Genomic DNA, 56,521 nt, shown 5'->3' with positions numbered 1-56,521 from the left:
CTGGCCGCCCAGCTGGCCGCGCGGCGGCTAAAGGTGCCGACCGTCCAGAGCTTTCTGGGTCTGGCCGCCACGTCTGGGCGCGGCGGCGCCGCCGGACCGGGGCCGAACAGCGAACGGATTCGATTCGAACGGCTACTGGCGCACAGCGCGACGTGGGTGACGGGGGAGAGCGCCGACGACGTCGATGCCCTGAGCCGGATGCGTCGCAGCCGGGCCCGGGTTTCCGCTCTGACGAGCGGGGTCGACGTGGAGCGATACAACTCCCGCGGCCCGGCACTGGCCCGGACCGACCTGCATCGCGTCCTCTGCCTCGCGCCAAACCCCATGCCGTGCAACGGCTTCGACATCGCCGTCGAGGCGCTGCCCAGGATCCCGGCCACCGAGTTGGTGATTGCTGAGACCGAGCCCACCAACCCCGACCACGACGGGGCGCGGGCCAGGCTGCAACAGCAGGCCGCCAAGTTGGGGGTGGCCGAGCGAGTCCGGTTCGCGCACACCGTCGCCGGTGACGAACTCCCGATGCTGCTGCGGTCCGCGGACGTGGTCGCGTGCACGCCGTGCCAGCCACCGCGCGCGACATCGGTGCTGCAAGCGATGGCCAGTGGCGTGGTGGTGGTGGCCTTCGGAGTCGGGGTGCTCAAGGACGCCGTGGTCGACGATGTCACCGGGCTGGTGCTCCCGTCGGAAACTCCCGGCAGCTTGTCAGCTGCCTTGAGGAGCCTTCTGGCACAGAGCTTCCAGTGCGAGAGCATGGGCGCGGCGGGCCGCAGCCGCGCGTTGTCCCGTTACGCCTGGGACAGGATTGCCCTTGACTCGCAGAACATCTACCAACAGGTGGGGGCCCCGTGTTCGGCACCGCAACGCTTGCAGTCATCCGGTGTCCGGTGATGCAATGATGACACCGTAGCCCTTTGGGGACGCCAACTATGACGACCATGACGAGCGCCACCGACAACGCCGGCACCGGCGTGCTCGCCGGTGCAGTCGGACCACCGTCCGGAGCGGGCCAAGCCGTAGTCGGCGCTGAACTCGCGGGCGATGCGGGCGGGTCGGCGGCAGCGCTTCGGCACGACCAGTTCCGAACCATCGATGCGCAGACCGCGCGCCAATTCTTTGCCAGGGCCTACCATCCCGGCTGGCGCATCACCGGGCTCACGGGACGCTCGGCCGTTTCCCATCGGCGCTGCGAAGCGGGTTCGTTGACGGTCGACGACGTGACGATTCAGGGTCGCGTCGCGGTGGAGATTCCGGCCTCCGACGCGGTCGCCGTTATCCAGCCTCGCGCGGGGTCGATGAACGTTGCGGGCGGTCCCCCCGCCACAGCGGACTTCCCGATACTGGTCGCCCATGACATGTCGTGCGTGTTGCAGTGCAATGGTGCGCGGTTCGACGTGGTGAGCGTCGCTGCGGACCTGCTGCACAAGGTCGCCGCGGGTGGCCGCGCGCCCTTACCGCAACGGCTCCACTTCCTGGACTGGCGCCCGCGCTCGCGCGCGGCCGTGCGGGCGTGGCATCGGACGCTGGACCACGTCGCGTCGACGCTCGCCGGCCCGGACACCGCCCACCAGCCACTCATCGTGGCGGGGCTTGGTCCGCTGTTGGCCGGTGCGCTGCTCGAGTGCTACCCGTCCAACCTCACCGAGCAGGACCTGGCCAACGAGCCCGCAATCCCCGAAACGCTGAAGGACGCAGTGTCTTTCATCCATCGTCACGCCGCTGAGGACGTCAGCATCAACGACGTCGCCGCCGCCGTGCATTTGACCCCCAGGGCTGTGCAGTACCTGTTCCGCCGCCAACTCGCCAGCACCCCAACGGAATACATTCGCCGCGTGCGCCTCAATGGCGCCCATCAAGAGCTGTTGGCCGCGGCGCACTCCGACACCACCGTCACGGAAATCGCCCAGCGCTGGGGGTTCGCGCACACCGGCCGGTTCGCGGTGCTGTACCGGCAGACGTACGGCCATAGCCCGCACACCACGCTCCGGCACCTGACCGCAGGGCCGTGACGCCGATAGGCCGCTAAACCCCAGGTCAGGCCCACTGCGTTCACCCGACTTTGCCTTCGCGTCATGTCACTGTGACCAACACGCCGAAAGGTGTTTTCCGCACCCAGAGTCGAAGCGAAACCGCCTGGTTGAGTGCCGATTCCGGATCGCCTGGTGGGCGCGCGGCGTCGCTTGTGCGTACGGGCGGCCGCTACACCCGGTAGGCTGTAGCCAGGTTGAGTCCCCAGCTGCCGTTACCAACGGGCGCCATTCGGACACCGTCGTCGCTCGCCCTGCTACTCCAATCCCCTTGAAGGGCGCACTCAACATGACTGCTTCAACCGAACTTCGTACACCCGACCGACATACACCCGGGCTGCTCGGAGAACCTCGCAGCCGCTACCAAATCGACTGCGCCGGAGCGCAAATCCAGGTTCACGCCCGTAGTGTGGCCACCATCTTGCGCCTCGAAGGCGAGGTCGACGCATCCAACACCGCCCTCATCGCCGAGGCCATTCGCCGCTTTACGCGGCTCAGGGCCCCGTTGGTCCTCGACCTCGCCGGTCTGGACTTCCTTGCCGCCTCGGGCCTGCGAGAGCTGCTGGTGCTCAGCGAGGAGCATCGGCGGGCCGGGCTGCGGTGCAGCATCGTCAGCGGCGTGGCGCTGCGCCGGCTGACCCGGGTCCTGCCGGAACTGGGCCTGCCCATCGCCGACTCGGTCCCTGCGGCCCTCGCGCATATCGAAGGCGTCGCAACGGCTCGCCGTCGGTTGGTGTCGGGCCCGTCCCGGCAGCAGGAACCGCAGCGGGACGCGTCGACTGGGCTCCGCGGGCTGGCTTCCTAACGGCCCAGCCGGCGCATCAACTGCTCGGCGGCATACCGGCCACTGGCCATGGCGCCGTGCACCGTGGCCGGATTGTTGACGCCGACCGCCTCGCCCGCCAGGTAAAGCCGGTCGCTGATCGGTTCCTGCAGCCGGCGCCGGTCATCCAGGCCGGAGCCGGGGGCGTGAAAAGAGTAGGCGCCGCGCGCATACGGGTCGGCGCTCCAGTCCGATGTCTTGACCTCGACCGGGGAGATGTCATCGCCGAACAGCCGATGAGCGATCGGCAGCGCGGTTGCCATCAGATCCCTGGGCGAGGAGGCCTCCACGGCGCGGCCGCGGCCACCGGCGTTGAATGCCAATATGATTGGGCCCGCGGTCGCCGGGAGGCTGAACCACTGGGCCCACGGGCCGCCGTCGGCGGCGAGGTATTGATAGAAGGCGTTGTCCACCGTCCAGCCGCGCCGGTTGAACCGGAAGAAACTCTTCGACAGCACGCCGAAGCCCAGGGCGTCGGCCGCGCGGCGGTACGGGTCGGGCAGGGGCGGATCGAAAGCGATAGCACCGGCTTTCAGCACGCCGAGCGGAACGGTGACGATTGCGGCGGGTCCCTGGTAAGTCCGATCTTTGGTCCGGACCACGACGGAGTCGTCGCGTTGCGCGATCGCCGTCACCGGCGCGTTCAACTCGACCCGCAACCCGTCGGCGAGCAGCTTCGGCAGGGCGTCGTAGCCGTTCGTGATGACAACCTGATCGCCGCCGCTGTAGTCGCCCTCGTCAAAGGTGATGGCGGACAGCTGATCCGCGTCGGCAGCGAACTCGTCCTCGATCTCGGTGGTGAGATAGAAGGCCAACTGGGCGCGGTCCGCGGTGGACAGCGCTTCGCCGCCTGCCGCGGCATTGACGGCGGCCGCCAGGCTGCCGGCGTCGACTTGGTAACGCGCCCGCTCCACGAACACGCGCCATAGTGTCGGGTCGTAGTCGAGCGGTGGAAGTTTGGGATCGATCACGAGCTTGGCCCAGCTGTAATAGTCGGTCGTGACCAACTGAGCCCCCGCGCGGCGCGCCAGTTGCACCAGCGGGTTGTCCGCGGTGCCGTGGATCCACGACGCGCCCATCTCGAGCGGTACGCCCCAGTCGCGGTCGGTGTGCACCCGGCCGCCGATGCGGTCGCGGGCTTCGATCACGCGAACCGGCCACCCCGCATCGGCGAGGCCGCGGGCGGCCGACAGGCCGGCCATCCCGGCGCCGATGACGAGCACCGACCGGGTATCCGGCCGGGGCGGCCGCGCGGATGGCGGATGGTGCGGCGCGCAGGCGGCCATCAGCCCACCGCCGACCACGCCCGCGGTAGCCGCGATGAATTCCCGACGGGACATCGGGTACACGGGTGTTAGCGTCTCACATCGCAACGGTTTGCCGGATTTACCGAATCCGAACGGACCTTAGGGATAAACTTGCGCCAGTCCTTAACTGCGGCGACGAGGCCGCGTTGGAGGGGGAGGCGACGATGAGTGCTCGACGATCGGGTCGCGCAGCCGATCCCTACCCCCACGTGCTGCCCCCGAGCCAGACGGTGGCCGTCCACGCGACCGATGGCACACGGTTGCACGCCGAGGTGTTCGGGCCGCCCGACGGCTATCCGATTGTCCTGACGCACGGCATCACCTGCACCATCCGCGCCTGGGCCTACCAGATCGCGGACCTGGCCAACGACTACCGGGTGATCGCCTACGACCACCGCGGCCATGGGCGCAGCGGTATGCCCCGGCGTAATGGGTACAGCCTGAAACACCTTGCATCCGACCTGAATTCGGTGCTGGATGCGACGCTGGCGCCGCACGAGCGCGCCGTGCTGGCCGGCCACTCCATGGGCGGCATCACCATCGCCGCATGGTCGGCGCGCTACCGCCACATGGTCCGCCGTCGCGCCGACGCCGTCGCGCTGATCAACACCACAACAGGGGATCTGGTCCGCAAGGTGCAGCTGCTGTCGGTGCCGCGCGGGCTGTCACCGGCCCGAGTGGTCGCCGGCCGCGCGCTGATCAACGCGTTCGGCGGGTTCCCGATCCCTACCGCTGCCCGCATCCCGAGCCGCTACCTGGTCGGGATGCTGGCGGTGGGCAGGGAAGCCGACCCCAGCGTCGCCAGGATCGTCCACCAGTTCTTCGAACAGACATCGCCGGCGGGGCGCGCCGGTTGCGCCAGGATGCTGGTCGCCGCGTTGGGGTCGCGATACCTGGAGCTGGACGGTTTGACGGTGCCGACGCTGGTCATCGGCAGCGAACGCGACCGGCTGACCCCGATCAGCCAGGCCCGCAGGATCGCGGGGACCGCGCCCAACGTCGTCGGCCTGGTCGAGCTGCCCGGCGGTCACTGCTCGATGCTGGAGCACCCGCGCGAGGTGAACCGCCACCTGCGGTTACTCGCCGAGTCGGTGAGCCAGGACGTGCGGATCAGTTCATAGCAAGGCGGTGATCTCGGCGGCCGCCCGCTGGCCGGACCTGACGGCGCCATCGAGGAACCCGGTCCATTCGTCCGCGGTCTCGGTCCCGGCCCAGTGAATGGGGCCGACCGGCTCGCGCAGCCACGGTCCGAACCGTGTCCACGAGCCCGGGGGGACCGCGGCGGTGGGACCGCCGGGCGCGAATTGTTCTGCGCCCCAACGGTGGTCGACATAGTCGAGCGGCTTCAGGGCGTCGTCACCGAACAGCGTCGCAAAGCAGCGCAGCGTGTCATGGCGACGCTGCTCGGGGGAAAGGGAGTCGAAGGTGCGCGCGTCGACGAAGCCCATCAGTACGCCCGGCCCGTCGGCGTGCGGACTGACGTCGAAGGTGATGAAAACCGGCCCCGTGTCGGACAACGCCTGGCCGGAGAAGCCATTGGTCCGCCAAAACGGTGTGGAATAAGCCGCGTAGGCCTTGCTGAGCTGGCCCTGGGGCCAGTGCCGGGCGAGTTGTTGGTACTCGGCGGGCAGTGGAGGGGCGAATTCGATCGATGCGCGATGGGCGGGCGGGACCGCGACGACGACGAATCCGGCTTCCGCCTGGCCGACGTCGGTGGTGACCGTTACGCCTGCGCCGTGCCGGTCGATGCGGCGGACCGGCGCGTTGAGCACGACCCGGGCGCCCAACTCGGCGGCCGCGGCCTCGGCGATCTGCTGGGTGCCGCCCGGAAAACGGTCTTGTTGGGCACCGTTTTCGACGTCGAGCAGCCGGTCCAGCCCGCCGGCGGCGTGCGTGTAGCGCGCCGCGTGCAGCATCGACACGTCGTCGGGTTCGCATCCCCAGGTCACCCGGGACACGATCGCCAGCAGGTCGTGCGACGACGCGGTGGCGTGTACCGAGCGCAGCCAGCCGCCGAGCGACACGCCGTCGAGCTCGTGCGCCCGGCGCGCGTCCCACGGGGCCGACAGCGGGATGCTGCGGGCGATCCGGTCGAATTGCCAACGCAACCGGCCGATGTCGAGCAGCCCGGTCAACGAAAGCTTGGGGATGGTGCCGCGATAGGAATGCGTCCAGCCGCGCCAGTGGATCACGTTCTTGCCGTCGTGGTGGGTCGGGATGGTGGGGACGTCGAGTTCGGCCGCCAGGGCCAGGACCGCGTCCTGGGTCGGGCCGACGAACGTGCCCCCCAGGTCGGCGGGCAAGCCCGCCACGCTGCCGGTGAACGACCGGCCGCCGACGCGATCGCGGCCCTCGAAGACGACCACGTCATGGCCCTGTCGGGCCAGCTCGCGCGCCGCGGCAATTCCAGCAAAGCCTGCGCCGACCACGACAACGTCGACAATCCACGGCGGATTTGGCACGCGCACCAGTCAACCCCAATTTCCGCGATTTCGTCGGGCAATTGCCCGACACCCGCGAACGTCGATTTGTTGTGCGAGATGGCCCGAGAATCCCGGAACTCCTCGACGTTCGCGGGCTGACTAGGGGGCGACGGCGAGCCAGTCGGAGAACCCGGAGGGGTCGTGGCGGCCCAGCGCGCCGTGTTCGTAAAGGCCCCAGCCCTCCATCGGCTCGCGATCGCCGTCGCGGCATACCGCCCGGCCGACGTGGTCGATCACGCCGAAACCGGACCGCGCGACGATCGCCGGGTCGGTCATGTCATACGTCAGGCGCTCGACGAACTTCTCGCCCTTCCACATGCCGTGCAGCCAGTCCGAGTCGCCACCGTAGCCGCCGCCGACGTGGATGGGCACCGGCAGCTTGGACTCGACGTCGAAGTGGACCCCGGTGCCGTCGGGGGCGGTGGCGTCGATGGTGGCTCCGGTGGGAATGCGGGTGCCGGAGCGGTAGTGGATCTTGACCCGCGGCCAGCCCAGCTGCTCCACGCGGCCGTCGCGCCAGATCCGGGTGCAGTCGTTGAGCGAGCGGAAGCCGTTGGGCTCCTCCTGGATGATCAGCACGATGGCGAAGTCGTCGAACGCCATCGGCACGTACAGCCACCACATGCCCTCGAACGGCGGGTCGGCCGGCCGGCCCGCCGGCTCGGGCTCGCCGATCGGCCGGATGCCCCACGACCGGTCGCGGCTGCCGAGCCAGGTCGCGGGGTCGACGGGAATCTCCTCACCGTCGACGGCGATGCGGCCGCTCCAGCTGCCGAGCTGGGCGAACCGCTGGGCGTCCAGCGTCACCCGGTTGCCGGAACGCATCAGGTGCGGCTGTTCCTGGACGACGTCGAAGAGGCCCTCCCAGGTGAGATCGGCTGCGATGCCTTCGGTTTCGTCGAGGACCAGCCGCAGCTTGCGCAGCGGCTCGATGACCTCGATCCGGTAGCCGTTGACCCTCTGATTGAGGCGATCCTGGTCGATGGCGTCGGACAGGTGCACCGCCGTCTGCGTGTCCCCGCGCCGGACGAGGAAGAACGCGTCCTTGACACCGAGGTTGGGGTAGTAGCCGATGCCGCTGATCACAAAGATGTTTCCGGTGCGGTCGTGGGCGTTGAAGTAGGAGCGATCGTAGAAGTTGCGGTCCGAGGAACCCGGCCACGCGATCGGCTGGGGAACCTGGTGTACCGGGAACTCGTCCAGCGGTCCGAGCATTACTGATCCTCTCCGATTAAACGTCTCATCAACCCGGCGTGGTAGAACAGCGACTCGACATCGTCGGGTTTCTCGGTTTCGCCGAAATGCACCCGGCGCGCCCAGGTGCGCATGAACACGCAGGCCCACATGACGCCCGAATACACGTAAAACCAGCGCAGGTCACCCACTTCCACGCCGGTCAGTCGCTGATAGGTGGCGCGGACGTCGTCCTCACGCATCACCTCCGGCAGGCCGGGCAGGCCCGCCAGGCCGGTTAGTTCTTGGAACACCATGTGCGCGTAGATCATCCACGCCACATCGAGCTCCCGGGGCCCCAGCGTCACCATCTCCCAGTCCAGCACCGCGACCGGCTCGAAGTCGCGGTACAGCACGTTGCCCACCCGGGCGTCGCCCCAGAGCAGCACGGGCTCGCGCGCGGCCGATTCGGCCGGCCAGTTGTCTTCCAGCCAGGTGAAGGTTCGTTCCAGCAGCGGCGAGCGGCCGATGTCGGGGACCGAGAAGTCGTACCAGGACCGCACCCAGTTGAAGTGCCGGTGCAGCGCGGTGTAACCGTCTCGGCCGTCGGAGAGAAAGCCGAAGGTGTTCTCCGCGTTGGGGATTGAATGCAACTTGGCCAGCACCCCAACGGTCGCGTCCTGCAGCTCGCGCTGACGTTCGGCGGGGGCGTCGGCGAACCAGTTGTTGCCGAACGTGTAAGGCATGACGTCGGGCGGGACCACGCCCTCGACGTAATCCATCACGAAGAAGGGGGTGCCCAGCACTTCGCCGGTCGGCTCGAGCCAGCGCACCGGCGGAACCGGTACGTCGGTGAGTTCGCCGACCTTTCGGATGACCTCGAATTGGTGGTCAAGCCGGTAGGTTGGGAAAACCTGCACGTCTTCGGCGGCGGGCGCAACCCTGGTCACGAGTTTCTGCTCGACGGGCTTCCCGCCCTCTTGCCAACGAGTAGAGAGGATGATGGTTTCCGACGACATGCCCGTCGAGTCGACGCCGCTCTCGACCGTCACCTCCGGCATCGCTCCGGCGGGCAGGACGGTCGACAGCCATTTGGACATCACGGCAGGCAGCGTCGTGACGTCTCGGCTGGAGCGCTGCAGCCGGTCGACCTTGTCCAGCACGGGTTCGTTGGCCACGGGTGCCTCCCATTCTTTGAGACTTGATTCTCTTTGAGACTTCGGCGCGGCAATTACGATACGGTAGGTAGCGATATGAAAGCAGACCCGTCCGCCCTTGACAAGGCCCCCGGTGCCGGCCGCCCGCGGGACCCGCGCATCGACTCGGCCATCCTATCGGCCACCGCGGAACTGCTTGTCCAAATGGGCTATTCAAATCTGAGCCTGGCGGCGGTCGCCGAGCGCGCGGGAACGACGAAGTCGGCGTTGTACCGCAGGTGGTCGAGCAAGGCCGAATTGGTGCACGAGGCGGCCTTTCCGGTGGCGCCCACCGCGCTGGAGTCGCCGGCCGGGAACATCGCCGCCGACATCCGCATGATGATCGAGGCCACGCGCGACGTCTTCACCACCCCGGTCGTTCGCGCCGCCCTGCCGGGCCTGGTGGCCGACATGACGGCCGACCCTGCCTTGAACGCCCGGGTGATGTCGCGGTTCGCGGACCTGTTCGCGACGGTGCGGGTGCGGCTGAGTGACGCAGTCGACCGGGGCGAAGCGCATCCGGACGTGGACCCGGACCGGTTGATCGAGTTGATCGGGGGAGCCACGATGCTGCGCATGCTGCTGCGTCCGGAGGACGAACTCGACGATGCATGGGTGGAGCAGACCACCGCCATCGTCGTGCACGGGGTGAAGCGATGACGGGGCGGCTAGCGGGGCGGGCCGCCATCGTCACCGGTGGCAGCCGCGGACTGGGCCGGGCGATCGCGCTGGCCCTCGCGGCGGAGGGCGCCGCCGTCGCGGTGGCGGGCCGCACCGAACAGGTATGGGACGAGCGGTTGCCCGGCACCATCGGAGAGACGGTCGCCGACATCGAGGCGGCCGGCGGACGGGCGGTGGCGATCCGGGCCGACCTGACCGATCGTGAGGACATCGCCCGGCTGGTGGGTGAGGCGCGAGAAGCCCTGGGGCCCATCACGATCCTGGTGAACAATGCGGCCTTTACCGCGCCCGGAAGGCCCCCGGCGCCCGGCTCCGAACCACGCGTCAAGTCCGCCCAGCCGGCGGGCGGCGCCGCCAAACCCGGCTGGCCGGGATTCGTCAGCATTCCGCTCGCCGCGTATCGCCGGCATTTCGAGATCGCGGTCTTCGCCGCGTACGAGCTGATGCAGCTGGTGAGCCCGGACATGATCGAAGCGGGCGGTGGGTCGATCATCAACGTCACCTCGGTCGCATCGAGGATCCCCGGCGACGGGCCGTACCCCGACCGCAGCGGCGGCGTGCTGCCCGGCTATGGCGGATCCAAGGCGGCGCTGGAGCATCTGACCCAGTGCGCGGCATACGATCTCGCCGATCACCACATCGCGGTCAATGCCCTGTCGCCGTCGAAACCGATCCTCACGCCGGGGCTGGCCTACTATGCCCGCGAGTTCGACGAAACCGCCGCGGCCGACGAATTCGCCCGAGCGGCAGTCGAATTGACGCTGGTCGATCCCGCCAAGGTCACGGGACGCACGATCGGCCATCTGCAGGTGCTCGACGGCAGCTTCCGGCCCTTCGAGCCGGACTAGGCCCGCGTCTTCGCCGTGACCGCGTTGATGATCACGGCTTGCAGCCGCTGCCATTTGGGGGACTGGAATCCGGCCTGCAGCAGCAGCTTCTCGGCGCGGTGGCGGGTGCGGGCCTTGCCGCGACGGCCGAGGGCCAGGGTCGGCACCAGCCACAGCGAAAACTGGTCGACGAGCACCAGGCTTCCGCCGGGCCGCAGCACCCGGGCGCACTCCAACAGGCCCGCCAGTTGGTTGGACCAGTGATCGAATGACGTGGTGCTGACCACCAGGTCGAAGGCGCGGTCGGCATAGTTGAGCTCCTCAGCCACTCCGCGAGTGAAGCTCAGTCGCGGGTCGCGCGCGAGGGCCCTTGCGGCCGCGACCATTTGCGGGGCGGGATCGATCCCGGCCAGGTGCTTGGCGTTCGGGTAGCGGCGAGCCAGCCGTTGCAACAGGTAACCCGTGCCGCACCCCACGTCGAGCACGTACTCGGGAGCGGTTACCGTCGCCACGGCCAGCTGCGCGGTGCGGTCGGCGATCTCGTGATGCAGCCGCCCGCGCCACCCGCGGTCGTAGCCGGCGGCACGATCGTCGAACGCTGCGACATCGCGGTATGGCGGCACGAATCGTAGTGTCCCACCGGGCTGGGCCGCTTGGCGAGACGCGCGCGGCGCGTCAGCCCTCGTCCGCATCGGGCGGATCCGGATCGCCGGTCGGCGACCGCCGAGGCCGGATCCGGGCCGCGAGCCGGAAGCGGCGGGTGAGGCGGGTGGGCGATCTCCGCGAAAAACCGGTACATCAGCCGCCGGTTGTTGCGTTCCTGAGTTCCGGCCGCTCGGCGACCTCGACCCGCAAGTCGATGCCGACCCCATCCGATGAGGCCGTCCGCAGCACTTCGTGGGCGGCGTCGATCACGTCGAGAGCGGCGCCTATCCGCCCTCGTGCCTGTTCGGCGCTCATCCGGAACCCCACAACCCAACGCGATCGGACATGTGTTTGGAAACCAGGACCCGAGCGCGGTTTTGTGGATGGATCTCCGACTGTGGATAACCCCTGCCTGACGTGCCAGGATGAGGCAAGGCCAGTGCCGCAACAACGGTCGAGTGGTGTGCCAATGCCCGGTATGGACAAGCCCACGGGGCGGGTCGTCGCCCTGATCGTGCTGCTGCTCGTCGTCTCCGCCGCGCTGCGGGGTTACCTGCCCGCCGCCCACCACGAGGAGCGCGGCGATGCCGCCGGTAGCCGTGCGGCGCTGATATTCGTGGTGGCCGCCCTCGGCGTGACGCTCGCGCTGGTGGCGATCGCGGTGATCGCGCGGTTGCGTGACCCGCGCGCGGCGGCGCCGCAGGCGGGCCAGCTGTCCGAGATGCTCGGCACCGGCAGGGGCCGGCCGAGCTGGCGCGTGGTGCTGATCGCGCTGGCGGTCATCGTGGCCTGGCTGCTGATCGTGCTGCTGGCGTCCCGCCTGTTCGCGCCGCACGGTATCGGTCAGGCGCAGCCGCCACAGACGACCGACGCTGCGCCGGCCGAACATGGCAACGCCCCGGCGCCGCAGCGGCCGCATTCTGCGAACGGGGACATGTTCGGCATCCTGCTCGCCGCCACCGTCCCGATGATGCTGATCATCATCACGGGAAGCGTCGTCCTGTCGCGCCGGCGGTGGCGCGCGGTGACGCCGGGCGCCGTCATCGACGATCACACCGAATCCCCGGCGCCGCCGACACGTTCGGAATCTCTGGTGCGGGCGGCCGAGCGGGGGCTGGCCGAGATGACCGACCTCAGCCGGGAACCCCGCGAGGCGATCATCGCCTGTTATGCGGCGATGGAACGCGAACTCGCCAATGTGCCCGGTGCCGCCCCGCAGGACTTCGACACCCCGACCGAGGTGTTGGCCCGGGCGGTCGAACACCATGCGCTGCAGGCCGATAACGCCGTGCAATTGGTGAATCTGTTCGCCGAGGCGCGATTCAGCCCGCACGTGATGAACGAGGGCCACCGGGACGTGGCGGTGCGCGTGCTCGAGATGGTTCTCGACGAGCTGAGCTCCCGGAGTCCCGTATGAAAAAGACACTGTCCCTGGGCATCTGCCTCATCGTCGGAATCGAGCTGCTGGCGCTGATGCAGCACGACCGCCAATTGGTGCTAGTTGCGGCGGGTGGCGCCCTGGCTCTGGTGCTGCTCACCGTCCGTCGCGTCCTGGGACGCGGAATGCGGCCCGAACCGGAAGCGGATCCCGACGATCTCGGGGATTCGCTGCGCCGTTGGCTTTCCAACACCGAGACGACGATCCGGTGGTCGGAGTCGACCCGGGTGGACTGGGACCGGCACCTGCGCCCGATGCTCGCGCGCAGATACGAGATGACCACCGGCGAGCGACGATCCAAAGATCCCGTCGCGTATCAGACGGGCGGTCAAATGCTGTTCGGGGACGAACTGTGGGAATGGGTTAATCCGAACAACGTCGCGCGGACCGGCGACCGGCGACCCGGTCCCGGCCGTGCAACGCTGGAAGAGATTCTGCGAAAGTTGGAACAGGTATGACGCTGCCGGCGGCAAGAACCACAGCGCACTGCGAGGCGGTGCTCGACGAGATCGAGCGGGTGGTGGTGGGCAAGCGTTCCGCGCTCACCCTCATCCTCATCGCGGTGCTCGCCCGCGGTCACGTTCTGATCGAAGACCTGCCTGGCCTGGGGAAGACGCTGATCGCCAGGTCGTTCGCCGCGGCGCTGGGGCTGCAATTCACCCGCGTGCAATTCACCCCGGACCTGCTGCCCGCGGACCTGCTCGGCTCGACGATCTACGACATGCAGTCAGGCCGTTTCGCGTTCCGGGCGGGGCCGATCTTCACCAACCTGTTGCTCGCCGACGAGATCAACCGTACGCCGCCCAAGACCCAGGCGGCGCTGCTCGAGGCGATGGCCGAAGGCCAGGTCAGCATTGACGGTGAAACACACCAGCTGCCAAAGCCTTTCGTCGTGCTCGCGACCGACAATCCAATCGAGTACGAGGGCACCTATCCGCTGCCGGAAGCGCAGCTGGACCGGTTCGCGATCCGCCTGGAACTGCGCTACCTGTCCGAGCGTGACGAGGCCGCGATGTTGCGCCGGCGCCTCGAACGCGGGTCGGTGGAACCGACCGTCAATCAGGTGGTGGATGCGCACGACCTGCTCGCGATGCGCGAATCGGTCGAGCAGGTGACCGTGCACGAGGACGTGTTGCACTACGTGGTGTCGCTGGCGAATGCCACGCGCCACCATCCGCAGGTGGCGGTCGGCGCCAGCCCGCGCGCCGAGCTCGACCTGGTTCAACTCGCCCGCGCCCGCGCCCTCTTGCTCGGCCGAGACTATGTGATCCCCGAGGACGTCAAGGCGCTCGCCGTCCCGGCGGTCGCGCACCGGATCACCCTGCGCCCGGAGATGTGGGTGCGCAAGATCCAGGGTGCCGACGTGGTCGGGGAGTTGTTGCGCCGCTTACCGGTGCCCCGCACGGGCCACGGCGACACGTGACCCAGTCTCCGGTTGAGTTCCGCTGGCGCGCATCGCACTTGACGCGGGCGATGGCCAGCTGCGCGGGGCTGGCGCTCGCGGTCGCGGTGATCGGCGCGCGGTGGCAGCTGATCGCGTTCGCGGCGCCGCTGCTGGGCGTGCTGTGCTCGATCAGCTGGCAACGACCCGTGCCGACGATCCGCGTGCACGGCGATCCCGATGCGCAGCGGTGCTTTGAAGACGACCGCGCCCAGCTGCGCATCTGGGCGACGGAAGAGGGCGAGGCAACGGGGTTTTCGGCGGTCGAGGTCACGGTTCCGCCCGTGGAGGGGTTGCAGCTCGAAGTTCTCGACTCGGACTCCCGCCGGAGCAAACGGGTTGCGGCAACGGCGCAACGCTGGGGCCGGTATTTCATCCGGACCCGGGTCGACGCGGTCGCGCGCGGCGGGCTGCTGTACGGGACGGCGACGGTCGACGCCGCCGAAGTCATTGTCTTTCCCCTGACGCCCCCGCAGTCGACGCCCATCCCGCAGACCGAGCTGCTCGACCGCCTGGGCGCCCACCTCACCCGGCATGTCGGCCCCGGCGTCGAATACGCCGACATTCGCGCCTACGTGCCGGGAGACCAACTGCGCGCAGTGAATTGGCCGGTGAGCGCGCGTCGCGGCCAGCTACACGTCACCCAGCGGCTCACCGACCGCGCCGCCGACGTGGTGGTGCTGATCGACACCTACCGCCAACCGTTGGGCCCCGCGACCCGCGCCACCGAGCGCGTGGTTCGGGGCGCCGCGCAGGTCGTACAGACCGCGCTGCGCCACGGGGACCGCGCCGGAATCGTCGCCCTGGGCGGCAACCGCCCGCGCTGGCTGGGCGCCGACATCGGGCAGCGCCAGTTCTATCGGGTCCTCGACACGGTGCTCGGTGCGGGCGACCGATTCGAGAAGACAACGGGCACGTTGGCGCCGCGCGCGGCTGTTCCCGCCGGCGCGATCGTCATCGCGTTCTCCACGCTGCTCGATACCGAATTCGCGCTCGCGTTGATTGACCTCCGCAAGCGGGGCCACGTCGTCATCGCCGTGGACATCCTCGACAGCTCCCCGTTCGAGGGCGAGCAGGATCCCCTGGTGGACCGGATGTGGACGCTGCAGCGCTCCGCCATGTATCGCGACATGGCCACCGTCGGCGTCGACATCGTGTCGTGGCAAGGGGATAGCGGGCTGGAGCAGTCCATGGGTGTGCTGCCGGACCGCCGCCGCAGGATCCGGGGGCGGCTCGGTGGCTAGCGACGAGAAGGCGGCACTGCCGCGGCTGTGGGCCCCGGTGTTCTCAATCGCGTTCGGCCTGCTGATGGTCGGATTGGCCGCTGACGGCACGCACGGACGTGCCGTGGCCGCTTGGGCCACGGCCCTGGGCGCGGTGTTGGCGGGGACGGCATTTCGTCCAGCCGCAACGCTTGCGGTGCTGCTATCGGTGGTCACCGTCGTGCTGTCCGACCCGCCGCCCGTGTTCGTCGCGCTGTCGGGGCTGAGCGCCGCCGCCTACCTGGTATGCCGCCACGCGGTCGGCGGGTCAGCCGGTGTGGTGCTGGGCAGCTGGCCGACAGCCGTTGGCGCAGTTGGGTTCACGTTCGCCGGATTGGTCGCGACGTCGTTCCCGCTGCAACTGCCGTGGTTGCCGCTGGCCGCGCCGCTGGCCGCCCTGGCCGTCTACGTGCTGGCCGTGCGCCCGTTCCTCGGCTGATCTCAGTGCAGCAGCTGGGCGGCCTGGTCGGCGAGGTTGAGCACCGGCTGCGGGAAGACGCCCAGCGCCACGGTGATCACGGCGCAGACGGCGATCGCGGCCTTGCTCAAAATCCCCGGCGCCACCACGTGGGGGGTGTCGTCGGTTGCCTCGGTGAAGAACATCGACACGATCACCCGCACGTAGAAGTAGGCCGCAATCCCACTGGCCACCACACCGATGATCACCAGCGGCGCCGCGCCGCCCTGCGCCGCGGCCTTGAACACGGCGAGCTTGCTGACGAATCCGCTCGTCAGCGGGATGCCGGCGAAGGCCAGCAGGAACATCGAAAACATCACGCCCACAATCGGTGAGCGCTGCCCGAGTCCCGCCCAGTGCGACAGGGTGGCGTCCTCGACGCCGTCGGCATCGCGGATCAGGCTCACGATCGCGAACGCGCCGACGGTGCTGAAGCTGTAGGCGAGCAGGTAGAACAGCGTGGACGAGAGCCCCGCCTGGTTGTCGGCGATCACGCCGGTCAGGATGAACCCGACGTGGGCGACCGAGGAGTAGGCGAGCATCCGCTTGACGTCGGTTTGGTTAACCGCGGTGATGGTGCCCACCGCCATGGTGAGGATCGAGATGGTCCACAGCACCGGGCGCCATTGATCGTGCAGAGGCGGCAGCGCGACGTAGACCACCCGCAGCAGCGCGCCGAAGGCCGCGACCTTGGTGGCGGCCGCCATGAACCCGGTGATGGGCGTGGGCGCGCCCTGGTAGACGTCCGGAATCCACGAATGGAACGGAACCGCACCCACTTTGAACAGCAGGCCGACGGACAGCAGCGCGACGCCCACCAACGCCATCGAGGTGTCCCCGTGCGCCGCCAGCGCATCCCGGATGCCGGTCAGCAACAGCGTGCCGGTCGCGCCGTACAGCAGCGCCACGCCGTACAGGAAGAACGCCGACGAGAAGGCGCCCAACAGGAAGTACTTCATCGCCGCCTCCTGCGACAGCAGGCGCCGATGACGGGCCAGGCCGCACATCAGGTACAGCGGCAGCGAAAGAACTTCCAGCGCAACGAACATCGTCAACAGGTCGTTGGAAGCGGGGAAGACCATCATGCCGCCGACGGACAGCATCGCCAGTGGGAACAGCTCCGTCTGCGCGGCCCCGGCCCGCTCCGCGTCGCGCTCGGCGTCGCTGCCCGGGACCGCGGACGCCTGCGGGGTGAAGGAATCCAGGCCGACCGACCCGGCGGCGCCCACCCCCGCGGCGACCTTGCTGTCCGCCTTGGCTTGCGTGCGTTCGGCGATGAAGATGACCGCCAGCACCGCGACCAGCAGCACCGTGCCCTGTAGGTAGAGGGTCGGCCGGTCGACGGCCATCGCGCCCAGCACCGTCGCGCGGCCGGAGGCCGGGACGGAGCGGCTCACCGCGATCACCGCGACGAAGGCTGCGACCAAACCGGCCAAGGCCAGTGTCACCTGGGCGCCATAGCGAATCCGCCTCGGCAGGAAGGCTTCCGCGAGGACGCCGACCACGGCGACACCGAACACGATGAGCGTCGGGCAGAGCAGGAAGTACTCGATGCTGGGGGTGGGGAGGGTCATTATCGCGGTCCTTCGGCTGTCCGGGGTGCGCGGTTGACCGCCGGCACGCTCGGCGCGGGATCATGCTGACCGATGGTGGTCATCGTGTTCTCGACGGCGGGGTTGATGATGTCCAGCACCGGCGTCGGGTAAACCCCGAGGACGAACAACAACGCGATCAACGGTGCGACGACGAGCAATTCGCGCGCCCGCAGGTCGCCGATCTTCTCGTTGCCGGAGGCCACCGGTCCGGTCATCATGCGCTGGTAGAGCCACAGCATGTAGATGGCGGACAACACCAGCGCGGTGACACCGAAGGCGGCGGCCAGCCAGTACCGGTTGAAAGTGCCCAGCAGGACCAGGAATTCGCTGATGAAGGGCGCCAGACCGGGAAGCGACAGGGTGGCCATCGCCGAGACGAGGAACGTCCCCGCCAGGATGGGCGCCACCTTCTGCACCCCGCCGTAATCGGCGATCTTCCGGCTGCCGTGCCGGGATATCAGGAACCCCGCGATCAGGAACACCGCCGCCGTGGACAGGCCGTGGTTGAGCATGTACAGCGTCGACCCGCTTTGCCCCTGGCTCGTCATCACGAAGATGCCGAGAATGATGAACCCGAAGTGCGAGATGGAGGTGTAGGCGATCAGGCGCATGATGTCGGTCTGCCCGATGGCCACGACCGCGCCGTAGATGACACCGATGACGGCCAGCACGACGATCAGGGGCCGGAAATAGGTTGAGGCGCCGGGGAACAGCTGCAGGCAGTAGCGCAGCATGCCGAAGGTGCCGACCTTGTCCATCACCGCCATCATCAGCACCGCGGTGGCCGGGGTGGCCTCCACCGCGGCGTCGGGCAGCCAGCGGTGGAACGGCCAGAGCGGCGCCTTGATGGCGAACGCGAACATGAAACCCAGGAACAGCGCCTTGAACACCGCGGAGTCGGCCCCGTAGCGGCCGGAGGCCACGCCGGCGACGATCTCGCGGAAGTCGAAGGTGCCCGAACCGTGCTGCGCGGTCACCACGTACAGCCCGATCACGGCGGCCAGCATGATCAGCCCACCGAACAGGTTGTACAGCAAGAACTTCACCGCCGCGCGTGACCTGCCGGCCCCGCCGCCGAAGCCCCCGATCAGGAAGTACATCGGGATGAGCATGGCCTCGAAGAAGACGTAGAAGAGCAACACGTCCAGCGCGACCACCGAGATCAGCACCATCGACTCGATGGCCAGCGTCAGGGCTACATAGGCGTGCACGCCGCGAGGGCTGCGTTCTCCGCCATCGTTCCAGCCGGCCACCTGCAGCACCGGGATCAGCACCGCGGTGAGCAGCACCAGCACCACCGCGATGCCGTCCACTCCGAGCGAGTAGGTGGCGCCGAACGCCGGTATCCAGGAATGGCTTTCGACGAACTGGTAAGTGGTGCCACCCGACTTGAAGCCGAGGGTGACGACGATCGCGACCGCCAGCGTGAGGACGCCGAAGACCAGGCCGGTCCACTTGGCGAGCCGGCGCAGTCCCGGCGGCAGCAGGATGACGAGCACCGAACCGGCCAGCGGCAGCAGCCACAGGATGCTCAGCCAGGGCAGATTTTTCACCACAGTTTCACCGCCAGGATCAGCGCGATCACCAGGACCGCGCCCGTCAGCATCGACAATGCGTAGTTGCGGGCGAAGCCGGTTTGCAGCCCCCGCAGGCGATTCGAAGTTCGGCTTACCAGCGCGGCGAGCGCGTTGACGGAACCGTCCACCCCCGCGTTGTCGACGTCGACGAGCGCTTGGGTCAGTTCCGCGCCGGGGCGCATGAACACCTCCTCGTTGAAGGCGTCGCCATAGAAGTCTCTGCGTGCGGCCGTCGTGAGCGGTGACACCGCAAGCGGCGCCACCCTGGGGATTTCGGCGTTCGCGTACAACCGGTAGGCCACCGCGATCCCGACGATAACCACGCCCAGCGCCAGCGCGGTGTTCGCCCAGGCGGGGAAGGCGTGGGTCACCTCTTCGTGCTTACCGACGACCGGCTCGAGCCAGCGTTGCAGGGTGCCCCGCCACGCCAGCAGCCCCCCGGAGAACACCGAGCCGACGGCGAGCAGGATCATCGGCCACGTCATCAGGCCGGGCGCCTCGTGCGGATGAGTGTTTGGCGCCCAACGCTTTCTGCCGAAGAACGTCATCAGCATGACGCGGGTCATGTAGAACGCGGTGACGCCCGCGCCCAGCAGCGCCGCCCCGCCCAGCACATAACCGCGGACGCCGCCGGCGCCCAGCGCCGCCTCGATGATGGCGTCCTTGGAGAAGAAGCCCGCGAATGGCGGCACGCCGATGATCGCCAGATACCCGAGGCCGAAGGTGGCGAAGGTGATCGGCAGCGCCGCGCGCAGGCCACCGTAGCGGCGCATGTCCTGTTCCTCGTGCATCGCGTGGATCACCGCGCCGGAGCCGAGGAACAAGCCCGCCTTGAAGAAGCCGTGGGTGAGCAGATGCATGATCGCGAACGCGTAACCGGCCGGGCCCAATCCGGCGGCCAGCACCATGTAGCCGATCTGGCTCATCGTGGATGCCGCCAGCGCGCGCTTGATGTCGTCCTTGGCGCAGCCGATGAACGCCCCGAGCAACAGCGTGACGGCGCCGACGACGACGACGGCGGTCTGAGCATCGGGCGCCAGGTTGTAGAGCGGGTTGGAGCGCACGATGAGGTAGACGCCGGCGGTCACCATGGTGGCGGCGTGGATCAGCGCGGACACCGGGGTGGGGCCCTCCATGGCGTCACCCAACCAGGCCTGCAGCGGGACCTGCGCGGACTTGGCGCAGGCACCCAGCAGCAGCAGCAACCCCATTGCCGTCAGCGCGCCGCGGCCTGCGGCGGGCGCACCGCCGAACACCCCGGCGTAGGACAGCGTGCCGAAGGTGCTGAACATCAAGAACATTCCCAAAGCGAGCCCGGCGTCCCCGACGCGGTTCATCACGAACGCCTTCTTGGCGGCGGTAGCCGCCGTGGGCTTGTGGTACCAGAACCCGATGAGCAGGTAGGAGGCCAGGCCCACGCCTTCCCACCCGACGTAGAGGACCACGTAGTTGTCGGCGACCACCAGCAGCAGCATCGAGGCGAGGAACAGGTTGAGGTAGCCGAAAAACCTTCGGCGGTCCGGGTCTTCGGCCATGTAGGCGACCGAATAGATGTGGATCAGCGACCCGACCCCCGAGATCAGCAGCACGAAACACACCGAGAGCTGGTCGATCTGCATGCCGAGGTCCACCTGCAGTTGGCCGACCGGGATCCAGGTGAACACCGTCTGGTGGATAACGCGGTCGTCCGCGCCGCGGCCGAGCAGCTCGTTGAGTAGGCTCAGGCCGACGCCGAACGCCGCGAGGGCGGTGGCGCAGCCCAGCCAGTGGCCCCAGGCGTCGGTGCGTCGCCCGCCGAACAACAGGATCGCGGCACCCGCCAGCGGAAGCGCCACCAGCAGCCAGGTGTAGTGAGTCATGTTGGCGTCGTTAGCCTTTGAGTAGGTTCGCGTCGTCGACCGACGCCGACTTGCGGGCACGGAAAATCGTCATGATGATCGCCAGGCCGACGACGACCTCGCACGCGGCCACCACCATCGTGAAGAACGCGATCATCTGCCCGTCCAGGTGGCCGTGCATCCGCGCGAACGTGACGAACGCCAGGTTCACCGCGTTCAGCATCAGCTCGACGCACATGAACATCACGATGGCGTTGCGTCGCAACAGCACACCCGACGCGCCGATGGTGAACAGCAGGGCCGAAAGATAGAGGTAATTGGCCGGATTCATGAGGTGCCGCCTTGTGATAGGGAGGGGCTCGCCTGACGGGAGGGCGTTTCCTTACCGTCGGCGCCGCGGCTGCGCAGGATCGGCGACACCGACAGCTCCGAGTACGAACCGTCCGGCAGCAGCGCGGCCACGTCGACGGCGTTGTGGCGCGCGTAGACGCCGGGGCTGGGCATCGGGGTGGGGTGCCGACCGGCCTGGAATCTCTCCTGCGAGAGCTCCCGCTGCGTCTTACGCCGCTCGAAACGTTCGCGGTGTGCCAGTACCATCGCCCCTAGGGCCGCGGTGATCAGCAGCGCGCTGGTGAGTTCGAACGCCCAGACGTACCGGGAGAAGATCAGCGCGGCAAGCCCTTCCACATTGCCGTTCGCGTTGGCGGTGGTCAGCCCGGCGAAGCCGCCGGTCGCGCCGGCGCCGATGGCGGCGATCAGCAGAACGCCGAACCCCACGCCGGCCAGGACGGCGGCGATGCGCTGGCCGTGCAGCGTCTCCTTCAGGGATTCCGCGGAGTCCACGCCGATCAGCATCAGCACGAACAAGAACAGCATCATCACCGCGCCGGTGTAGACCACGACTTGGACGACGCCCAGAAACAGCGCGTCCTGGATCATGTAGAACACCGCCAGGATGATCATCGTCATCGCCAGGAACATCGCCGAGTACACGGCGTTGACCGCCAGCACCACCCCGATCGCCCCGATCAGCGCCAGCGCTCCCAGCACCCAGAACGCCACCGCCTCACCGGTGGAGGTGCGGACGATCGTCTCAGAAGCCAAATTGGAAGCCAGGAGCTGGCCCGTTACCCCAGTCACCGGGATTCCCCGGCGTTCTCGGTTTCGCGCAGGCCGTTCGCGGTGACGTTGCCCTGGTAGTAATCCTTGTCGGTGGCGCCGGGGGCCCGGGGGTGCGGCGGCGCGAGCATGTCCTGCAGCAGCGGCGCCAGCAGCCGGTCCTTTTCGTAGATGAGGTCGGCGCGGTTGTCGTCGGCCATCTCGTAGTCGTTGGTCATCGTCAGTGCCCGGGTGGGGCAGGCCTCGATGCACAGCCCGCAGCCGATGCAACGCAGGTAGTTGATCTGATAGACCCGGCCGTAGCGTTCCCCGGGCGAATACCGGAGCTCCTCGGTGTTGTCCGCACCCTCCACGTAGATCGCGTCGGCCGGGCACGCCCAGGCGCACAGCTCGCACCCGATGCATTTCTCCAGACCGTCGGGGTAACGGTTGAGCTGGTGACGGCCGTGATAGCGCGGCGCGACGGGACCCGGCTTCTCCGGATACTCCTCGGTGACGTGCCTTTTGAACATCGAGCCGAACGTCACGCCGAATCCGGCAATGGCGGCTAACGGCCGCCGAAAAACTTTAGCCACGTGCTTTCTCCTTGCTCGCGGCCGCCAGGGACTTCATCGGCAGCGGCGGTGTCGGGAATACCGGCGTGGGGGTCTGGCCGGCCGGGAGTTGCTTGGCCTCGCGGCGGAGCTGTCGCTCCAGTGCGCGAATACCGGGCGTGGCGAACGGTTTTCGCAGCAACAGCACCAGCGCCGTCGCGAAAACGATGCTGCAGGCGACCAGCACCGGGGTCCAGTGCGCGTACCCCTGGTTCTGCAGGGTGCGAATCACCGCCGCAATCAGCACCCAGACCAGCGAGGCCGGGATCAGCAGCTTCCAGCCCAGTCCCATGAACTGGTCGTAGCGCAGCCGGGGCAGGGAGGCCCGCAGCCAGAAGTAGACGAACAGGAACGTCCACATCTTGGCGGTGAACCAGAGCAGCGGCCACCACCCGGTGTTGGCGCCGGCCCACATGTTGATGGGCCATGGTGCGTGCCAGCCACCGAAGAACAGGACGGTGGCCAGCGACGAAACCGTCATCATGTTGACGTATTCGGCCAGCATGAACATCGCGAACTTCAGCGACGAGTACTCGGTGTGGAATCCGGCGACCAGCTCACCCTCGGCCTCGGGCAAATCGAATGGCGCCCGGTTGGTTTCGCCCACCATGGAGATCAGGTAGATGACGAACGACGGCAGCAGCAGGAACACGTACCAGACCCGGTCCTGCGCCGCCACGATCTGTGACGTCGACATGGAGCCGGCGTAAAGGAACACCGCCGCGAACGACAGCCCCATCGCCACCTCGTAGGAGATGACCTGCGCGGTCGAGCGCACCCCGCCCAGCAGCGGGTAGGTGGAGCCGGACGCCCAGCCGCCCAGCACGATCCCGTACACGCCGATCGCCGAAAGCCCCAGGATGAACAGCACCGCCACCGGGAGGTCGGTCAGCTGGAGCGGTGTGCTGTGCCCGAACACCGACACCACCGGCCCGAACGGGATGAACGCGAAGGCGGTGAACGCGGGGATGGTGGAGATGACCGGCGCCGCGAAGTAGACGAACTTGTCGACGCCGCCCGGCGTGATGGTTTCCTTGAGCGCCAACTTGATTCCGTCGGCCAGGCTCTGCAGGACACCCCACGGTCCCGCGCGGTTCGGTCCGGGCCGCAGCTGCATCCAGCCGAGAATCTTGCGCTCGAGCAGGATCGCGACCAGCACGTTGAGCATGAGGAACACGAAGATGGCCAGCGCCTTGCCCAGCACCAGCCACCAGGTGTCGTGTCCGAACGCGGTCAGGGAGGTCGTCGTCATGAGCCCACTCCGATTTTCACTGTGCTGCCCAGGGTTACGCCCAGCTGCCGGTGGACGGCGCAGCCCGGGGAGTTCAGCGGAAGCCACACCACCCGGTCGGGCATGTCGGTGATGATCAGCGGCAGGCTGATCGATCCGCGCGGCGTGCTGACGGTGACCGCGTCACCGTCGGCGGCGCCGATCTCGGCGGCCGTGTCGGCCGACAGCCGCACAGCGGGCTTGCGCGCGGTCCCGGCCAGATGCGGTTCGCCGTCTTGCATTCGGCCGTTGTCTAGCAACATCCGCCAGCCGGTCAGCAACGCCTCGCCGGGCCCGGGCTCGGTCGGCTCCGGGGCCGCGACCGCCGGGCCGGCGGCCCAATTGCCGTCCCAGGTGCCCAGCGCGGCGAGTTCGGCGCGGGCCGCCGCGGCGGTCGACAGCCCCAGGTAGACGCCCATCTCGTCGGCCAGGGCGTCGAGCACTTGGTGGTCGGACTGGCTGGCTTGCTCGCTACTCCAGCGCAGCGCCGGTTCGAACGGGCGGTAGCGGCCCTCCCAGTTGACGAAGGCCCCGGCCTTCTGCGTGGTCGGCGCGACGGGGAATACCACGTCGGCGCGGTCGGTAACGGCGCTGCGCCGCAGCTCCAGGCTGACCACGAATCCGGCGGAGTCCAGCGCGGCGAGCACCGCTTCGGGGTCGGCGAAGTCGTCGGGCTCGACACCGCCGACAAGCAGGGCGCCCAGCGTCCCGTCGGCGGCGGCGGCCAGGATGCCGTCGACGTCACGTCCTGGGGCGGAAGGCAATTCGGAGACGTGCCACGCCGCGGCGATCTGCGCGCGGGCGGTCTCGTCGTCGAGGGGGCGGCCGCCCGGCAGCAGGGCGGGCAGCGCGCCGGCCTCCAGCGCGCCCCGCTCGCCGGCTCGGCGCGGCACCCACGCCAGCCGGGCCCCGGTGGCGTCGGCGAGCCGGGCGGCGGCGGACAATCCGCCGGGCACCGTGGCCAGGCGTTCGCCGACCATGATGACCGCGCCGGCGGTGGACAGCAGTTCGCCCACCTCGCCGCTGGCCAGCCCGTCCAGCGCCGCCGCTTCGGCCCCCGGAACGGTTTTGACGAGCCGCCCGGACATCTTCACCAGCGCCCGGGTGGCGAACGGCGCCACCGCGTACACCGGTAGCCGGTGCTTGCGGGCGGCCTTGCGCAGCCGCAGGAACACGATGGGCGACTCGTCTTCGGGCTCGAACCCGACCAGCACCACCACCGGCGCCGATTCCAGATCGGAATAGCTGACGTCGCGCCGGCCGGCGATGCGCGACGCCAGGAAGTCGGCCTCCTCGGTGGAGTTCAGGCGTGATCGAAAGTCAATATCGTTGCTGTCCAACACGATTCGGGCGAACTTGGAGTACGCGTAGGCGTCTTCCAGGGTGGCCCGGCCGCCAACCAGCACGCCCGTGCGCCCGCGGGCCGCGTCCAGGCCCCGAATCGCTGTCGCCATCGCGTGCGACCACGACGCGGGCACCAGCGTGCCGTCGGCGTCGCGAATCAGGGGAGTGCCGATCACGTCCGGCTGGGTCGCGTAGGAGAACGCCCACCGCCCCTTGTCGCAGTTCCACTCCTCGTTGACTTCCGGGTCGTCGCCGGCCAGCCGGCGCAATACCTTGCCGCGGCGATGGTCGGTGCGCTGGGCGCACCCGGACGCGCAGTGTTCGCAGACGCTGGGACTGGACACCAGGTCGAAGGGGCGGGCCCGGAAACGGTAGGCCGTTCCGGTCAGCGCGCCGACCGGGCAGATCTGCACCGTGTTGCCCGAGAAGTACGAGTCGAACGGCTCATTGGCGTAGATGCCGACCTGCTGCAGGGCGCCGCGCTCCTGCATGTCGATGAAAATGTCCCCGGCGATCTGCTCGGAGAACCGCGTGCAGCGGGCGCACAGGATGCAGCGCTCACGATCCAGCAGCACCTGGGCGGAGATGTTGATCGGTTTGGCGAAGGTGCGCTTGACGTCGGTGAAGCGAGAATCGGCGCGGCCGTTGGACATCGCCTGGTTCTGCAACGGGCACTCGCCGCCCTTGTCGCACATCGGGCAGTCCAGCGGGTGGTTGATGAGCAGCAGCTCCATCACACCGTGCTGGGCTTTGTCCGCGGCCTCCGACGTGAGCTGCGTGCGCACGACCATGTCATCGGTGGCGACGGTGGTGCACGAGGCCATCGGCTTGCGTTGCCCCTCAACCTCAACCAGACACTGCCGGCACGCGCCGACCGGCTCGAGCAGCGGGTGGTCGCAGAACCGCGGGATCTGGATGCCCATCAACTCGGCCGCGCGGATCACCAATGTGCCCTTGGGCACGCTGATTTCGTTGCCGTCGATGGTCAGCGTCACCATGTCCGGCGGGCGCACCTCGTCACCGGTTTCGGTTTTGGCGGCACTAGTCAAGCGTCAAGCCTTTCCGTTCAGCATGGAGTCTCGGGGGTCGAACGGGCAGCCACCGTCTTCGACGTGCGCCACGTATTCGTCGCGGAAGTACTTGATCGACGACATCACCGGGCTGGCGGCGCCATCGCCCAACGCGCAGAAGGACTTTCCCAAGATGGTGTCGGAGATGTCCAACAGCTTGTCGATGTCCTCGGGAGTGCCCTTGCCGGTTTCCAGCCGCTCGTAGATCTGGTCCAGCCAGAAGGTGCCCTCCCGGCAGGGGGTGCACTTCCCGCACGATTCGTGCTTGTAGAAGTACGTCCAGCGGCGCACGGCTCGCACCACGCAGGTGGTCTCGTCGAAGATCTCCAGCGCCTTGGTGCCCAGCATGGAGCCGACCGCGCCCACGCCCTCGTAGTCCAGCGGCACGTCGAGGTGCTCGTCGGTGAGCAGCGGGGTGGACGACCCGCCGGGCGTCCAGAACTTGAGCCGGTGGCCGGCCCGCACCCCGCCGGCGTAGGCGAGCAACTCGCGCAACGTGATACCCAGCGGCGCCTCGTACTGGCCGGGCCGGGCGACATGACCGGACAGCGAATACAGCGTGAAGCCAGGCGATTTCTCGCTGCCCATCGACCGGAACCAGTCGACGCCGTTCAGGACGATGGGCGGCACGCTGGCGATCGTCTCGACGTTGTTGATCACCGTGGGGCAGCCGTAGAGCCCCGCCACCGCGGGGAACGGCGGCCGGAGCCGCGGCTGGCCGCGGCGGCCTTCCAGCGAATCCAGCAGCGCGGTTTCCTCGCCGCAGATGTAGGCGCCGGCGCCGGCGTGCACCACGAGCTCCAGGTCGAAACCCGAGCCGTTGATGTCGCGGCCCAGGTACCCGGCGGCGTACGCCTCGGCCACCGCGTTCTGCAGGCGGCGCAACACCGGCAGCACTTCGCCGCGCACGTAGATGAACGCGTGGCTGGCCCGGATTGCGTAGGCGGCGATGATGACGCCCTCGACGAGCACGTGCGGCGTCGCCAGCATCAACGGAATGTCTTTGCACGTACCGGGTTCCGATTCGTCGGCGTTGACCACCAGGTAGTGCGGCTTGGCGGCCGCGCCGGTGTCGCCCTGCGGGATGAACGACCACTTCGTTCCGGTCGAGAAGCCGGCGCCACCGCGCCCGCGCAACCCGGAGTCCTTGACCATGGCGATCACGTCGTCGGGCGCCATGGCCAGCGCCCTCTTCATCCCCTCATAGCCGTCGTGACGGCGGTAGGTCTCCAGGGTCCACGACTCGGGGTCGTCCCAGAACCGGCTGATGACCGGGGTGAGCGGCGTGGCCTGAGAGCTGGTCATGACTGGCCTCCGGGCGGGTTGGGCGCCTGCATGCCGTTTTCCTTCGCCACCCTCAGACCCGCCAGCGTGGCCTCGCCCGCACCGCCCTGGCCCTGGTCGGGCCGTTCGTCGGGCAGGCCGGCCAGGATGCGTGACGTCTCGCGGAAGGCGCACAGCGGGGCGCCGCGGGTGGGCGGTTTGGGCTCACCCGAGCGCAACGAGTCGACGAGCTCGCGGGCCGACTCCGGTGTCTGGTTGTCGAAGAACTCCCAGTTGACCATCACCACCGGCGCGTAGTCGCAGGCGGCGTTGCATTCGATGTGTTGCAGGGTGACGGAGCCGTCGGGGGTGGTCTCGTCGTTGCCGATGCCCAAATGCTCCTGCAGGGCCTCGAATACGGCGTCGCCGCCCATGATGGCGCACAGCGTGTTGGTGCAGACACCGACCAGATAGTCGCCGGTGGGTCCGCGGCGATACATCGTGTAGAAGCTCGCCACCGCCGACACCTCGGCGCCGGTCAGGCCCAGCTGCTCACCGCAGAACTCCAAACCGGCGGGGGTCAGGTAGGAGTCCTCGGCCTGTACCAGGTGCAGCAACGGCAGCAGCGACGAGCGCTTATCGGGGTAGCGGCCCATGATCTCCTTGGCGTCGACCTCCAGCCGCGCCCGCACCTCCGCCGAATACGATTGCGGCGCACCCTCAACCACGAACGCGTTGGGTTCCTCGGGCGGTGGTCCGAGCCGGATGAACACCGGCTGTCCTTGCGGGCCGGTCACCGATCCACCCCGCCCATGACCGGGTCGATGCTGGCGACCGCGGTGATCAGGTCGGCCACCATGCCGCCCTCGCACATCGCGGCGACCGACTGCAGGTTGGTGAACGACGGGTCGCGGTAGTGCACCCGATAGGGGCGGGTGCCGCCGTCGCTCACCATGTGCACGCCGAGCTCCCCGCGCGGTGATTCCACCGCGGTGTAGACCTGGCCCGCCGGAACACGGATGCCCTCGGTGACCAGCTTGAAGTGGTGGATCAAGGCCTCCATCGAGCCGCCCATGATCTTGGCGATGTGCTCCTGTGAGTTACCCATCCCGTCCGGGCCCACCTTGAGGTCGGCCGGCCAGGCGATCTTGCGGTCGGAGATCATGGTCGGGCCCGGCTTCAACTTGTCCAGACACTGCTCGACGATCTTGATCGACTCCCACATCTCGTTGACGCGAATCATGTAGCGCCCGTAAGCATCACACGTGTCGGCGGTCATCACGTCGAATTCGTAGTTTTCATATCCGCAGTACGGTTCGCTCTTGCGCAGGTCGTGCGGCAACCCGGTGGCGCGCAGGATCGGTCCGGTGATGCCGAGCGCCATGCAGCCGGTCAGATCCAGGTAGCCGACGTCCTGGGTGCGGGCCTTCCAGATGGCGTTCTCGTTGAGCAGACCGCCCATTTCGCGCAGTACCTGGCGCAGCGGCTTGAGGGCTTCGGCGATGTCGGACTCCGCGCCCGGCGGTAGATCCTGCGCCACGCCGCCCGGCCGGATGTAGGCGCTGTTCATCCGCAACCCGGAGATCTTCTCGAACAGGGTCAGCACGATCTCGCGGCCGCGGAAACCGACGAACATCGGGGTCATGGCGCCCAATTCCATGCCGCCGGTGGCGAGTGCGACCAGATGCGAGGAGATCCGGTTGAGCTCCATCATCATCACCCGGATGACGTTGACCCGCTCGGGTATCTGATCGGTGATGCCGAGCAGCTTCTCCACGCCCAGGCAGTACGCGACCTCGTTGAAAAACGGTGACAGGTAATCCATTCGGGTTACGAAGGTGACCCCCTGCGCCCAGTAGCGATATTCGAGGTTCTTCTCGATACCGGTGTGCAGGTAGCCGATTCCGCAGCGAACGTCGGTGACCGTTTCGCCCTCGATCTCCAAGATCAGCCGCAACACCCCGTGGGTGGACGGGTGCTGCGGACCCATGTTGACGACGATCCGTTCGCCGGGGTCTGCCTTGCGGGCGGCTTCGACGATCTGGTCCCAGTCCTGTCCGCCGGCGACCAAGACGGTCTCCGGGGCACCGCCATCGTGCGTCGCGTCGGTGATTGTGCTCATCAGTTGTACGCTCTCCGCTCGTCGGGCGGGGGAATCTGGGCTCCCTTGTATTCCACCGGAATGCCGCCGAGGGGATAGTCCTTGCGCTGCGGGTGGCCATGCCAGTCGTCGGGCATCTCGATGCGGGTCAGCGACGGGTGTCCGTCGAAGATGATGCCGAAGAAGTCGTAGGTTTCGCGCTCGTGCCAGTCGCTGGTCGGATAGACCCCGAACAGCGAGGGGATGTGCGGATCGCTGTCCGGCGCAGCCACTTCCAGGCGGACGCGGCGATTGTGCGTGATCGACTGCAACGGGTACACCGCGTGCAGTTCGCGACCGGTCTCGTGGGGGTAGTGCACCCCGCTGACACCCAGACACATCTCGAAACGCAGCCCCGGCTCATCGCGTAGGTGCTGGGCGACCCGGGGCAGCGCTTCGCGGCGCACGTGCAGGGTCAGCTCGTCGCGGTACACCACGACTTTCTCTATCGCGTCGGAGAATTCGACGTCCGCGCTTTTCAGCGCCTGGGCCAGTGTGTCGACCACGTCGTCGAAGTAGCGGCCGTAGGGTCGGGGGCTGCTGCCGGGAAGCATGACCTCGCGCACCAGGCGCCCGTAGCCGGACGTGTCACCCGAACCCTTGGCGCCGAACATGCCGCGGCGCACGTCGATCACTTCTTCGTCGGCCTGGCTGATCGCCTCTTGGGGACCTTGGTCGGGCGAGCTCATCGCAGCAGTCCGCGCATCTCGATCGTGGGCCGGGCCGCCAGCGCCGCCTGCTCGGCCTCGGCGATGGCTTCTTCGCGGTTGACGCCCAGAGGCATCTCCTGAATCTTCTCGTGCAGCTTCAGGATTGCGTGCAACAGCATCTCCGGCCGCGGCGGGCAGCCGGGCAGGTAGATGTCCACCGGAACCACGTGGTCCACGCCCTGCACGATCGCGTAGTTATTGAACATCCCGCCGGACGACGCGCACACGCCCATGGCCAGCACCCACTTCGGCTCGCCCATCTGGTCATAGATCTGGCGGAGCACCGGCGCCATCTTCTGGCTCACGCGGCCCGCGACGATCATCAGGTCGGCCTGCCGCGGCGTCGCCGAGAATCGCTCCATGCCGAACCGCGCTATGTCGAATCTTGGCCCGGCGGTTGCCATCATCTCGATGGCACAGCACGCCAACCCGAACGTCGCCGGCCACAGGGAATTCTTGCGAACGTAGCCGGCCACCTTCTCGACCGTTGACAGCAGAATCCCGCCGGGCAGCTGTTCTTCGAGACCCACGTCTACCTCAATCCCACGTCAGGCCGCCGCGGCGCCACACATAGGCGTACGCCACTAAGACCGTGAGCATGAACACCACCATCTCGACCAACGCGAACGTTCCCAGCGCGTCGTAACTGACCGCCCATGGATACAAGAACACGATTTCGATGTCGAAGACGATAAAAAGCATTGCGGTCAGGTAATACTTCACCGGGAACCGCTGGCCGCTCGCCGCGTGCGGGCCGCTGACCGGACTGTCGGTGGGTTCGATCCCGCACTCGTAGGGGGCCATCTTCGACTTGTTGTAACGCGTCGGGCCGGCCAGGCTCGCGATCGCCACCGATCCCACGGCGAAGGCCGCCGCTATCGCTCCGAGCACCAAGATGGGTATGTAGACGTTCAACTCGCTCCAAGATCTCCTCGTACGGGCCGCCGGTGCGGCGGCCGGGCGGGGGCCGGGCTGCTGTGACGTACGCGGGCTGCGGCACGTCACAGTGACCTTCACAACATAGCGTCGCGAAGACGGGTGTGTTTTGTCGGGGTGGGGGTATTCGCCTCGTTTTTGTGTCGCCGCAACCGGGCGGCCCGCCGCCGGTCGCGGCCGGGGTCACGCCGGCGCGTATCGACGCAGGTGAAAGGGCTAGCGCGTGGGTGTGCGGAGCAGTCCGAGCACCGTGCGGCCCAGCACGATGGGATCGAGGGGATGCGGCACTGCGGCTTCGGCCCGCGACCAGTTCGCCAGCCAGGCGTCGTCCGGGCGGCCGGTGAGCACCAGGATCGGTGGGCACGTGGAAAGTTCGTCTTTGAGTTGTTTGGCGATTCCCATGCCGCCGGTGGGCGTGGCTTCCCCGTCGAGAATGGCCAAGTCGATGCCGCCCTCGTCCATCTGGCGCACCACCATCGGGGCGGTCGCCACCTCGAGGTAGGTCAGCTCGGGCAGGTCCGGATGCAGATGCTTGCCCAGTGCCCGGATGACTTGTTCGCGGGTTTTGGCGTTATCGCTGTAGACCAGGATCCGCAGGGCAACGCTGGATTCGGGGCTGGAATCGGACACGGTGCAGATGCTACTGGTGTCGCACCGGCTTCACTGGGCAGCCCGCACGAAGACGGCTTCGGCCGCCGCCTTCGCCTTCGAGCCGATCATGCCGAGCCGGTTCCAGCCCAGGTCGAACTGGGTGCGATCCACCTTGGTTTCCCCGGCGATCCGGATCGAGCCGTCGTCGAGCTCGGTGATCGTGGCGGACAGGGGCAGCGGAGCGGTGATGCCCTTGATGGTGAAGGCCGCGCGGAGGTCTGCGGCCTTGCCTTTGGTCGGGTGCACCGCGGTGACGACGACGCTGATCTCACCGAAGCGCTCGACGTCGAAGAAGTCGGGCGAGCGCAGGTGCTTGTCGCGCCGGCCTATCCCCGTGTCCAGGGAGGCGGTGCGGATGTCGAGGCGGCCGAAAACCGCCCCCTTCGCCGTCAGTTGGCCGTCGCCGCTGAACTCGGTGAAGCGGCCCTTGACGTTCAGCAGGCCCCACAGGTTTGCGACCTTGAAGGTGATCTCCGAGCGGTCCGGGACGAGGTTCCACACGCCGGCCAGGTCGGGATCGTTCAGCAGCGATTCCAAAGTCGTCATCGTCACCCCCATCTCTCGTGGCGAATCTAACGCCTAATCCATCAACGGCGCGATCTCGGCGGGGTCGAAGTACTCGTCGATCCGGTCCAGCCGGCCGTCGCTGGCCACCCTGATCACGATGCAGACCCGCATCGAGATCGATTGGCCGGCATGGCCGGTGGCGTGCAGGATGTGCTGCTGAACGAAGCCGCCCTCGAAGAATCGCCGGTCCAGGATTTCGTAATGGCGCTCGGTGGTCGCGGTGATGAACCAGTTGATGACCCGCAGCGCGCGGGCCTTGCCGTCATCGCGGCGCGCGCCGACTCGCCACACCGCGATGTCGTCGCTCCACATCCGGTCAACCGCCGCGAAGTCACCCTTTTCGATCGCCGTGAACAGGCGGTCTGCCGCGTCGGCAACGATTTCCGCGCTCGCACCGGCCATGATCTCGCTCCTATTCGCTGGCATATCCGGGGTGGGCGGCGGCCACCCGGCGCCGCACCAACGTGCGCAGGCAGGCGGTGACTTCCAGGGCCCGCCCGTCCATCTCGCCGGCCCGAATCGCGGCGGCCAGCTCCTCCTCGTCGGCGAACCCGAGGTCGGCCAGCGCTTCGCGGGATTCGGCCTCGCTCTCGTCGAGCAGCTCGCGCTCCACGATGCGCAGCGCGTTGGCGGCCACCCTCGCATGGAAGTTGACCTGCCCGCTGGTCGCCGCCCGCACGTCGTTCTCCAGGAATTCGGCCACCGCGGCCACCAGCTCGGCGGCGAGCGGGCGCCCGTATGCGCCGATCATCAGGCCGCCCCTTCGAGCAGGTCGAGCAGGTCCCACTCGGTCTCGCACACGCGGCGGCCGATCGTGGCCAGCTCCACCGAGCGGAACTGCCCGCTCAAATGCCGCTCCGCCTGGTAGCGGCAGATGACGCCCCAGCGCAGCGTGGCCAGCACCAGCCACCAGTGAAACGCCACCCGGTCGACGCTAGTCCCGCCGGCCTGCTCGTAGGCGTGCAGGAAGCTTTCGATGCTGCCGAGCCCGCCGGCGCCGAGGTTGGCCGGGGCGCCGAAGCGCCAGGCGCGGATGCAGAACCAGGCCAGGTCGTCGTACGGGTCGCCGCGGTGTACCAGCTCCCAGTCGAGGACGGCGGCGAGGCGGGACCCGTCGACGATGAGGTTGCCCATGCGGTAATCCCCGTGCACGAGGACGTCCGCCGACGGCTCGGGCCGGTTGGCGCCCAGCCAGCGAAACGCCCATTCGAAGGTGGCCGTGGTGTCACCCATGGCGTCGAGCCGCTCACGCCACTGCGTGAGCGGGTCCTCGCGGGTTAGGCCGGGAATGTTCGGGTCGGCGCGGTGGATGGCGGCCAGGGCCTGCGCGCATTGCCGCAGCAGCTGCCCGCGGGCCGCCTGCCCGCCCGCGGCGTCGAGCTGACGCTGAATGCGCCGGACGATGGTCTCGCCCGCGATCTCGTCGCAGATCAGAAACGGATTGCCCAGTGCGGCAACCGAATCGTCGGCGATGAGGACGTGGGGGACCGGTGCGCCCGCCGCCGCGGCGGCGGCCTGGGCGCGTGCCTCCAGCTCCATGCCGGCGTGGACGTCGTCGGGCGCGCCGGTGCGCAGGATCAGCGCGTGGCGTCGCTCCCCGGCGACCGCGTTGAACGCCCACGTGGAGCGGCTGGCGCCCCCGGTCAGCACGCGCAGGTTCTCAATCGCGACATCGGCACCGAGGACCGGCGCCAGCGCCGCGGCGATCTGGGGGGCCAACTCCTCGGTCGATGTCACTTGCCAAACTTAAACAGCCGCTGCGCCACCCGGCGAATCTGGATCTCCTCGGCTCCCTCGGTGATCCGGTAGCGACGGTGGTGGCGGTAGATGTGCTCGAACGGCTCGTGCCGGCTGTAGCCGAGGCCACCGAAGATCTGCATGGCCCGGTCGGCGGCGTCGCAGACGAGTCGGTTGGCGCGGTAGTTGGCCATCGACACCTTGTCCGAGACCTCCATGTGGTGGTCCCGGTCCAGATGCCAGGCGGCATAGGCCACCAGCAGCCGCACCATCTGCGCTTCGGTTTGCAATTCGGCCAGCGGCCATTGCACCGCCTGGTTGACCGACAGCGGCTTGCCGAAGACGGTCCGTTTGCCGGCGTATTCGGCGGCGCGGTCGATGCAGTACTGGGCCGCGCCCAGGCTGCTGGCCGCCTGCCGAATCCTGTTCTCGTGCAGGAACGTCTGCGCGACCTCCAGGCCGCGGTCCACCTCACCGAGCACCGCGTCGGCGGGGACGCGGACGTCGGTCAACTGAACTTCGCCATGGTCGGTCGGCATGTTGAACGTCCACCAGTAGTAGGGGACGGTGAACCCGGGCGCATCCGTCGGCACCAGGAACGCCGTGATGCCCCGCGCCTGCCCGGGCTCTCCGGAGGTGCGCGCGAACACCAGGTCGTGGGTCGCGCGGTGGACCCCGGTGTTGAATCGCTTGGCGCCGTTGATCACCCACCCTCCAGGTTCCGAGCCGTCGGGCTGCGCGCGCGTCTCCAGCCACGTCGCGTCCGAGCCGTGCTGGGGCTCGGTCAGCCCGAACGCCATCGAGCGTTCCCCGGTGATCAGCGCTTCGGACCAGAGCCGTCGCTGCTCGTCGGTGCCGAAGCGCTCCATCATGATCACCTGCGGGAAGTTGCCGACGATCGAGGATTCGTTCTGCAGGTCGTTGTGCAGGCCGAGGCCCTTGTGCGCCAGGTGCTCCCGGATGACCGCCATGTCGACGTTGGTGCCGTCCCGGCCGCCCAGCGACGCCGGCAGCCCGTACCGCAGCCAGCCCGCCTGGTCGGCCCGCCTGCGCATCTCCGCGAGCAGATCCTCCCATTCGCGCGTCGGGATGCCGTCGTTGTCCCAGTCGGTGCGGGCATGTTCGCGGCGCTTGTCGAAGTACTGGATGTGGTCACGCTCCAGCGGTTTGATCTCCGCCTCGATGAATTCGTCCATCTGCGCGAGCAGACCCGGAAGGTGTTCGGGGAGTGTGAAATCCACAGTTTTCTCCTTCGAAAAGGCTCAAGCGCCGTAGAGGGTTTTCTTCCAGATCGTCGACAGGGTGGCGATGGCGTCCTCGTCGCTGATTTTGATGCCCAGGTTGGAGGGACCGACGAAGACGGTGGTGAAGTTCTCGAACAGCAGCGCGATGGCCGCCGCGGTGTGTTGCGGGTCGAGCTCGGTTCCGTAGCCCTGCTCCTGGGCGCGGCGAACGGAGGCGGCGACGATGTCCATGCCGAAGCGGCGGAATTCGTTCTGGACGGCCGCGAAGCGCCGCTGGGTGGCGGCCAGCTGGGCCACGGCGATCATGATGCCGATGTTTTGTTTGAACATGTTCCAGTACCCGGTGACCACGGAGGTGAAGAAGGCGTCGTCCTCCGGAGAGTCCGGTAACTCGAGACTCAAACCCGACGGCGTCACGACATCGTGCAGGAAGGACTCCGCGAGGGCGGCGAGCAGGTCTTCCTTGTCGGCGAAGTACCGGTAGAACACCGCGGGCGACTTGCCGGCAGCCGACGTGATGTCGGCCAGCGTGGTCCCGTGAAAGCCGCGCTCGGCGAACAGCTTTCGGGCGGCCAGCTCGATGGCCTGCCTGGTCTGGCGGCCCTTGGCGGTGCGCGCTTCCGGTGCGGGCATCAGGTCCGCATCCGGTCGCCGGCGCGCAGCAGGGCGCTCGGCAGATCGTGGCCGACAACGGATTTGGCGACGTCCGCCGCGGCGATGGCGGCCTGCAGGTCGACGTCGACGTCGATGCCGCTGTCGCGCAGCAGGTACACCAGATCCTCGGTGGCGATGTTGCCGGTGGCACCCGGGGCGAACGGGCAGCCGCCCAGCCCGCCGACGGAGGAGTCGAGCCGGGTCACCCCGGAGCTGACCGCGGCGTAGGCGCTGGCCAGCCCCGAGCCGCGGGTGTTGTGGAAATGCCCGCCCAGCGGCAGGTCGCCGATCACCGGACGCAGTTGCGCGATAAGCGAACTCACGCGCCCCGGGGTGGTGGTGCCGATCGTGTCGGCGATGGAAAGGCGGTCGGCGCCCCGGTCGCGCGCGGCCGCGGCGATGTCGAGCACGCGCTCGGGCGGGGTAGGTCCCTCGAATGGCGAGTCCCACGCGGTGGCGATGACAACCTCGACGGTGACGTCAGCGCCGTGCGCGATGGCGACGATCTCGTCGATCGTCTTGGTGGCCTCGGCGCTGGTCCGCCCGACGTTGGCCTGACTGAACGTGTCGTCGGCGGCGACCACGTACTCGATCGAGCGCAGCCCCGCCGCGACGGCGCGCTTGGCGCCGTTCGGGCTGGCCACCAGGGCGGAGAACTCGATGTCGGGGTAGTCGTGCAGGTGGGCGGCGAGCTCGGCGGCGTCGGCCATCGACGGCACTTTCGACGGCGAGACGAACGCCGTGGCCTCCACCTCGCGGACCCCGGTCGCGGCGACCGCGGCCAGCAGTTCGAGCTTGGCCGACAACGGAATCGGCGTTTCGATCTGCAGGCCGTCGCGCAGCGCGACCTCGCGGATGACCACGTGTGCGTTCACAGCACCTCCTCGGCCCGTAACTCTTCGAGTTCCGCCGCGGTCTTGCCCAGCAGCCCGATGTAGACGTCGTCGTTGTGCTGGCCCGGACGGGCGGGCCCGGCGTTGCGCACGCGGCCCGGCGATTCCGACAGCACCGGCACGATGCCCGGCCCCAGAACGTCCCGCCCGAGCCTTTCATCGAAGTGTTCGACCAGCATGCCGCGGGCCCGCAGTTGCGGGTCGTCGACCACCTCCGCGACCGTGTTGATCGGCCCGGCTATCACCCCTGCGGCGCTGAGGGTTTCGATGATGTCGCCCGGCTGGCGGTCCGTGGCCCACGCGCCGATGATCTCGTCGAGTTCATCCTGATTGCGGCCGCGCGCGCGGTGCGTAGCGAACCGGTCGTCGATGGCCAGCTCCGGGCGCCCCATCGCCTTGCACAGCCGGGCGAAGACGGTGTCCTGGTTGGCGGCGATCACCACCCACGAGCCGTCGGCGCTGCGGTAGATGTTGGACGGCGCGATGCCCTCGAGCCGGGTGCCCGACGGCCCGCGCACCACGCCGCCGACGTCGTAGTCGGGGATGGTGGATTCCTGTACGGCCAAACAGGATTCGGTCAGTGCGACGTCCACCACCTGGCCGCGCCCGGTAATGCTGCGACGGTACAGCGCCGCCATCGCTCCCTGGGCGCCGAACATGCCGGCCAGGGTGTCGCCCAGCGATAGCGCCAGCCTGGGCGGCGGCCCGCCGGGGAAGCCGTTGAGATGGCGCAGCCCGCTGGCCGCCTCGGCCACCGAGGCATACCCGGCCTTGTGGGCGTCGGGGCCGGTCTGGCCGTAGCCCGACACCCGAACCAGGATGATTCCCGGGTTGCGGGCGCTCAGCACGTCGTAACCCAGCTCCCATTTTTCGAGCGTCCCCGGGCGGAAGTTCTCCACGATGATGTCGGACTTCTCGACGAGGTCGCAGAACAGTTCACGGCCACGTGGCCGGCGCAGGTCGAGGGTGATCGCTCTCTTGTTGCGCGCGTGCACCGTCCAGAAGACGTGCTGCCCGTCGAGCTCGGCCTGGCCCCAGGTGCGCAACGGGTCCGGGGCGCCGGGGGGTTCCACCTTGATGACGTCGGCGCCCATGTCGCCCAGCAGCCGTCCGGCGAAGGGGCCCGCGATCAGCGTGCCCAGCTCGAGCACCCGGACCCCCTCCAGCGGTCCGGTGGGTGTCACTGCGCCCCCGCGAAGTCGTGGCGGACCAGCCAGTCGGTCGCGATGTCGACGGCCGCGCGCAGCTTGTCGCGCTGATCGAGGCCCGCGTAATAGTGGGTGGCGCCGGGGATTTCGTGCATCTCTTTGTCATGATGCCCGATCGCGTTGAAGAGCCGCCGCGTGTGGCTGGGCGTGCAGGCGTCGTCGGCCAGGTTGCCGATCACCAACGCAGGGACGGCGATGTCGGCGCCGCAGGCCACCCCGTCGCCGCGGGCGTCGTCGTAACTCCATTGCGAGAGCCAGCCGCGCAACGTCGAGAAGCGGGCCAGCCCGACCGGGCTCATGTTCACCACCTGAGGATCCCCCAGGTAACAGGTTCCCGGGGTGCGTTCGTTGGGATCGACGGTCGGGTCCAGCCAGCGCGGGTCGGCCATGGTGCCGTGCACTACGAAACAGAACTCCTCGTCGGGACGTCCGGCGGCCTTCAGTTCGGCGAGCTTGCCCTTGACCCACGCGGTGATGCGGCGGTTGCGTTCGATCTGTGCATTGCGGTAGCGGGCCAGGAATTCTTGGCTGTATGGCGGCTGGTTCGGGTTATCCGGGTTGTACAGGTCGAGCTCGGGATCGCGTTTGGTGGGGTCGGATTCGTCGAGGATCGAGGCGTCGAGCCATTCGGTCAGCGTGCCGTGCCGGCTGATGTGCGCCGCCAGCAGCATGATGCCGTCGGCGGGGATCAGGTCCAGGGCGGTCAGGTCGGGGCCGTCGCCCGACGGGCTCGAGGTGATGGTCGGGTGCTGGGCCTGCTGCTGGTAGAACATCGACAGCGAGCCGCCGCCGCTCCAGCCGGCCAGCACCACCTTCTCGTAACCCAGCCGCTTCTTGGCGTCCTTGATGCACTCGCCGAGATCCTCGACCACCTTCTCCATCAGCAGCGCGGAATCGGTGCCGCGGAACCGGCTGTTGCAGTAGATGACGTGATGGCCTGCCCGGGCCAGTGCGTTGATCATCGGCAGGTAGGCCCCGCCGCCGATCGGGTGCATGAACACCAGCACGGTGTCCGACGGCTTGTCCACCGGCCTGAGCAGGTAGCTCTCCAGCACCGTGATCTCGGCCAGGCCGCCGTAGACGTCGCGGACAGCGGAATTGTTCTGGAAAGCAACGAGATAGGGGATTCGCTCGTATTCGTGGCGGGTCGTCATGGTCAGTGTTGTCCTAGGTCGTGGGCCAGCACCTCGGGCGAGGGGGTCAGGCGTCGGCGGGTATCGACGGCGATCACTTGCCAATCGACGCGGGAGTAATCATCGAACTTGCGGCGCGCCCGTTCCCGCGCCTTCTCCGGTGCGCCGTGGTGGACGCCTTGCGGCGCATGGGAAATCAGGCCGGGGGGCATCGGGATGCCGTAGAGCGAGCCGCCGTGGAAGAAGGCGATCTCGTCATAGTCGACATTGCGGTGATACCACGGGGTGCGCTCGGTGCCGGCGACGCCTTCGGCGGGTTTCGGCAGGAAATTCATCACGTAGACGCCGGTGGCCTGCATGAACAGATGGACCGTCGGCGGCAGGTGGACGCTGTCGGAGGTGACCACGTTGTAGTCGGCGATGTTGAACGTGAACGGGAAGTTGTCGCCGCGCCAGCCTTCGATGTCGAGCGGATTGTGTTGGTAGAACAGCGTTGTGGGGCCACCTTCATGGATGAGCCGGACCTCGTACTCGTCCCTGCCGTCGTCCTCGATGGGTGCAGGGTCGGGGATGGTCATCTGCGACGGGTCGAACGGGAAGTGGCGGCCCAGCGGCCCGGCCGGCGGCACCCGGAACTCGTCGGTGGCCTCGACCATCAGCAGGGTGGTTTCGCTGTCGGGCACCTGGCGCCTGGTGCACGCCTTCGGGATGTAGACCCAGTCGCCGTCGGAGTAGCGCAGTGGCCCGAACTCCGTTTCGATCAGGCCGGCGCCCTGGTGGACGAAGCACAGCAGGTCGCCGTCGACATGGCGGGTGTAGAACGGCATCGGCTCGTGGCGGCGGCTCAACAGGATTCGGCAGTCGGCGTTGCTGAACATCAGCAGGGGACCGCCGCCGGCGTCGGTGGCGTCGCTGGGCTTGAGCTGGCCGGCCAGCACGTCGACGGGGCGCAGCGGGCCGACCGACCGGTAGGCGGTGGGGTCGTGGCGGCGGTAGAGGTTCGCCGTGCGTCCGGTGAATCCGCCCCGGCCCAGCTCGTCGTCCTTGAGCCCGTCGAGGTCTGCGTGCAGGCGGCGCGGTGTCTTCCCTTTTCGCAAGTGGACGAAGGATTCCATGGCTGACCTCCGGCTCGGACGACGGATAAAACTGAAAGTGACATTACTTTTTGTTTCCGTGCCGCACAAGGGCCGGCGCCGTCCGCGAGACATAATCCGTTGCGACCCGATTCGGCGTGTCTTCGCCGACGTTTATGTGTCGCCGATCAACGGCCCATCGCGTCAGTCGCGGACGCGCACCACGACCTTGCCCTTGGCGGTGCGGTTCTCCAGGGACGCGACCGCCGCGGCGGCGTCGTCCAGGGGATAGACCTCAGGGTTGGGCGGAGCCAACTGACCCGAGGCGAGCAACTTCTCCAGTCCGGCCCACTGCTCGGCCAGCGCGTTCGGATGCGTCGCCGTCCAGGCGCCCCAGCCCACGCCGACCACGTCAATGTTGTTGAGCAGCAACCGGTTCACCTTCACGGTGGGGATGTCGCCGCCGGTGAAACCCACGACCAGCAGCCGGCCGCCCGGGGCGAGCGAGCGTAGCGAGTCGGTGAACCGGTCGCCGCCGACCGGGTCGAGCACGACGTCGACGCCGCGGCCGCCGGTGAGCTCCTTGACCGCGTCCTTGAACCCGTCGGCCAGCACCACATCGGTGGCCCCGGCGGCGGTCGCGACGTCCGCCTTCTGTTCGGTGCTGACGACCGCGATGGTGCGCGACGCCCCGAGCAACGATGCCAGCCGCAGCGTCGAGGTCCCGATGCCGCCGGCGGCGCCGTGCACCAGCACCGTCTCGCCCTGGGCCAGCCGGCCGCGCACGGTCAGGGCGAAGTACACCGTGAGGTCGTTGAACAGCAGGCCGGCGCCCGCCTCGAAACTGACGTTGTCGGGGAGCTTGAACACCCGGTCGGGTTGCAGGATCGCGACCTCGGCCATGCCGCCGGACAGCATCGTCAGTCCGACGACCCGGTCGCCGGCCCGCACGTGTGCGCCATCCGGCGCCGAACGCACGACACCGGCGATCTCGGCTCCCAGCACGAACGGCGGCTCGGGGCGGTACTGGTACAGGCCCCGGGTCAGTAGGGCGTCGGGGAAGGCGGCACCGGCGGCGTACACATCGACGACCACGCCGTCACCCGACGGTTCGTCGATCTCCGCCACCTCGACCGCGTCCGGACCGTCCAGCCGAATCACCCGTGCAGCTCGCATGGTCGGTCAGCCTACTGCCGGCTCAGAATCCGCCCGCGACCCGCACCACCGCCCGCCCGGTGAACTTGCCGGCCCGCACCTGGTCCAGCACATCGACCACATCTTTGATGTCAACGTCGCTGGTGAGTGCGTCGAGATGACGCGGCCGCAATGAATCGCCCAGCAGCGCCCACAGTTTGCGGCGCGGGCCGATCGGCATCTGCACCGAATCCATCCCGAGCAGAGCGATGCCGCGCAGGATGAACGGCATCACCGTGGTCTTCAATCCCGGGCCACCCGTGAGGCCGCTACAGGCCACCGCACCGCCGTAGTCGACGGTGCTCAGCACGTCGGCCAGGGTCGCCCCGCCGACGCAGTCCACCGCGGCCGCCCAGCGCGCCTTGGCCAACGGCCGAGGTTTGGCGTCGGGGTCTTCCGGCAGCCGGCCGATAACCTCCGCGGCGCCAAGCTCTTTCAGCAGCTCGGCCGCCCCCTCCTTGCCGGTCGAGGCGACCACCCGATACCCCTTGGCGGCCAACAGGTCCACGCTGACGGAGCCGACACCGCCGGAGGCGCCGGTGACGACCACCGAACCGGCGCCGGGTTCGATGCCCCAGTCGATCAGCGCCTGCACGCTCATCGCGGCGGTGAAGCCGGCGGTGCCGATCGCGGCGCCCTCGTGCGGGCTCAATGCGCCGAGGGCAACGACCTGGTCGGCCGGCAGTCTCGCGTATTCGGCGTAGCCGCCGTGGTGGCCGGTGCCGATCTGGTACCCGTGGGCCAAAACCTTCTCGCCGACGCTGAAGTCGGGTGACTGCGACTCGACGACCTCGCCGGTCAGGTCGATACCCGGCACCACGGGGTAGCTGCGCACCACGCCGCCGCCGGGGGTCAGCGCGAGCGCGTCCTTGTAGTTGACGCTTGAATAGAGCACCCGGATCGTCACCTCACCCGCCGGCAGGTCCGACTGACTCAAAGTCTCGACCGACGCGGTTATCCGGTCACCATCTTCGCGAGCGACGAGCGCTTGAAACGTGTCCATGCCTCGACGCTAACCTCACGGTATGGATTCCTTTCCACTCGGTCGCTTTTCGGTCTCCCGGGTGGGCTTCGGCGCCATGCAGTTGCCGGGCCCGAACGCGTTCGGGCCGCCCCGGGACCGCGACGAGGCGCTGGCCGTGCTGCGGCGGGCGGTCGAACTCGGCGTCGACCACATCGACACCGCCCAGTTCTACGGTCCCGACGTGGCTAACGAGCTGATCCGCGAGGCGTTGCATCCCTATCCGGAGAACCTGGCACTGGTGAGCAAGGTGGGCGGCCGTCGCGACGACAGCGGCGGCTGGCTGCCGGTCGACGCGCCGTCCGACTTGCGCCGCGACATCGAGACGAACCTGCGTGCCCTCGGTGTCGACCAGCTGGCCGCGGTCAACCTGCGCGTGTTCGAAAGCGACGGGCCGGATCAGCTGTTCGACGACCAGCTGTCGGTCATGATCGAAGCCCGCGACCAGGGCCTGATCGGCGGCATCGGGCTGAGCAACGTCAACCGCGAACACCTACGGCATGCGTGCGAGCGCACGGAAATCGCCTGTGTGCAAAACGCGTTCAATCTGGTTCAGCGCGAGTCGGCGCCGGTTCTTGCCGAGTGCGCGGCGCGCGGGATCGCGTTCGTTCCGTTCTTCCCCCTGGGGGCCGCCTTCATGCGGCCCAACCCGGTGCTCACCCACCAACTCGTGGTCGACGCCGCCGAGCGGCTGGGACGCACGCCGGCGCAGGTCGCGTTGGCGTGGACGCTGAGCCTGGCGCCCAACGTGCTGCTGATCCCGGGAACGTCGTCGGTGCGACACCTCGAGGAGAACCTGGACGTCGCGTCCATCGAACTCGACGGCGACGTGCGCGAGCAGCTGAACGCGGTCGCTATTTGAGCTCGGCCGACGACAACCCGAGCAGGCGGCGGGCGACCACCAACTGCTGGATCTGCTGGGTGCCCTCGAAGATGTCCAGGATCTTGGAGTCGCGCGCCCACTTCTCCAGCATCGATTGCTCGGAATAGCCTGTCGTACCAGCCAATTCGACGGACTTGAGGGTGACGTCGCTGGCCATCCGGCCGGCCTTGGCCTTGCTCATCGACGCCTCTTTGGAGTTGGGGATCTTGTTGTCGGCCTGCCACGCCGCCCGCAGCGCCAGCAGGTAAGCGGCCTCCCAGTCGGCCTCCATCCGCAGGAACTCGGCCGCAGCGGCGCTCTGCGCGTGCGACGGTTTGTCGTAGGAGATCTCCACGCCGGCCTCGGTGAGGATCTTGCGAATTTCCTCGAGGGCGGCCCGGGCGACGCCGATCGCCATGGCCGCGACGATGGGCCGGGTGTTGTCGAAGGTCTCCATCACGCCCGAAAAGCCCTTGCCGACCTCAATTTCGGGGTTTCCCAGCAGGTTTTCCTTGGGGATGCGGACGTTGTCGAACCGGATCGCCGCGGTGTCGGAGCCCTTGATGCCAAGCTTGCGTTCGAGCCGCTCGACGGTGACGCCGGGGTGCTCGCGCGGGACGATGAACGACTTGATCGCCGCGCGCCCCTGCGACTTGTCCAGCGTGGCCCACACCACGATGTGGGTGGCGCGCGAACCGGCGGTGACATAGATCTTCTCGCCGTTGATCACGTACTCGTCGCCGTCCAGCTTGGCGGTGGTCGACACCGCCGCCGAGTCGGAGCCGAAACCCGGCTCGGTGATGGCCATCGCCGCCCACACCTTGCCCAGGCGTTCCAGCTGTTCTTCGGTGGCCACCGCGGAGATGGCGGCGTTGCCCAAGCCCTGGTAGGGGACCGAGAGCATCATCGCGACGTCGCCCCAGCAGGCCTCCAGGGTCTGCAGCAGCGCAGCCATGTTGGCGCCGTTGTGGTTTTGGTCCCGGTCTTTGTTTTCATCGCCCAGGTTGTCGGCCCCGGCGAATTCGATTGATTCCGAGGCGCCAGCGAACAGGTTGTACAGCGTGTCGAGTTCGACCGGGTAGGCGTGCTCCTTGAGGTCGTACTTGCGCGCGATCGGTCGCATCAGCTCCGCGGCGCCCTGATGGGTCTTGACGACGACCGCCTGCAGCTTGCGGGGCAGTTCCAGATTGATTGCCATGGTTGAACTTTCAGCTCGTGTTAGATAACTACGACGCCCTCGGCGACGCCGATGGCCCGCAGGTCGCGGTACCAGCGCTCGACCGGGTGTTCTTTGGTAAAGCCGTGGCCGCCGAGCAGCTGCACGCCGTCCAGGCCGATCTGCATACCCTTGTCGGCGCCCAGCCGCTTGGCCAGCGCCGCCTCGCGGACAAAGGGCAGGCCCTGCTCGGCGCGGGCGGCCCCACGCCAGGTGATCAGCCGGAGTCCGTCCAGCTCGATCGCGATGTTGGCGCACATGAATGCGACGGCCTGACGATGCGCGATCGGCTCGCCGAAAGCCTCGCGCTCCTTCACGTAGGGCACGACGTAGTCGAGCACCGCGTGCGAGGTGCCCACCGCCAGCGCCGCCCAGCCCAACCGGGACAGCGCGATGGCCTCCGAGTAGTCGTCATCGGTCGCCTCGTCCTCGCCCAGCCGCGCGCTCAGCGGGACCGTGACGCCGGACAGCTCGACGTGGCCCAGGGCGGCCGCGCGGATACCCATGCTCGGATCCGCCCTGACGGTAAGGCCTTTCGTCGACGACTCGACGATGAACAGGGCGGGCCTGCCGTCGAGCTGCGCTCCGACGATGAACAACTCGGCGTCGGCCGCCGCCGGGACCAACGACTTCACGCCATCGATGCGGTAGCCGCTCGGTGTGCGCGCCGCGGTGGTCGTCAGACGGGTGGGGTCGAACAGCGGTTGCGGCTCGGCGATCGTGACGCAGGCCTGGGGAACATTCTCGCCGGCGAACTCGTGCAGATAGGTGGCCTGCTGGTCCGCGCTGCCCCAGTGGGTCAGCGCGGCGGCCACGCCGCCGGGGGCCAGGATCGGCAGCGCGAGACCCATGTCGCCGTAGGCGAGCGCCTCGGCCACCAGCACGTTGGTCACGCTGGAGCGGTGCGCGGCGATGCCGTCGAAGTCCTCCGGGGTGTTGATCGCGGTGATGCCCAACTCGGCGGCCTTGGCGATCAGGTCGGGCGGGTAGGTCGCCGCCTCGTCGGCGTCGTGCGCCGCCGGCCGCAACACCTCCTCGGCGAATTCGCTGAGGGTCTCGACGATCATCTTCTGGTCGTCGTCGGGCGTCAGGTCGAAGTAGTCCTTGCCGCTCGACTTCAGCCGGGTCGGTCCGCCGCGCAGATTCTGCAGCCGCTTGAACTGGCGGGAGGCAGTGGCGGCGGTGGAGAAGACGGTCTTGGTGCCGTACTGCAGCCCCCGGTTGACCGGATCGCGCAGGCGGTACTTGTCCAGGAATTCCTGGCCCATCAGCGGAGTGAGCAGCGCGATGGCGATGTCGACGCCGGTGCGCTTGTGGGGTTGCAGCCCGATCCCGCTCTGCTGGTCTTTTCGTTTGCGACGCGGGCGGGCGGATTTCGAAGTCTGTGTTGAACCGGAGCCAGTGTCGGTCATGTCGGCAGCCTGTAGTAGTCGGGGCAGTGCGGATAAACCTATCTTACTCCGGAGTAAGATCACAGAGAACAGTTGTTAACTAATTCACAGACCGCCGGCATCGAGGCCGCGAAGCACGAGTTCGTGCAGCGGCCCGTTGGTCGCCACCGCGCTGCCGCGGTGCGGTCCCGCGACGCCGTCCAGGCCGGTGAACGTCCCGCCCGCCTCGCGCACCAGGATGTCGAGGGCCGCGAGGTCCCAGACGGACACCTCGGGTTCGGTGGCGATGTCGATCGCCCCCTCGGCCACCAGGCAATAGGAGAGAAAGTCGCCGAAGGCGCGCACCCGCCACACCGCGTCGGTCAGCGAGATGAAGCGTTCCCGTAGGCCGCGCTGCGCCCAGCCGGACAAGCTGGAAAACGACAAGCTCGCCGAATCGAGTTGTGCCACAGCGGAAACCGAGAGCCGACGGGGCGGTGCGCCGTCGACCGCGACGAAGGCGCCGTCGCCGCCCGCCGCCCACCACCGACGCTGCAGAGCGGGGGCGCTGACGACGCCGACCGTGGGCACACCGTCTTCGAGCAGCGCGATGAGACTGGCCCAGACCGGCACGCCGCGCACGAAGTTCTTGGTGCCGTCGATGGGGTCGATGATCCACTGGCGTCCGGTGAAGGTGGTGGTTCCGCCGAACTCCTCGCCGACAATGCTGTCGTGCGGCCGCTCGCGGTCCAGCGCCTCGCGCAGCTCGGTCTCCACCGCGCGATCGGCGTCGGTGACCGGGGTCAGGTCCGGCTTGGTGTCAACGCGCAGGTCGAGTGCCCCGAACCGCGCCGACGTCAGCGCGTCGGCGCGGTCGGCCAGCGTCAGCGCCAACGTCAGATCGTCCCGGCTCATGACGCAGTCCTATCACGGCCCTACCATGGCGGCGTGTGGGAATTCGGTGTGCTGTTCCTGTTGGCGGCCGTCTTGGCGGTCGCTCTTGCCCAGCGGTTCCTGCCACGCGGCCCGCGCGGCGAGGTGCTGAACGGTACGTTGCTGGTCACCGGCGTGAGTCCACGCCCGGAGGCCACCGGTGAACAGTTCGTCACCATCGCCGGTGTGATCAACGGGCCCACCGTCAGCGAGCACGCCGTGTATCAGCGCATGGCCGTCGACGTCGACCAATGGCCGACCATGGGCCAGTTGATTCCGGTGGTGTACTCGCCGAAGAATCCGGACAACTGGAGGTTCGCACCCTCCGAGGCGCCCCCGGTGTAGCCCGGTCAGCCGGCCGCGGGCGGGTGCGCCATTACCGCGATGCGAACGCCATAGCTGGGGACCAGATGTGGCGCTTACCTGTCACCCGCGATTGTTGAAGTTGTCGACGATGCCCCGCAGCGCCTCCGGATGCCGCAAGAACGGCGTGATGATGTCTACCGGCAGCGGGAAGACGACGGTTGAATTCTGGTCCGCGCCCAATTCCAACAGCGTTTGCAGGTAACGCAATTGCAGCGAGGCGGGGCTCTTCGAGAGTGTCTCCGCCGCTTCACGCAGCTCCTCGGAGGCCTGCAGCTCCCCGCGGGCGTTGATGACTTTCGCGCGGCGTTCCCGTTCGGCCTCGGCCTCGCGCGCCATCGCCCGCTGCATCGACTCGGGAATCTCGACGTCTTTGATCTCCACGACCCGGACCTGCACGCCCCAGGGCTCGGTCTGCTTTTCGATGATCGTGCGCAGATCGCTGTTGAGGTCCTCCCGGTGTGCCAGCAGGGTGTCCAAATCGACCCGGCCGAGCAGCGAACGCAGCGTGGTCTGGGCGATCTGGGAGGTGGCCACCGCGTAGTTCTCCACCGCCAGAATCGCTTTCAGCGGCTCCATCACCTGGAACATGACCACCGCGTTGACCCGGGCTGGCACGTTGTCGCGGGTGATCACCTCCTGAGGGGGGATGGTCAGCGTCACCAGCCGCTGGTCGACGCGGATCATCTTGTCCAGAAAGGGGATAAGGAGACGAAGCCCGGCACCGTAGAGCGGGCGCACATGCCCCATCCGGAAGACGACTCCGCGTTCGTACTCGCGCAGCACTGCCAGGGACCACCGCGCGAGCACGGCAAGCGCGACAATCCCGGCGACAACGACGATCACAACGGTGGTCATGTTGGCTTGCCCTCCTTGCTTTCCCAGCCGCCCCAGCGGGTGGAATACCTGTCTATCGCCGCGGCCGCCTGGTCCTCGAGCGCGGTGCGGTGCGGAAGGTGCTCCGGCGCAGTGGACGGGGTGTTCCACAAGTGGCGGACCAGCGGCTGGCCGAGCAGCGCGACAACCCCGATGGTGCCGGTCAAGACCAACACGTCGGCACCCGAGTGGTTGGCGACCAACATGGCCAGCGGCAACACGATGCCGAAGGCGGCCACGCAGCAGGCGATCCCGCGGTGGAACCGCCCAGCATCCGAGTGCGGCCACGGGTCCACCTCGCGGCTGATCTCCCGGCCGTGATCGGACGTCGTACAGCTGGACTTGACGGGACAGCTGTTGCACACCACCGGTTGGGCGCGATATCGCATGACCCGGTGCCGCGGATCGAACGAAGTCGGCCACAGCCAGTGGTCCTGTGGACACACCCAGGCGTCATGGTCGGGGCGGTAGGTGAATTGGCCTGTGCGCCAACGGGCCGCGCGCGCCGACGCCCGTCGGGCCATCGAGTCGAAACTCCACCCGATGGCCAGCAGGCCAAGGGAATACCCGGCGATCAGCCATACGGAGGCGGCCGGCTGAGTCACCGGTCAGTCCCTCGCCGACACCGCGGCACCGGTCTCCGGCTCGGTCGGGGCTTCGACGTACAGCGGATGTTCGGGCAACTCCTGCACCGTTGAACCCGTCCGGAAGTTCCGCAAGGCCGTCCATGCGATCCAGACGAACGGCAGCACACCGCCGACGATCAGGATGACGTCGCCGGGCAGCCGGAGCCATTCCAGGACGGCGTTGCCGGGCCTGGTGATGTAGCCCAGGGAGCGCGCCTCGAAGTAGCCGTCGTTGACCGAGTGGTAGAGCTGCAGGACGCCCAGCGGCAGCAGAGTCACGAACACCATCCACGCGAGACCAATGTTCATGCACCAGAACGAGGTTCGCGCCAGCTTCTCCGGCCACTTGTCGGCCGGGATCACGTAGCGGAACGCGAACATGGCCAGGCCGACGGCGAGCATGCCGTAGACGCCCATCATCGCGCCGTGGGCATGGTTGGCGGTCAGCGCGGTGCCGATCTGGTAGTAGGACACGATCGGCAGGTTGATCAGGAAGCCGAAAATGCCGGCCCCCAAGAAGTTCCAGAATCCGACGGCGACCAGAAACATGACCGCCCAGCGATGCGGGAAGGGCTTGCTGTCGCCGGACTGCTGCCGCGAACCCAGCTGCAGGAATGCCCACGCCTCGACGGTGAGAAAGGTCAACGGAATGACCTCGGCCGCCGAGAAGAACGCGCCCAGCGCCATGTGTTCCACCGGCGTGCCCGAGAAGTACAGGTGGTGCATGGTGCCGATGACCCCGCCCGCGGAGTACAGAATGACGTCAAGGAAGATCACGCCCAGCGCGATTCGCTCGCGCACCACGCCGAGCAACACGAACATGTAGGCCACCATCACCGTGGTGAACAACTCGAGGAAGTCCTCGACCCACAGGTGCACCACCCAGAACCGCCAGAATTCGGCGACGGTGTAATGCGTGCCGCTGCTTGCCAATAGCCCGACGGTGTAGAACGCCGGGATCGCCAGCCCGGAGAAGAAGAACAACCACGGCATGTTCATCTTCGATTCGCCTTTGAGCCGGGCACGCATGCCCCGGAAGATGATCGCAATCCACACGAACAGGCCGATGATCAGCAGGATCTGAAACAGCCGCGGCAGATCGAGATACTCCCACTGCTGGGACAGCAGCCCATGCGGGATCACTCCGTAGATGGAGAGTGCCTCGCAGATCAGCGATCCGAACACCACCACCGCGACCGCGCCCAGCAACACGTAGGCCAGCAAGCCCTGACGGCGCGGCTCGCGGCGCGCGATGAACGGCACCAGGAAGATGCCCCCGGCCAGGAAAGCCGCCGCGGTCCAGAACAGTGACAGTTGCACATGCCAGGTGCGGGCCAGGTTGTACGGCAGCACCCGGGCCAGATCCAGCCCGAAAAAGTTCGACAAGTCGGCCCGGTAATGCTCGGCCGCCGCGCCGAGCAGCGTCTGCGCCAAGAACAACACGGACACGATCGCGAAGAACCAGATCGTGGCACGCTGCGCGGGCGTCAGGCTCACCTCACCCGGCTGGCGGAAGGAAAGCGTGGACGACTCTGCGCCGTGCCAGCCGACCTTCTGGCTCCAGCGCCCGTAGACCGCGAACATGACGCCGATTCCGCCCAGCAACGCAATCAGCGACAGCGCCGACCACACGATCACCGCCGCGGTGGGCCCGTTGTCGACGCGGGATTCCGCCGGCCAGTTGTTGGTGTAGCTGTACTTGTGGCCGGGGCGTTCGGCCGCGCCCGCCCAGGCCGTCCACGCGAAGAACGCGGTCAGGTCGTGGATCTGCGCCTTATCCGTGATCATCTGGGGGAGCAGCCCGTATTTGGTCGAGTTCTCGCCGAAGAAGGCGGCGTAGTGGCGCTGAATGTGGTCGAACGCCGCGGCCTGCCGGTCGGTGAACACCAACGTTTTGGTGGTGCCGTTGTAGCGGTTGGTGCGAAATTCGGTGACCACCCGGTCACGCGGATCGGCCACCCCCTGCGCCCGCAGCTGATCGCCGACGTCCTGCGTCGCCATCCGCAGGTATTCCGCGGTGTAGTCGGGCCCCAGGTAGGCGCCATGCCCCAGCACCGAGCCGTATTCCATGAGGCCGCGCGTCTGGTAGAGCTCCTGCCCACGGGTGATGTCGTCGCCGGTGAACAGCAGCTGGCCCGACTCGTTGACGACCTTGTCCGGCATCGGCATCGACGCCGAGTACGTGCGGTAGGCCAGGATGCCCATGACCAGGAAGCCGAAAATCATCACCAGGGCGACGCCCTGGATCCAGCCTTTGCCGACCAGGGGCTGCGAGGATGCTTGTCGAGCGGCCTGTTGAGCGGCCATCTGCGAGTCTCCCGTCTTCAAGCCTGAATTCGGTTGTCGTGCCGGGGCAAAGCCAACATCGCCCTCGCCGCTCCCTAGGGGCCAATGGCCTCGATTTCGGGACCAATGCCCCTGGGACAGAGGCATTCCCGGTCATACGGTCGTGGCTGAGCGACGTGAATGTTCCCCGCGTACAGCTCAGCAGAGGAGACCGTGATGAGCAATAGCTATCCGGGTCCGGCAATCGTCGTAGGGGTGGACGGGTCGAGGGCGGCGAGGCAGGCGGCTCTGTGGGCGGTCGATGAGGCGGCCGGCCGGGATATCCCGATGCGGTTGGTGTGCGTCGTCGATCCGCAGGACGCCCCCACCGCACAGGCCTGCGAGACGCGCCTGGCCGGCGCGCGGACGGCGCTGGCCGACGCCCATCGGTCCGTCGACGCCACCGGCGTTCGCGTCAAGGTCGAAACCGAGATTGTTTGCGGGAGGCCGCTGACCAAGCTGACCGAGGAGTCTAGGTCGGCGGCCATGATGTGTATCGGTTCGATTGGCCTCAACCATGCCTGTCACGGCGAAACCTCCGTCGCAACCTCCTTGGCCCGCTCGGCACAGTGCCCGGTGGCCGTGATCCATCAGCCGGCGAGACGGTCGGCGCCTCCGAAGGTCGCCAGCGTCGTGGTCGACGCCGGCAACGGCATGGTGCTGCGGTACGCGTTCGAAGAGGCGAGGCTGCGCGGGGCGACACTGCGCGCGCTCTGGGTATGCCAGGGTGCGGACGCGCACGATGCCGGCGACGGAACGCGTTCGGCGCAAGCGCAATTGAGTCGACGGCTCGCGCGATGGACGCGGCTGTATCCCGACATCCGGGTGGAGTCCGCGATCGTGCGGGGCAGTGCGGAGCAGTACATCGGCGCCCACCCCGAAGCGGGCCAGTTGTTGGTCACCGACTGTCATACCGCTGAGCCGGCCTGCAACGCGACGCATTCCGTGCTGGCGATCCGGTGCAGCAACCTGTGACGAATCCAGGAGCTGGCGATGGTTGAAACGGGGGCGGATCTGAGCGACCGCGCCGACGTGGAGGCGTTGCTGCGCCGCTTTTATGGAAGGGCGCTCAACGACGAGGTGTTGGCGGAGCCGTTTGCCGAACTGCGGGCCGTCGGCTTGGACTCACACATTCCGACGATGTGCGATTTCTGGGAGACGGTGCTCTTTCGCGCGGGACGCTACCGGGGTAGTGCGCTGCAGGCGCACCGGGACATTCACCGGCGGACCCCGCTGTCCAACCGCCACTTCCTGCGGTGGCTCACCATCTGGCACGGCACGGTCGACGACATGTACCGCGGACCGGCCGCGGACCGGGCGAAGGTTCAGGCCGCCAGGATTGCCTGGGCCATGCACCGGCGGCTGACCGGGCTCGACGCGCCCGAGCTGCTCGCCACCGTCACCTCCTGATCAACCGTGGCTGATCCGCAGCATCTCCGCCAGGTTGGGCAGCTTGACGCGGGGGCGCCCATGCGGCTCGCCGGCCGCACGCTCATGGCGGTCGATGATCTCCCAGTGCGCCGAGGTCACCAGCTTGGGCTGGCGCGAAGCGAGCCATTCTGCCAACTTGTCGGCGTGGTCCTCGGGGAACTCGGCCAGACCTCCGTCTTTCGCGCGGTCCAGATCGGCGAGCAGGGTGTCGACGGTGTCCTGGGAATCCTTTTTGTTGGTGCCGATGACACCGGTCGGACCGCGCTTGATCCAACCGACGACGTATTCGTTGCGGCTGCCGTCCACCCGGCCCGCGGTATTGGGGATCGTGGCGCTCTTCTCGTCGAACGGCAGCCCCGGGGTCGGCACACCGCGGTAGCCGACCGACCGCACCACCAGCTGAACCGGCAGCTCCTCGCGGTCGCCGGTGTCCTTGGCTGATACCCGCCCGTTCTCGTCGGTCACCAGTTCGTTGCGGCCCAGCACGATGCGTTCCACCCTGTCCTCGCCCTTGATCTCGATCGGCGAGGTCATGAATCGCAGCACGATCCGGCGGTGCCCGGGGCGCGGGTCGCGCTGTGCATAACCCCGGAGCACGTTGATGTTCTGCTTGGCCGTTTTGCCGGCCGCGGCGGCCTCCTCGTCGGTGATGCCCTCCAGCTGGGCGGGGTCGACGATGACGTCAACCCCTTCGAGGTCTCCCAGCTCACGCAGCTCGAGCGTGGTGAAGGCGGTCTGCAGGGGCCCGCGCCGCCCGAGGACCACCACTTCCTCGACGCCGCACGGCCGCAGCGACTCGAGCGCGTGATTGGCAATGTCGGTGACGCCCAGCACGTCGGGATCGGTGACCAGGATGCGCGCCACGTCGAGCGCCACATTGCCGTTGCCGACGACCACGGCGCGGGCGCCCGAGAGGTCGGGCGTCGCCTCCTCGAAGTTGGGATGCGCGTTGTACCAACCGACGAAGTCGACGGCGGCGACACTGCCCGGCAGGTCCTCACCAGGGATGTTGAGCGCGCGGTCGGACTGCGCCCCGACGGCATAGACGACGGCGTCGTAGCGTTCGGCCAGCTCACTGGATTGCACGTGCTCACCGACCACCACGTTGCCGAAGAACCGGAAGCGGGGATCTTCGGCGGTCTTCTCGAACTGCTTGCTGATCGACTTGATCTTCGGGTGGTCGGGAGCCACGCCGGAGCGCACCAGCCCCCACGGGGTGGGCAGCATTTCCAGCATGTCGACGGCTACCTCGACGTCCTCGGACCCATCGGCCGCCTTCAGCAAGGATGACGCGGCGAAGAATCCCGACGGTCCGGAGCCGACGATTGCAACGTGGTATGGGCGCATACTCGACCTTCTATTCGTGCCCGGTTAGCGCGCGGTGGACTGTCGGCGCGCAGCGCGGGGCGCACATGATCGTGACTCGATGCTAAACGCATGACCGCTGGTCGTGGCCTGAGCACTCGCCGGGAGCCGAGGCGCTCGGCGGCTCCCGGTAACGTTGTCCGCTGTGGAACCCGACCGTCAAGCCGATATCGCCGCCCTTGACTCCACCCTGACCACGGTGGAGCGGGTGCTCGATGTGGCCGGTCTGCGCAGCCGGATCGAGAAGCTCGAGCACGAGGCGTCCGATCCCCAATTGTGGGATGACCAGGCCCGTGCGCAGCGGGTGACCAGTGAGTTGTCACACACCCAGGGGGAGCTGCGGCGCATCGAGGAGTTACGGGGACGCCTCGACGACCTGCCGGTGCTCTACGAGCTGGCGACCGAGGAGGGCGCGGCGGACGCGCTCGCCGAGGCGGACGCCGAGCTCAAGGCGCTGCGCGCCGATATAGAGGCCACCGAGGTGCGCACCCTGCTCTCGGGGGAGTACGACGAGCGCGAGGCGCTGGTCACCATCCGATCGGGCGCCGGCGGGGTGGACGCCGCCGACTGGGCCGAGATGCTGATGCGGATGTACATCCGGTGGGCCGAGCAGCACAAGTACCCCGTCGAAGTGTTCGACACCTCTTATGCCGAGGAGGCGGGCATCAAGAGCGCGACCTTCGCGGTGCACGCTCCGTTTGCCTACGGCACGTTGTCCGTCGAGCAGGGCACCCACCGGTTGGTGCGGATCAGCCCGTTTGACAACCAAAGTCGACGTCAGACGTCATTCGCCGAAGTCGAGGTTCTTCCCGTGGTGGATACCACCGACCACATCGACATTCCGGAAGGCGATGTGCGCGTGGATGTTTACCGCTCCAGCGGTCCCGGCGGCCAATCCGTGAACACCACCGACTCGGCGGTTCGTTTAACCCACATCCCAACGGGTATCGTCGTGACTTGCCAGAACGAAAAATCGCAACTGCAGAACAAGATCTCGGCGATGCGCGTGCTGCAGGCAAAGTTGTTGGAGCGCAAGCGTTCCGAAGAACGCGCGGAGCTGGACGCATTGAAAGGCGAAGGCGGCAGTTCGTGGGGCAACCAGATGCGCTCCTACGTCCTGCACCCGTATCAGATGGTCAAGGATCTGCGGACCGAGTACGAGGTCGGCAATCCGGCGGCCGTCCTGGACGGAGACATCGACGGATTCCTGGAAGCGGGAATCCGGTGGCGCAATCGAAAAGATGACGACTAACACAACTCTTCTCGCCTCGACCGCGTCGATAAAGGCGCTGGGCTGGCACGACTTCTGGCGCGGTGACGTCGGGCAATGGATCATCACCCGCGGTCTGCGGATCGTGATGGTGCTGATCGTGGCGGTGTTGGCCGCCCGGTTCGTCAACTGGGTCGCGCAGCAGGTGACCCGTCAGCTCAACCTGGGCTTCGCCGAGAGCGACGCGCTGGTTCGGTCGGAAGCCTCGAAACACCGCCAGGCTATGGCGTCGGTGATCTCCTGGGTGTCGGTGGTGCTCATCGGCATCTGGGTGATGATGCAGATCGCCGACGTGCTGCAGTTCTCGGTGGGGGGACTGGTCGCGCCGGCCACCGTCGTCGGCGCCGCGCTGGGTTTCGGTGCGCAGCAGCTGGTGAGAGACCTGCTGTCCGGGTTCTTCATCCTGGCCGAAAGGCAGTACGGATTCGGAGACCTGGTCACGCTTACCGTCGTTTCCGCGACGGAGGCCAGCGGCACCGTCGAGAACGTGACGCTGCGGGTGACCCGACTGCGCTCGCCGGACGGCGAAGTGTTGACCATCCCGAACGGGCAGATCGTCAAGGTGGTCAACCTGTCCAAGGACTGGGCGCGCGCGGTGGTGGACATCCCGGTGTCCACGAGCGCCGACCTGAACCGGGTCAACGAGGTGTTGCACCAGGAATGCGATCGCGCCATGGACAACCCGGTGTTGGGGGACTTGCTGTTGGACGCCCCCACCGTGATGGGCGTGGAGAGCATCGAAGTCGACACCGTCACCCTGCGACTGGTGGCCCGGACCCTGCCCGGCAAGCAGTTCGAGGCGGGCCGGCAACTGCGTGTCCTGGTCATTCGGGCGCTGGCCCGTGTCGGCATCGTGACTGCGGCGGACGCGACGGTGGGCCTGGTGGATGACCCGTCGGTCCCGGCCGCTCAGGCCGCCGAAGAGCGAATCGACAATGACGTGCAAGGTGCGGTGCAGAAGCGTTGAAGTTCACCCTGAGCATCTTCGAGAAGCGCAGCGACGACTCGGATGCGGACCGTCGCTGGCCGCAATACATGTTCGGCGGGCGAGTTCGCACGTCGACCTTGGTGTTGATCGTCGCTTTTTTCGTCGTGTGGTGGGTCTACGACACCTACCGTCCGGAGCCGGCGCCCAAGCCACCGGCGCAGCAAGTGGTGCCGCCGGGTTTCGTGCCCGACCCCAACTACACCTGGGTGCCGCGCAGCCGCGTGCAGCAGCCGCCGCCCACCGAGGCCCCCGGCCGGGCGCTCCCCCAGCGCGTCACCGACCGCCACCGGCACGGCGTCGTTGAGGACC

At 67.9% G+C, this 56,521-nt stretch carries 57 protein-coding genes and 1 pseudogene (1 of these 58 cut by a window edge); 18 read left to right on the top strand and 40 right to left on the bottom strand.

What is annotated here, in order from left to right:
• From A5756_RS02970 to A5756_RS02960, 3 genes are all read left to right on the top strand, one after another.
• Positions 1–888 carry the 3' portion of a glycosyltransferase gene (locus A5756_RS02970; protein ID WP_066946698.1) on the top strand. The gene continues 279 nt to the left of window position 1, outside the view, so the window shows 888 of its 1,167 coding nt (coding positions 280–1,167); its start codon lies beyond the left edge, outside the window; its stop codon occupies positions 886–888.
• A 38-nt stretch (positions 889–926) separates the two neighbouring features.
• On the top strand, positions 927–2,006 hold the full coding sequence (locus A5756_RS02965) for a helix-turn-helix transcriptional regulator (protein ID WP_066946694.1): 1,080 nt from the start codon (positions 927–929) through the stop codon (positions 2,004–2,006).
• 307 nt (positions 2,007–2,313) lie between these two features.
• Positions 2,314–2,829, top strand: coding sequence for an STAS domain-containing protein (locus A5756_RS02960; RefSeq protein WP_082959974.1), 516 nt, complete (start codon positions 2,314–2,316; stop codon positions 2,827–2,829).
• Here A5756_RS02960 and A5756_RS02955 read toward each other — a convergent pair.
• Positions 2,826–4,187 (bottom strand): NAD(P)/FAD-dependent oxidoreductase, encoded by a 1,362-nt coding sequence (locus tag A5756_RS02955; protein ID WP_066946689.1) that lies wholly within the window; start codon positions 4,185–4,187, stop codon positions 2,826–2,828. The genes A5756_RS02960 and A5756_RS02955 overlap by 4 nt on opposite strands.
• Positions 4,188–4,318: 131 nt before the next feature.
• Here A5756_RS02955 and A5756_RS02950 point away from each other — a divergent pair, with 131 nt between their 5' ends.
• Positions 4,319–5,275, top strand: a complete 957-nt coding sequence (locus A5756_RS02950) for an alpha/beta fold hydrolase (protein WP_066946684.1) — start codon at positions 4,319–4,321, stop codon at positions 5,273–5,275.
• On the opposite strand, the gene A5756_RS02945 is transcribed toward A5756_RS02950, so the two are convergent.
• The 3 genes from A5756_RS02945 to A5756_RS02935 all read right to left on the bottom strand — a co-directional run bounded on the left by A5756_RS02945 (position 5,270) and on the right by A5756_RS02935 (position 8,988).
• Entirely contained in the window at positions 5,270–6,616 is a 1,347-nt protein-coding gene (locus tag A5756_RS02945; protein ID WP_066946804.1) for a flavin monoamine oxidase family protein, read from the bottom strand. The genes A5756_RS02950 and A5756_RS02945 overlap by 6 nt on opposite strands.
• A gap of 120 nt (positions 6,617–6,736) precedes the next feature.
• The gene (locus A5756_RS02940; protein ID WP_066946679.1) at positions 6,737–7,852 is read right to left on the bottom strand and encodes a hypothetical protein; all 1,116 of its coding nucleotides are present in this window, start codon (positions 7,850–7,852) and stop codon (positions 6,737–6,739) included.
• Positions 7,852–8,988: a phosphotransferase family protein gene (locus tag A5756_RS02935; protein WP_066946675.1), complete on the bottom strand. Its 1,137-nt coding sequence runs from the start codon at positions 8,986–8,988 to the stop codon at positions 7,852–7,854. The genes A5756_RS02940 and A5756_RS02935 overlap by 1 nt, the downstream gene beginning before the upstream one ends.
• Positions 8,989–9,063: 75 nt before the next feature.
• Between A5756_RS02935 and A5756_RS02930 the strand changes: the two genes are divergently transcribed.
• Both A5756_RS02930 and A5756_RS02925 read left to right on the top strand, forming a co-directional pair.
• Positions 9,064–9,666 carry a TetR/AcrR family transcriptional regulator gene (locus A5756_RS02930; RefSeq protein WP_066946671.1) on the top strand — a complete coding sequence of 201 codons (603 nt, stop codon included), beginning with the start codon at positions 9,064–9,066 and terminating at the stop codon, positions 9,664–9,666.
• Positions 9,663–10,535, top strand: a complete 873-nt coding sequence (locus tag A5756_RS02925; protein ID WP_066946667.1) for an SDR family NAD(P)-dependent oxidoreductase — start codon at positions 9,663–9,665, stop codon at positions 10,533–10,535. Before A5756_RS02930 ends, A5756_RS02925 begins: the two co-directional genes overlap by 4 nt.
• Here the strand turns inward: A5756_RS02925 and A5756_RS02920 are convergent.
• Together A5756_RS02920 and A5756_RS26170 are read right to left on the bottom strand one after the other, a co-directional pair.
• Positions 10,532–11,137: a class I SAM-dependent methyltransferase gene (locus tag A5756_RS02920; RefSeq protein ID WP_066946664.1), complete on the bottom strand. Its 606-nt coding sequence runs from the start codon at positions 11,135–11,137 to the stop codon at positions 10,532–10,534. The two genes, A5756_RS02925 and A5756_RS02920, sit on opposite strands and share 4 nt — an antisense overlap.
• Positions 11,138–11,312: 175 nt before the next feature.
• Positions 11,313–11,474, bottom strand: a complete 162-nt coding sequence (locus tag A5756_RS26170; protein WP_197505728.1) for a hypothetical protein — start codon at positions 11,472–11,474, stop codon at positions 11,313–11,315.
• Positions 11,475–11,628: 154 nt separating this feature from the next.
• Between A5756_RS26170 and A5756_RS02915 the strand changes: the two genes are divergently transcribed.
• From A5756_RS02915 to A5756_RS02895, 5 genes are all read left to right on the top strand, one after another.
• A complete protein-coding gene (locus A5756_RS02915) occupies positions 11,629–12,576 on the top strand; it encodes a DUF4129 domain-containing protein (protein WP_066946659.1) in 948 nt (315 codons plus the stop codon).
• On the top strand, positions 12,573–13,055 hold the full coding sequence (locus A5756_RS02910) for a hypothetical protein (protein WP_066946654.1): 483 nt from the start codon (positions 12,573–12,575) through the stop codon (positions 13,053–13,055). The genes A5756_RS02915 and A5756_RS02910 overlap by 4 nt, the downstream gene beginning before the upstream one ends.
• Positions 13,052–14,020 carry a MoxR family ATPase gene (locus tag A5756_RS02905; protein ID WP_066946650.1) on the top strand — a complete coding sequence of 323 codons (969 nt, stop codon included), beginning with the start codon at positions 13,052–13,054 and terminating at the stop codon, positions 14,018–14,020. Before A5756_RS02910 ends, A5756_RS02905 begins: the two co-directional genes overlap by 4 nt.
• 50 nt (positions 14,021–14,070) lie before the next feature.
• Positions 14,071–15,282: a DUF58 domain-containing protein gene (locus A5756_RS02900; protein ID WP_156659176.1), complete on the top strand. Its 1,212-nt coding sequence runs from the start codon at positions 14,071–14,073 to the stop codon at positions 15,280–15,282.
• Positions 15,283–15,346: 64 nt separating this feature from the next.
• Positions 15,347–15,739: a hypothetical protein gene (locus A5756_RS02895; protein WP_231989290.1), complete on the top strand. Its 393-nt coding sequence runs from the start codon at positions 15,347–15,349 to the stop codon at positions 15,737–15,739.
• A 2-nt stretch (positions 15,740–15,741) separates the two neighbouring features.
• Here the strand turns inward: A5756_RS02895 and nuoN are convergent, their stop codons facing one another.
• The 27 genes from nuoN to A5756_RS02760 form a co-directional block, all read right to left on the bottom strand.
• Positions 15,742–17,331: an NADH-quinone oxidoreductase subunit NuoN gene (gene nuoN / locus A5756_RS02890; RefSeq protein WP_066946638.1), complete on the bottom strand. Its 1,590-nt coding sequence runs from the start codon at positions 17,329–17,331 to the stop codon at positions 15,742–15,744.
• Complete coding sequence (locus A5756_RS02885) at positions 17,331–18,905, bottom strand: NADH-quinone oxidoreductase subunit M (protein WP_197505727.1); 1,575 nt, start codon at positions 18,903–18,905, stop codon at positions 17,331–17,333. Before A5756_RS02885 ends, nuoN begins: the two co-directional genes overlap by 1 nt.
• On the bottom strand, positions 18,902–20,788 hold the full coding sequence (gene nuoL / locus A5756_RS02880) for an NADH-quinone oxidoreductase subunit L (protein ID WP_066946632.1): 1,887 nt from the start codon (positions 20,786–20,788) through the stop codon (positions 18,902–18,904). The genes A5756_RS02885 and nuoL overlap by 4 nt, the downstream gene beginning before the upstream one ends.
• Positions 20,789–20,798: 10 nt before the next feature.
• Complete coding sequence (gene nuoK / locus A5756_RS02875; protein ID WP_007168303.1) at positions 20,799–21,098, bottom strand: NADH-quinone oxidoreductase subunit NuoK; 300 nt, start codon at positions 21,096–21,098, stop codon at positions 20,799–20,801.
• Positions 21,095–21,883 carry an NADH-quinone oxidoreductase subunit J gene (locus tag A5756_RS02870; RefSeq protein WP_066946799.1) on the bottom strand — a complete coding sequence of 263 codons (789 nt, stop codon included), beginning with the start codon at positions 21,881–21,883 and terminating at the stop codon, positions 21,095–21,097. Before A5756_RS02870 ends, nuoK begins: the two co-directional genes overlap by 4 nt.
• Positions 21,884–21,903: 20 nt before the next feature.
• Positions 21,904–22,461: an NADH-quinone oxidoreductase subunit NuoI gene (gene nuoI / locus A5756_RS02865; RefSeq protein WP_255360737.1), complete on the bottom strand. Its 558-nt coding sequence runs from the start codon at positions 22,459–22,461 to the stop codon at positions 21,904–21,906.
• On the bottom strand, positions 22,454–23,716 hold the full coding sequence (gene nuoH, locus A5756_RS02860; protein ID WP_066946791.1) for an NADH-quinone oxidoreductase subunit NuoH: 1,263 nt from the start codon (positions 23,714–23,716) through the stop codon (positions 22,454–22,456). Before nuoH ends, nuoI begins: the two co-directional genes overlap by 8 nt.
• A gap of 11 nt (positions 23,717–23,727) precedes the next feature.
• The gene (locus A5756_RS02855) at positions 23,728–26,142 is read right to left on the bottom strand and encodes an NADH-quinone oxidoreductase subunit G (RefSeq protein WP_066946629.1); all 2,415 of its coding nucleotides are present in this window, start codon (positions 26,140–26,142) and stop codon (positions 23,728–23,730) included.
• A gap of 3 nt (positions 26,143–26,145) precedes the next feature.
• Complete coding sequence (gene nuoF, locus A5756_RS02850) at positions 26,146–27,468, bottom strand: NADH-quinone oxidoreductase subunit NuoF (protein ID WP_066946626.1); 1,323 nt, start codon at positions 27,466–27,468, stop codon at positions 26,146–26,148.
• On the bottom strand, positions 27,465–28,223 hold the full coding sequence (gene nuoE, locus A5756_RS02845) for an NADH-quinone oxidoreductase subunit NuoE (RefSeq protein ID WP_066946622.1): 759 nt from the start codon (positions 28,221–28,223) through the stop codon (positions 27,465–27,467). Before nuoE ends, nuoF begins: the two co-directional genes overlap by 4 nt.
• On the bottom strand, positions 28,220–29,548 hold the full coding sequence (gene nuoD, locus A5756_RS02840) for an NADH dehydrogenase (quinone) subunit D (RefSeq protein WP_066946618.1): 1,329 nt from the start codon (positions 29,546–29,548) through the stop codon (positions 28,220–28,222). Before nuoD ends, nuoE begins: the two co-directional genes overlap by 4 nt.
• Positions 29,548–30,255, bottom strand: a complete 708-nt coding sequence (locus tag A5756_RS02835) for an NADH-quinone oxidoreductase subunit C (protein ID WP_066946614.1) — start codon at positions 30,253–30,255, stop codon at positions 29,548–29,550. The genes nuoD and A5756_RS02835 overlap by 1 nt, the downstream gene beginning before the upstream one ends.
• Entirely contained in the window at positions 30,252–30,806 is a 555-nt protein-coding gene (locus tag A5756_RS02830; protein ID WP_066946610.1) for an NADH-quinone oxidoreductase subunit B family protein, read from the bottom strand. Before A5756_RS02830 ends, A5756_RS02835 begins: the two co-directional genes overlap by 4 nt.
• 7 nt (positions 30,807–30,813) lie before the next feature.
• Positions 30,814–31,191, bottom strand: coding sequence for an NADH-quinone oxidoreductase subunit A (locus A5756_RS02825; RefSeq protein ID WP_066946603.1), 378 nt, complete (start codon positions 31,189–31,191; stop codon positions 30,814–30,816).
• Between the two features lie 237 nt (positions 31,192–31,428).
• Positions 31,429–31,842, bottom strand: a complete 414-nt coding sequence (locus A5756_RS02820; protein WP_066946600.1) for a response regulator transcription factor — start codon at positions 31,840–31,842, stop codon at positions 31,429–31,431.
• 30 nt (positions 31,843–31,872) lie between these two features.
• Positions 31,873–32,409 carry a YceI family protein gene (locus A5756_RS02815; RefSeq protein WP_066946788.1) on the bottom strand — a complete coding sequence of 179 codons (537 nt, stop codon included), beginning with the start codon at positions 32,407–32,409 and terminating at the stop codon, positions 31,873–31,875.
• 33 nt (positions 32,410–32,442) lie between these two features.
• Complete coding sequence (locus tag A5756_RS02810; protein ID WP_066946598.1) at positions 32,443–32,832, bottom strand: nuclear transport factor 2 family protein; 390 nt, start codon at positions 32,830–32,832, stop codon at positions 32,443–32,445.
• A 10-nt stretch (positions 32,833–32,842) separates the two neighbouring features.
• Complete coding sequence (locus A5756_RS25765) at positions 32,843–33,181, bottom strand: DUF6285 domain-containing protein (RefSeq protein ID WP_066946595.1); 339 nt, start codon at positions 33,179–33,181, stop codon at positions 32,843–32,845.
• Complete coding sequence (locus A5756_RS02800) at positions 33,181–34,167, bottom strand: phosphotransferase family protein (protein WP_066946591.1); 987 nt, start codon at positions 34,165–34,167, stop codon at positions 33,181–33,183. The genes A5756_RS25765 and A5756_RS02800 overlap by 1 nt, the downstream gene beginning before the upstream one ends.
• The gene (locus tag A5756_RS02795) at positions 34,164–35,408 is read right to left on the bottom strand and encodes an acyl-CoA dehydrogenase family protein (RefSeq protein WP_066946587.1); all 1,245 of its coding nucleotides are present in this window, start codon (positions 35,406–35,408) and stop codon (positions 34,164–34,166) included. Before A5756_RS02795 ends, A5756_RS02800 begins: the two co-directional genes overlap by 4 nt.
• Before the next feature lie 21 nt (positions 35,409–35,429).
• Positions 35,430–36,044, bottom strand: a complete 615-nt coding sequence (locus A5756_RS02790) for a TetR/AcrR family transcriptional regulator (RefSeq protein WP_082948265.1) — start codon at positions 36,042–36,044, stop codon at positions 35,430–35,432.
• Complete coding sequence (locus A5756_RS02785) at positions 36,044–36,940, bottom strand: hydroxymethylglutaryl-CoA lyase (protein WP_066946584.1); 897 nt, start codon at positions 36,938–36,940, stop codon at positions 36,044–36,046. Before A5756_RS02785 ends, A5756_RS02790 begins: the two co-directional genes overlap by 1 nt.
• Positions 36,937–38,142, bottom strand: coding sequence for a CaiB/BaiF CoA-transferase family protein (locus A5756_RS02780; RefSeq protein WP_066946581.1), 1,206 nt, complete (start codon positions 38,140–38,142; stop codon positions 36,937–36,939). Before A5756_RS02780 ends, A5756_RS02785 begins: the two co-directional genes overlap by 4 nt.
• A complete protein-coding gene (locus A5756_RS02775) occupies positions 38,139–39,320 on the bottom strand; it encodes an alpha/beta fold hydrolase (RefSeq protein WP_066946577.1) in 1,182 nt (393 codons plus the stop codon). The genes A5756_RS02780 and A5756_RS02775 overlap by 4 nt, the downstream gene beginning before the upstream one ends.
• 2 nt (positions 39,321–39,322) lie before the next feature.
• On the bottom strand, positions 39,323–40,414 hold the full coding sequence (locus tag A5756_RS02770) for a homogentisate 1,2-dioxygenase (RefSeq protein ID WP_066946574.1): 1,092 nt from the start codon (positions 40,412–40,414) through the stop codon (positions 39,323–39,325).
• A gap of 162 nt (positions 40,415–40,576) precedes the next feature.
• A complete protein-coding gene (locus A5756_RS02765) occupies positions 40,577–41,548 on the bottom strand; it encodes an NADPH:quinone oxidoreductase family protein (protein WP_066946571.1) in 972 nt (323 codons plus the stop codon).
• 22 nt (positions 41,549–41,570) lie between these two features.
• Entirely contained in the window at positions 41,571–42,569 is a 999-nt protein-coding gene (locus tag A5756_RS02760) for an acryloyl-CoA reductase (RefSeq protein ID WP_066946568.1), read from the bottom strand.
• Between the two features lie 22 nt (positions 42,570–42,591).
• Between A5756_RS02760 and A5756_RS02755 the strand changes: the two genes are divergently transcribed.
• Complete coding sequence (locus A5756_RS02755) at positions 42,592–43,449, top strand: oxidoreductase (protein ID WP_066946565.1); 858 nt, start codon at positions 42,592–42,594, stop codon at positions 43,447–43,449.
• On the opposite strand, the gene A5756_RS02750 is transcribed toward A5756_RS02755, so the two are convergent.
• The 3 genes from A5756_RS02750 to hisN form a co-directional block, all read right to left on the bottom strand.
• A complete protein-coding gene (locus A5756_RS02750; RefSeq protein WP_066946562.1) occupies positions 43,442–44,647 on the bottom strand; it encodes an acyl-CoA dehydrogenase family protein in 1,206 nt (401 codons plus the stop codon). The two genes, A5756_RS02755 and A5756_RS02750, sit on opposite strands and share 8 nt — an antisense overlap.
• Before the next feature lie 20 nt (positions 44,648–44,667).
• Positions 44,668–46,077: an acyl-CoA dehydrogenase family protein gene (locus tag A5756_RS02745; RefSeq protein WP_066946558.1), complete on the bottom strand. Its 1,410-nt coding sequence runs from the start codon at positions 46,075–46,077 to the stop codon at positions 44,668–44,670.
• Between the two features lie 84 nt (positions 46,078–46,161).
• Positions 46,162–46,950 (bottom strand): histidinol-phosphatase, encoded by a 789-nt coding sequence (gene hisN / locus A5756_RS02740; protein WP_066946554.1) that lies wholly within the window; start codon positions 46,948–46,950, stop codon positions 46,162–46,164.
• Positions 46,951–46,983: 33 nt separating this feature from the next.
• Here hisN and A5756_RS02735 point away from each other — a divergent pair, with 33 nt between their 5' ends.
• Positions 46,984–47,313 carry a hypothetical protein gene (locus A5756_RS02735; RefSeq protein ID WP_066946551.1) on the top strand — a complete coding sequence of 110 codons (330 nt, stop codon included), beginning with the start codon at positions 46,984–46,986 and terminating at the stop codon, positions 47,311–47,313.
• An 81-nt stretch (positions 47,314–47,394) separates the two neighbouring features.
• Here the strand turns inward: A5756_RS02735 and A5756_RS02730 are convergent, their stop codons facing one another.
• Genes A5756_RS02730 through A5756_RS02720 form a run of 3 tightly spaced genes read right to left on the bottom strand, consistent with a single transcriptional unit; the run spans position 47,395 to position 51,140 of the window.
• On the bottom strand, positions 47,395–48,189 hold the full coding sequence (locus tag A5756_RS02730; protein ID WP_066946548.1) for a slipin family protein: 795 nt from the start codon (positions 48,187–48,189) through the stop codon (positions 47,395–47,397).
• On the bottom strand, positions 48,186–48,812 hold the full coding sequence (locus tag A5756_RS02725; protein ID WP_066946545.1) for a hypothetical protein: 627 nt from the start codon (positions 48,810–48,812) through the stop codon (positions 48,186–48,188). The genes A5756_RS02730 and A5756_RS02725 overlap by 4 nt, the downstream gene beginning before the upstream one ends.
• A 3-nt stretch (positions 48,813–48,815) precedes the next feature.
• Positions 48,816–51,140, bottom strand: a complete 2,325-nt coding sequence (locus A5756_RS02720; RefSeq protein WP_066946542.1) for a nitric-oxide reductase large subunit — start codon at positions 51,138–51,140, stop codon at positions 48,816–48,818.
• 195 nt (positions 51,141–51,335) lie between these two features.
• Here A5756_RS02720 and A5756_RS02715 point away from each other — a divergent pair, with 195 nt between their 5' ends.
• Both A5756_RS02715 and A5756_RS02710 read left to right on the top strand, forming a co-directional pair.
• A complete protein-coding gene (locus tag A5756_RS02715; protein WP_066946779.1) occupies positions 51,336–52,133 on the top strand; it encodes a universal stress protein in 798 nt (265 codons plus the stop codon).
• Positions 52,134–52,151: 18 nt separating this feature from the next.
• Positions 52,152–52,568 (top strand): group III truncated hemoglobin, encoded by a 417-nt coding sequence (locus A5756_RS02710; protein ID WP_066946538.1) that lies wholly within the window; start codon positions 52,152–52,154, stop codon positions 52,566–52,568.
• On the opposite strand, the gene A5756_RS02705 is transcribed toward A5756_RS02710, so the two are convergent.
• The gene (locus A5756_RS02705; protein ID WP_066946534.1) at positions 52,569–53,936 is read right to left on the bottom strand and encodes an FAD-dependent oxidoreductase; all 1,368 of its coding nucleotides are present in this window, start codon (positions 53,934–53,936) and stop codon (positions 52,569–52,571) included.
• Positions 53,937–54,099: 163 nt separating this feature from the next.
• Between A5756_RS02705 and prfB the strand changes: the two genes are divergently transcribed.
• From prfB to A5756_RS02690, 3 genes and pseudogenes are all read left to right on the top strand, one after another.
• Positions 54,100–55,206, top strand: a complete 1,107-nt coding sequence (gene prfB, locus A5756_RS02700; protein ID WP_066946531.1) for a peptide chain release factor 2 — start codon at positions 54,100–54,102, stop codon at positions 55,204–55,206.
• Positions 55,196–56,191, top strand: a complete 996-nt coding sequence (locus A5756_RS02695) for a mechanosensitive ion channel family protein (protein WP_066946526.1) — start codon at positions 55,196–55,198, stop codon at positions 56,189–56,191. Before prfB ends, A5756_RS02695 begins: the two co-directional genes overlap by 11 nt.
• Positions 56,188–56,521 (top strand): annotated as a pseudogene (locus A5756_RS02690) (hypothetical protein); the annotation flags it as partial. The gene A5756_RS02695 and the pseudogene A5756_RS02690, both read left to right, overlap by 4 nt.

This window comes from Mycobacterium sp. 852002-53434_SCH5985345 (assembly GCF_001667155.1).
Classification (GTDB): domain Bacteria; phylum Actinomycetota; class Actinomycetes; order Mycobacteriales; family Mycobacteriaceae; genus Mycobacterium.
Note: the sequence above shows the minus strand (reverse complement) of the source record. Positions and strands in the feature narration are given on the sequence as shown.

Bases quoted from the DNA above. Each gene is read 5' to 3' on its own strand.
- A5756_RS02965 (WP_066946694.1), top strand. From the start codon at position 927: ATGACGACCATGACGAGCGCCACCGACAACGCCGGCACCGGCGTGCTC.
- A5756_RS02960 (WP_082959974.1), top strand. From the start codon at position 2,314: ATGACTGCTTCAACCGAACTTCGTACACCCGACCGACATACACCCGGG.
- A5756_RS02955 (WP_066946689.1), bottom strand. From the start codon at position 4,187: ATGTCCCGTCGGGAATTCATCGCGGCTACCGCGGGCGTGGTCGGCGGT.
- A5756_RS02950 (WP_066946684.1), top strand. From the start codon at position 4,319: ATGAGTGCTCGACGATCGGGTCGCGCAGCCGATCCCTACCCCCACGTG.
- A5756_RS02940 (WP_066946679.1), bottom strand. From the start codon at position 7,852: ATGCTCGGACCGCTGGACGAGTTCCCGGTACACCAGGTTCCCCAGCCG.
- A5756_RS02930 (WP_066946671.1), top strand. From the start codon at position 9,064: ATGAAAGCAGACCCGTCCGCCCTTGACAAGGCCCCCGGTGCCGGCCGC.
- A5756_RS02925 (WP_066946667.1), top strand. From the start codon at position 9,663: ATGACGGGGCGGCTAGCGGGGCGGGCCGCCATCGTCACCGGTGGCAGC.
- A5756_RS26170 (WP_197505728.1), bottom strand. From the start codon at position 11,474: ATGAGCGCCGAACAGGCACGAGGGCGGATAGGCGCCGCTCTCGACGTG.
- A5756_RS02915 (WP_066946659.1), top strand. From the start codon at position 11,629: ATGCCCGGTATGGACAAGCCCACGGGGCGGGTCGTCGCCCTGATCGTG.
- A5756_RS02910 (WP_066946654.1), top strand. From the start codon at position 12,573: ATGAAAAAGACACTGTCCCTGGGCATCTGCCTCATCGTCGGAATCGAG.
- A5756_RS02905 (WP_066946650.1), top strand. From the start codon at position 13,052: ATGACGCTGCCGGCGGCAAGAACCACAGCGCACTGCGAGGCGGTGCTC.
- A5756_RS02900 (WP_156659176.1), top strand. From the start codon at position 14,071: ATGGCCAGCTGCGCGGGGCTGGCGCTCGCGGTCGCGGTGATCGGCGCG.
- A5756_RS02895 (WP_231989290.1), top strand. From the start codon at position 15,347: ATGGTCGGATTGGCCGCTGACGGCACGCACGGACGTGCCGTGGCCGCT.
- nuoN (WP_066946638.1), bottom strand. From the start codon at position 17,331: ATGACCCTCCCCACCCCCAGCATCGAGTACTTCCTGCTCTGCCCGACG.
- nuoL (WP_066946632.1), bottom strand. From the start codon at position 20,788: ATGACTCACTACACCTGGCTGCTGGTGGCGCTTCCGCTGGCGGGTGCC.
- nuoK (WP_007168303.1), bottom strand. From the start codon at position 21,098: ATGAATCCGGCCAATTACCTCTATCTTTCGGCCCTGCTGTTCACCATC.
- nuoF (WP_066946626.1), bottom strand. From the start codon at position 27,468: ATGACCAGCTCTCAGGCCACGCCGCTCACCCCGGTCATCAGCCGGTTC.
- nuoD (WP_066946618.1), bottom strand. From the start codon at position 29,548: ATGAGCACAATCACCGACGCGACGCACGATGGCGGTGCCCCGGAGACC.
- A5756_RS02835 (WP_066946614.1), bottom strand. From the start codon at position 30,255: ATGAGCTCGCCCGACCAAGGTCCCCAAGAGGCGATCAGCCAGGCCGAC.
- A5756_RS02815 (WP_066946788.1), bottom strand. From the start codon at position 32,409: ATGACGACTTTGGAATCGCTGCTGAACGATCCCGACCTGGCCGGCGTG.
- A5756_RS02810 (WP_066946598.1), bottom strand. From the start codon at position 32,832: ATGGCCGGTGCGAGCGCGGAAATCGTTGCCGACGCGGCAGACCGCCTG.
- A5756_RS25765 (WP_066946595.1), bottom strand. From the start codon at position 33,181: ATGATCGGCGCATACGGGCGCCCGCTCGCCGCCGAGCTGGTGGCCGCG.
- A5756_RS02790 (WP_082948265.1), bottom strand. From the start codon at position 36,044: ATGCCCGCACCGGAAGCGCGCACCGCCAAGGGCCGCCAGACCAGGCAG.
- A5756_RS02775 (WP_066946577.1), bottom strand. From the start codon at position 39,320: ATGACGACCCGCCACGAATACGAGCGAATCCCCTATCTCGTTGCTTTC.
- A5756_RS02770 (WP_066946574.1), bottom strand. From the start codon at position 40,414: ATGGAATCCTTCGTCCACTTGCGAAAAGGGAAGACACCGCGCCGCCTG.
- A5756_RS02765 (WP_066946571.1), bottom strand. From the start codon at position 41,548: ATGCGAGCTGCACGGGTGATTCGGCTGGACGGTCCGGACGCGGTCGAG.
- A5756_RS02760 (WP_066946568.1), bottom strand. From the start codon at position 42,569: ATGGACACGTTTCAAGCGCTCGTCGCTCGCGAAGATGGTGACCGGATA.
- A5756_RS02755 (WP_066946565.1), top strand. From the start codon at position 42,592: ATGGATTCCTTTCCACTCGGTCGCTTTTCGGTCTCCCGGGTGGGCTTC.
- A5756_RS02750 (WP_066946562.1), bottom strand. From the start codon at position 44,647: ATGGCAATCAATCTGGAACTGCCCCGCAAGCTGCAGGCGGTCGTCGTC.
- A5756_RS02745 (WP_066946558.1), bottom strand. From the start codon at position 46,077: ATGACCGACACTGGCTCCGGTTCAACACAGACTTCGAAATCCGCCCGC.
- hisN (WP_066946554.1), bottom strand. From the start codon at position 46,950: ATGAGCCGGGACGATCTGACGTTGGCGCTGACGCTGGCCGACCGCGCC.
- A5756_RS02730 (WP_066946548.1), bottom strand. From the start codon at position 48,189: ATGACCACCGTTGTGATCGTCGTTGTCGCCGGGATTGTCGCGCTTGCC.
- A5756_RS02720 (WP_066946542.1), bottom strand. From the start codon at position 51,140: ATGGCCGCTCAACAGGCCGCTCGACAAGCATCCTCGCAGCCCCTGGTC.
- A5756_RS02715 (WP_066946779.1), top strand. From the start codon at position 51,336: ATGAGCAATAGCTATCCGGGTCCGGCAATCGTCGTAGGGGTGGACGGG.
- A5756_RS02710 (WP_066946538.1), top strand. From the start codon at position 52,152: ATGGTTGAAACGGGGGCGGATCTGAGCGACCGCGCCGACGTGGAGGCG.
- A5756_RS02705 (WP_066946534.1), bottom strand. From the start codon at position 53,936: ATGCGCCCATACCACGTTGCAATCGTCGGCTCCGGACCGTCGGGATTC.
- A5756_RS02695 (WP_066946526.1), top strand. From the start codon at position 55,196: ATGACGACTAACACAACTCTTCTCGCCTCGACCGCGTCGATAAAGGCG.